The sequence below is a fragment of the Dyella soli genome, assembly GCF_054482295.1.
This window is the reverse complement of record NZ_JBTFFU010000004.1, coordinates 226,250-283,920: the sequence shown is the minus strand read 5'-3', so window position 1 is coordinate 283,920 and position 57,671 is coordinate 226,250. Positions and strand designations below refer to the sequence as shown.

Sequence of the window (57,671 nt, the reverse complement as noted above, 5' to 3'; positions counted from 1 at the left end):
TCCCGCCGTCGTGGCGCTCGGCGCGTGGTGGTTCTTTCGCGGCTGACTGCGCAGCACGCGGCGTCGTACGCAGGCTCGACGCATCAGCGGACGGGGACCCCACCTTCAACCCATCGTGTGCGCCGAGCCGGGTGCTCAATCGCGGCTGTTGCCTGCGATGTCAGACATGGGCTTTCGCTGCGGTCACCACCGGAGCGTCGCTGGCGACAGCCCTGGAGGCGTTGATTGACGTGGTGATCATGGCGCCCAGCGTCAGCAGGCAAACCAGCAGGGAGGAGGCGAAAAAGCCGTGAAGCATGATGGTCTCGAATTTCATGGTCGTTCTCCGCGAGCAGGTTGGGAAGCTTTCGACAGGTATGTCGCAAAGCTCGTGCCAATCGCCACGCGCCCTCGCAGGCCGCACCGCTGAGCCATTTCCTTCACCCTGGCCTGGCGAGATCGACTGTCCGCGGACGATGCCACTCCTGTCCGGACAGGCCACGGACATCCGCTAAAAGAGGGTGGGATCGTTGGTCATGTCGATTGTTAGCCAAAGACAGGCCGGCTAGAGTTTCCAGCGGGCAGTGCGCGCGACCAGGATTGGCAACACAGAGGGAGTGCTTCCATGAGAAGACTCATCGCATCCACGTTTGCTTCGCTTGACGGCGTCATGCAGGCGCCCGGCGGCCCCGAAGAAGACCCCACCCACGGTTTCAGTCTTGGCGGCTGGGTGTTCGACTACTGGGACGACAGCATGGATATTTCGGCGGCTGGCTTCGATGGCAAGGATCGCGAACTCGTGCTCGGCCGCCGGACGTATCAGATCTTCGAAGCCTACTGGCCTTACCAGCCGGAAGACCACCCGATTGCCAGGACGCTCAACGCAGCGAAAAAGCACGTTGCCTCGCGCACGCTGACGGCGCTGCACTGGAACAATTCAACCCTGCTCCAGGGCGATGTCGTCGCGGCCATCAGGGCTCTCAAAGCCACGCCAGGTCCCGACCTGCAGATGATCGGCAGCCGCGATCTGATCCAAACGCTGCAGGCGGCCTCGCTCATCGACGAGTACAACGTATGGACGTTTCCGCTGGTGCTTGGTCGTGGCAAGTGTCTCTTCAGCGAGACCGCCAGGCCCTCGGCGCTACGGCTCGTTCAGTCCCTGGTCTCGACCACCGGCGTCGTGATGACGACCTATGTGCTCGCCGGCGATGTCCATCCCGAGGCGTTCCCGAAGGAAGAGCCGAACGAGAAGGAACTGGCTCGACGCAAGCTGATGGCGGACGGGGCGTGGTGATCCGACGGCGTGTGCAGTTGCGGGCCAATCGTGCAAACTGGCGTCACCTTGCGCCCTGGCTCACTCCAGGTGCCCATGGCCGCCGTCGAACGCTGGCGGACGTCTCGATGCACAGGATCTTTGGGGGTTGAATGGACGACGTTGTAACGGTTACCGCGAAACGTACTTTTACGAGCAGTTTCGTTGTCGCCGCGCAGCTATGGTTCGGCACAGCGTCGGGGTACGTGTCTGCGTTGGTGCTGGCGGCGATCATGGCCTATGTCTTCCATGACGCCGGGTCACCCTGGATCACCGCTGCGGCGGGCGTGGCCTGGGTCGCGTTGATGATTCCGTTCGTCCTGGGCCTGCAGGCCTGGCGAATCGCGCGCTGGTATCGCACGCTGGGACCGCCGGTCTTTTCGTTTGATCCGGACAGCGCCACCTGCCGTTGCGGCGAGATGGTGACTCGCATGCCCTGGTCAGGGATCAGGCGCATCCGGCTCACCCGCAAGACCTGCTTCGTCTACATCACGCCGCGTGCCGCCTGGTTTTTCGCGCGCGAGGAAATCAGCAGGCACGACGAAGCAGCCCTGCTGGATTTTGCTCGACGCTCGGGCGTGCAACTGGACGGCAAGGTCGCGGCGTAGTGCCCGTGCTGAGATACGAAAGACAAGAGGTGGCGATGGGGCAGGAAACCCAACAGGCCGTTCGCCATGGTGAGTGCCGCAACCGGTCGAAAAGGAAAACATGAGCGACGCACCGAACGCCTTTTGCGCCATCTACCGTTGGCGACTGCATCCCGGATCCGAAGAGACGTTTGTCCAGGCCTGGTCACGCATCACCCGGTTGCTGCGCAGCGAGCGAGGCTCGCTGGGCTCGCGCCTGCATCGCGGGCCCGACAATCTCTGGTACAGCTATACCCAATGGCCGTCCGCCGTCGCCAAAGCCGAGGGTCTGGCCCGCGCATCGGTCGATCCTGAGGCATGGCAGCGCATGCGTGACTGCATTGCCGAAAGCCTGCCGGAGATCATCCTCGAGCCAGTAGCGGATTTCCTTGCCCCGCTTCCGTGCGGCGACGCCTGACCGTTCAGTACTGATCTGCCTTGCGGCGGGTCATGGTCAGCCCATCGCATGCCGCCGCCGAAGCCCTGCACGGCCAGGTTACGTCGGTGGTCATGGCCGTCTGCGTAGAACAGCTTGGGAAATGTCGGTCGTCGCCATGCGGATATTTGCCCGAATCCCACCCAAGGCGGGCCCGATCGGGTGCCACCTCAGCGGCGGCAGCTCGATGGAGCAAAGGTGTGCGTGGCCCGTATTGGCGTCGCAGCCTCATCTCGGATCAGCTCGCGACGGGTAGCGACAATACGAACGCGAAAGCCCCGTCCGGCTCGTATCGGCAAGCAAGCTCGCCGCCGTGGTGGCGTGCGATCTGCCGCGCCAGCGAGAGGCCCAGTCCGGTGCCGGCGCGGTCGCGTGCTGCGCTGCCTCGGTAGAACGGCTCGAAGACGCTGGCACATTCGCCTTCCGGCACCCCCGGGCCGTGATCGCGCACGACGAGTTCGGCACGCCCATCTGCTACCTGCAGCCGGACCTGTACGGGCGGTATGCCATGGCGGCTGGCGTTGTCCAGCAAGTTGCGCAGCAGCCGAAGCAACAGCCGTGGGTCGCCCTTGACGGTCGCGGGCGCCCCCTCCAGGTCGACGCCGCCGTGGCGCGCGCTTTCCTCCGCAGCCAGCGCCAGCAGATCCACCGCTTCGGTCGCCTCCAGATGAGGCAATGCTTCCAGGCGGCTGGCCAGCAGGATCTCGTCGATCAAGGCATCCAGCTCGCCGATGTCCTGCTGCAGACCGTCACGGCGCTCCTCGTTGACGCTGGGCGCGATCAGTTCCAGTGTCAGACGGATGCGTGTCAGTGGCGTGCGCAGTTCGTGCGAGGCATTGGCCAATAGTGACTTGTGATGACCGACGAGCGCTTCGATCCGATTGGCTGCCTGGTTGAAGCTTTGCGCCAGGCGCGCCACTTCGTCCTGGCCTTCCACCGCGACCCTGGCACGCAGGTCACCGGCGCCCAGCGATTCCACCGCTTGTTGCAGTCGCTCAAGGCGGGCGGTGATCCGTCGCACTACCGGCAACACCAGCACACCGATGATGGCGGCCAGCGTGAACAGACTCAGCAGCAGTACGTGCAGCGGTTGATGCCCACCACGCGGCAGGCTTGCCTGCAGCCAGCGACCGTCGGGCAGATGCAGCATCCACAGCGCTTCTCCCGCGCGTGGCACGGCAGGCTGGTCGTCGATGCCCGGTCGCGGGCGCGATTGGGCAATCAGCCGCCGGGACGCATCCAGCAAGGCCAGGCGCACGGGCAGCCCCTGTGCCAACCTGTCGAGCGTCTGCTGCTGGTCTGCCATGGGCGCTCGTGCGGGTGGCAGTGCATTGGCGATGACCTGCACCTGCGAATGCATGGTTGTGTCGTACGGACCACCCCTGCTGTGCCAGACCCAGGCGAACGCAGCAGCGAACACCAGCAGGCTGGCGACGACGGTGAGGTAGATGCGCAGGTAGAGACGCGTCATGCCGGGCTCAATCCTGCTTGCGAGCGAACAGATAGCCGGCGCCGCGCACGGTGATGATGCGCCTGGGCGATTTGGGATCGTCTTCGATGGCCGCGCGAATGCGCGAGACATGTACGTCGATGGAGCGATCGAACGCGTCCAGCTGGTCGCCGCGCACGAGGTCCATCAGCACCTCGCGCGACAGCACGCGCCCGGCATGCTGCGCAAGCGCCAGCAACAGCTCGTACTGATAGGACGTCAAGTCGGCCGCCTTTCCCGCGAGCTTCACCGTGTGCGCGTCGGTGTCGATCTCCAGCTGGCCAAACACCAGCACCGTCGTTGCCCCGCTGGAGGGCGCCGCGCGCCGGCGCAGAATGGCGCGCAGCCGCGCAAGCAATTCACGCGGCTCGAACGGCTTGGGCAGATAGTCGTCCGCGCCAAGCTCCAGGCCGACGATGCGGTCGATCGCATCGCCGCGCGCCGTGAGCATCAGCACGGGCAAGTCGGAACGTTCGCGCAGCTTGCGGCAGACGTCGAGTCCGTCCATGTCCGGCAGCATCAGGTCGAGGATGGCGGCGTCCAGGGCATCGGCGCCGAGCCTTTCCAGCGCCTGTGCCCCGGTTGCCGCCTGCGAAACCGCATACCCGTGGTTACGCAGGTACTCGTCCAGCATGCCGGCCAGACGCGGGTCATCCTCCACGACCAGGATGCGTTCGCTCATCATCCGTGCCCTAGCCCGAAAGCGTCATCATAGCCGCCGGATCACGGCTTCAACCATGCATCGACGACGTCATCGACATGTGCTGCGTCAGGTGCGCGACAAGCTGCTTGCGCTGGTCCGGCGTCAACACATTGCTGCTGTCCTCCACCAGCCTGGTCATGCGCCGGGCGATCTGGTCGTGCACGGCGATCTGCGCGGCACTCGCCTGCTCCAGTGCCGTGCGATCGATGGTGGGAGCCGCCAGCAGCTTCAGTACCTGCTCATGGCCCGCGTGCAGCTGTTGGTACATCGGAATCAGCTCGGCCGCCGCCTGCTTGAAAATCGGGTCCAGGGCGGCCTTCTGGGCGTCCGTCGCATCAATCTCGACGTACATGTGGCGACATACCTTGTCGATATGCGCAGTCATCTCGGCCTGGGACATGGGGCCGGCCATGTGGTGCATGGCGGACGTGTTGCCGTCGCTCGCGAGTACCGTGACGCCGCCCGCCAGGGCAATGCCGCCGACGAAGCCAAGCAGCGCGGCGCGCAGGGTACGGTTCTTTCGCATGTATTGAATCATGGCCATGGTTTGCTCCTGTCAGGGGTCAGTCAATTCACCCAGGCACAGCTTGTGCGCCGTGCGTGAGCGCTTTACGAAGCCAAGGTAAAGAAATGTGAAGCGGCGAAAGGCACGTCAGGCGGACGCGCGCTCGCGCAGCATCAGCACGCCGGCGGCGAGGTTCCATACGGCCTGCAGCAACAACGTGCCAACGACGATGCCCAGGTCCATCTGTGCACCGGCAGCGACCACCATCGCCGCCGGAAGCCCTCCCGCGACCAGGCCGATGCAGCCCACCACCCGCCGCGTGCCCGGGTCGCGCAACAAGGCCACGGACCATGCGATCGCGGCCACCGATTGCAGCACCCACGCCACGCGCGCGATGTCGGTCAGGGCGATGGATTCGACTACGTGGATCATCCAGCGCGCTGCCTGCGCCGCTTCTGGCGTACCGTTGACGAAGTCCGCCGCGATGCCCGTGCTGATGAAGCCGTCGAGGATGGTGGCCGACAACATCAGCACGCTGCCGAGGGCATAAGTCATCAGACCGATCAGCACCGGCGTCCGGCGCAGGTCCAGTCGCTGGGACAGCACGGTATAGCCGTACAACAGGACGCAAATGCATGCCATCGCGACCACATGCACGTTCTGATGCCACGACTGGATCTGCACCATGCTTTGCAGGATTTCCTGCGTGGTCTTACCGCTTGCCCCCCGATCCAAAGCGACCGTGGCGGTGGATACGATGGCGCTCGCCAGGATGGCGAGGCCCGCCAGGCGGGCATCACCATGGGCCTGGATGGCCACCGCGTGATGACGGGCAGGGTGCTGCAACGATTCGGCGTAGGTAGTCATGGCGAGCCTGTTGTCCAAGCGCACGGGATGTGCGGGACGCCACGCTAGGCCACTCGTTTGGCTGCGGTATGTACTGCCGGTAAAGAAAGATGAAGGGGGTTTGCGTACACTCGCCGTTGCGACCTTGCCCACGGGCACGGCATCAAGCTGTGAAGTTCCAGGCAGACAGGAAGGGGCGTCATGAGCAGTCACACCATCCGCATTTCCCTGGGCGTACTGGCCTTGCTGTGTGTCGGTTCCGCCCTTGCGGACGACATCCCGGCCAAAGACGGTGCCACGGCACAGTGGATGATCGTCAAGGAAAGAGCCTGGGCCAACATGGCCTGCGGAGGCGAGTGGGTTGCGTCGGAAATCCTCGCCGACGACTTCCAGGGTACGGCGCCAAAGGGTGCTCGCTACAGCAAGCCGGCAAGCGCGCCTGCTTACGATCCCAACACTCAGTGGTCCTCCGATTGTCGCCTGGATAGTGCCGATGTCCGTTTCTTCTCCGCCGACGTTGCAGTGGTCTACGGATCAGAGTCAAAGACGGTGGCGCTACCGGATTCGAAACACGAACGACGTTGCCTGGTGTGGAGTGACATGTGGTTACGGCGCAACGGGAAGTGGCAGATCATCGCGGTCCAGGATAATCGCGTCGAATGTCCCACCAGATAAGTGGTTTGTGCGATGCCGGTTCATCCGGATGGCACGCCTGCCAATGCAGCGTCGGGCCGACGTGGTCTTTCGCACTCGCCTGACCGTGCCCCCATTTTGGTGGGGGCAGCGAGGTTTCCAGTTGATAGGGTTTGCACGTGCTTGCAAGACGATAGGTAGGTGGCGGTCAGCCGTGAATCGCAAGGAAATGCGGCTAAGTGACCAACGCTTGGAATTGCGCCACGGCAGGGTCCACTTGGCTGAACATCTGCCCCTTGCAGGAAGATGGATGATGTCGATGTCGCCTGGAATGTAACGGGCACAGCGACAGTTCTGGGCCGCGCCCCGGCCGATGGTTCCGCGAGACAAGTGGGCGCAAGATCCTGCGCTAACGGATCTCGATCGTGGTCACCCGCCTGCGTTGGAAGTCCGCAAAGCGACCAGATTGGCCTCATCAACGCCAGTGGATCGTGCTGGAACCTTGGTGTTGTCCTGACTGCATCACCAGGCGCTACGCGACATAACCCCAGGAACCGCGACCGGGCGCGTCATCCTGTCGTCGCGCCAGTCAACTCACGCCAATGAACATCGCCGACCACGCCCACGCCTCGCTCCATGACCAGGCATCGAGGTCCGTCCCGGAAGTCGCGCTTCAATAGAAAGAGTAGTGAGAAAGGTATGTGGCACCGATTACGGGTTTGGCTGAACAAGACGCCCATTTCAGATCCGATCGATCGGCACTATGCGTCGTTCATGCAGCTGTTGTTCGCAACGGTCGGCGTCGTCGTGCCAGCGCTGAAACTGGCGACCTACGTTGCAACAATGCTCGATGCCCACTGGCACCGGGAACAACGTCTCGACTGGATCATCGATCTGGGCACGGATGTACTGATAACAGCATCCGCATGGGCGGGGCTTTTCCTGATCAGGCGTGGTCATCTTCGCCAGGCCCTCATGCAATTCCTGTGCATTCTCCTGGGCGCCTTCACGATCGGCAACATGTCCCCCGGGATCACCCAGCCTGGGGGCGACCCAACCCCCTGGATCGCTCTCGCACTAGCCGGACAAGTCCTGGGCCGACGAGCGTTGTGGATGACCTATCTGGCCGTGCTGGTGTGTTTGACCCTGGGCGCACTCGGGACGGCGTTCGGCCATCACGCACCGAGCATTTCGTCCATCGCCATGGTGCGGGTGGAGCGCGCCATGGTTCTTCTGGTCATCGTGGTCATCGTGGACCAGACCATGGCACCGCTTCGCGCGGCCTTGACCGAGTCACAGTTGCGACGGGGGGAACTGGCGCAACTCAACGCCAACCTGGCGCAAGAGATCGTCATGCGCGAGAAGGCCCAGGACCATCTTATTCATGCCCAGAAGCTTGAGGCCGTGGGACGCATCGCCACCGGCGTGGCACACGACTTCGATAACGTACTGAACGTGGTGCTTGGCTATGCCGCCCATCGTGATCGACTTGCCGACCGCGGTATGCCCGCCTTGCTGGGAGCGATGGAGGACATCGAACTCCAGGCCCGGCGTGCTCTCTCCATCAGCCGCAAACTGCTGAACTTCGGCCGCAAGGACGTTGCCCGATCCGAAACTTTCGACGCGGCCATGGCAGTACATGAACTGCAGCCGATGCTGCGCCAGTTCTTCGCTGCAAGCACGCGCCTTTGGATTGACGCCCCGAGAGCCGGCCTGTGCATCAGCATGGATCGAGGCCAGTTCGAGTTGATGCTACTGAACCTGGCTGCGAACGCCGCCGATGCCATGCCACAGGGAGGCGAGTTCACGATCTGGCTGGGCGCGGATCTCGCTGAAAAGCTGCTGATGCTGGCGGTGCAGGACACTGGCGGCGGCATGAGCGATGAAGTCAGGCAGCGCGCTTTCGAGCCCTTCTACACGACCAAGCCATGGGGTTATGGCACGGGGCTTGGCCTGTCCGCGGTTTGCGACATCCTGACCGCCGCCGGTGGCAGCGTGACGGTGGACAGCAAACTCGGCGAGGGCACTACCTTCCAGCTGCGACTGCCTTTGCTGGAGTCAACCCGCGTCGCCCAGCAAGCTTACGCTTGAGACGATCCACGCGCGTTCGGCCGCGGCTTCGTCGACAGCAGGTACGGGCGGCATGGGTCAAACTTCCTATTGTCATGGCAGCGTTGCGTGTCATAGCTTGATTACACGCGTTGGCGTCCACCGTATCCGATGAAATGACGATGTCCGGTCTGAAGCAACACCACGTATCCGCGTCGAAATCCGCCCTCCGCGTTGCGATTGTGGAGGACGAAGAGCGCTTTCGCGAAGCGGTGCTCGTCCCAGGGCTCTGCGATTTCGGCTTCGATGCCGTTGGCGCCGGTTCGGCTGGCGAGCTCTACAAGGTCATGCTTTCGCGACAGTTCGACATCATCGTCCTGGACATCGGCCTACCCGACGACAGTGGACTCAATGTCGTTCGGCACCTTCGACAACTCAACGCGAAGATCGGCCTGATCATGCTCACGTCCAGTGTGGAGCGTCGGGACCGGATTCAGTCGCTCTCGGAAGGCGCAGACATGTACCTGCCAAAGCCGATCGATGTTGACGTACTTGCAGTGACACTACGCAGCCTCGCTCGCCGCCTCTCCCCCGCGAGTGAGGCGGTCCCTGCGGCACCGAGTGAGTGGCATCTGGACCCCACCGGCTGGTGTCTCGTGGCGCCGAGCGGGGCGATTTTTGCATTGACGTCGACCGAGCGTTCCATCGTGAACGCCTTGATTGAAGCAGATGGATCGCCGGTGACGCGCGAAGCGCTCATCCGGTCGCTGGGCGAAGATCCCCTGTTGTTCGACCATCATCGACTCGACATGCTCGTCTATCGGCTTCGCCGCAAACTCAGCGACACTGAGGGCGGCCAAAATCCGCTGCTTACGTCACGTGGAACGGGATACCTGTTCGTCAAGCGACCGTAGTTTCCCGGTGAAGAAATCCGCCGCTTCACCTGGTGCGTTACGACAGCAGCAGAAATGGGCGATCAAAGCTCAGGCACAAGACATCGTCATGTCTGGTCCCCAGCGCCCCTTGTTCAATCGCGTCGCGATGGTGATGGGCGAATTGCATCGCCCTGGGTAGCGATCCCGGTCGGTCGCCATCGGCCAGAACGCGGGCATCGGTAATGCTGGCTGCCTGGCGCCGCGCGTGGCGCGCCCACCCATCCCAACTTCACGCTGCAACGCCGTCCGGCGCTCCGTGCGCGGGCGGTCGGCCGAGATCTCCGCGGGCAATTCCCCATCCCGCTTTCATGCGCAGGGCCAGAGCCTGCTTCGCAGGACATTTCGACGATGCGTGCGGCCAGGCGTGCAGCTCACCTGTTTTGGTTAGGTGGCGCGATGTTGCGTGGATGACAGCTACGACTCCTGGGCCGAATGTTGGCGCGGGGAGGATCGCCGGTTCACTGGCGATTGGTAAGTGAAGTCAACAACGGCAAGCGGCACTTTGTCGTCGGCACTGACGGGGAGGCGTGGGTGAGCGTGCGCACCGGGGGTGCATCGCGTCTGCCATCAGCACGTCCTGTTCGCTTCGCTAGCTGTTGCCCTTTGCGCTCTGCATACGCGCCTGGTGGCGCACGTCAAAAACAGGGCCTCACCGCGTAGTCGCCGCGGGGGCCTTCCATTTCGTTTTTTGGGGAATCGAAGATGTTTAGCCGTATTCAAGAGCTGAAATCCTGTAACAAGGCATTACTGCCGATGGCCCTTGCCTTGGCGCTGAGCCCGTTGTGTGGCCATGCGGCCACCGCCACCTCCTGGGCTCCGATCAAGACGCATGCTGCGTTGCTCAAAGACCAGTCGACTTCGGTCAACGGCATGAGCGCCGGCGGTTCGACCACCACTTACCGCATTAACGCCCACGGCAAACCTGCCGTGAAGGCCCAGGTCTCGACGCTGGACAGCACCAAGGTGCTGCACGTGGCCGTGAGCCTCAACTTGCGTAACGCCGACCAGCTGCAGGCCTTCAATAAGAGCCTGAACACGCCGGGCAGCGCCAATTACCATCAGTTCCTCACCCCAGCCCAGTTCAAGGCGACCTACGCTCCGACCGACGCGCAAGTGCAGTCTGTCGTGACGCACTTGCAGCAGTCGGGCTTCATCAACATTACGGTATCGCCGAACAACACACTGGTGTATGCGGACGGCAATGCCGCCGTCGTGAGCAAGGCCTTCAACGCAACGATGAAGTCGTATACCGAGAACGGAAAGCTGAAGTTCGGTAACGACAGCGACGCCATGGTGCCCCAGGCATTGAGTGGCATCGTCGGCGCGGTGACCGGGCTGCAGAACGTCAGCGTGAAGCATCCGCTCAGCCACATCGGCGCACAGATTTCCTCGACGGCCCCGATGGGTACGCAGTCCGGCCCGACCAATGTGCTGCACCCGCCGACGCAGTTTCCGCTGATCTATGACGCTGGCAACACGCCGACCGCATACAACACCACGGTGGGCATCATCACCTGGGGTGACCTGACCCAGACATTGGCCGACCTGAATACGATGACGACGGTGAACGGCCTGAATCCGGTCAACACCAAAGTGGTGAAGGTGACGCTGTCGGGCGAACGGGACTTCTCGGATGACCCCAACGGTGACGGCGAGTGGAATTTGGACTCGCAGACCATCATCGGCACGTCGGGCGGCGTCAAGCAGCTCGTGTTCTACACGGCGGCTAATGGCCTCTATGGCCCTTATGACGACGAACTGACCGACGCCGGCATCACGGCCGCCTACAACCAGGCGGTGGTCGACAACATCGCCAAGGTCATCAACGTGTCGCTCGGCGAAGACGAGACGGCGTCCCACGAGGCAGGCAACCAGGCAGCAGATGATGCGATCTTTGCCCAGGCCGTGGCGCAAGGTCAGACCTTCTCCGTCTCTTCCGGTGACCAGGGCGTGTACACCGCGACCGGTGGCGAATTCGAGACTAACGCCGGCGTCGTGCTGCCGGCACCATTCAGCCTCGGCACCTATTCGTCGAGCGAGCCGGCGACGTCGCCAAACGTGGTTGCCGTGGGCGGCACGCAGGTGACCACCAATGGCACCACCTATGCGGGCGAAGTCACGTGGAACGACGGCATCGCGGATGCCGGTGACGGCAACAACCGCATCTGGGCTACCGGTGGTGGCTTGAGCCTGTTCGAAGCGGCACCCGCATGGCAGGCCTCGGCGCTGGGCGCGACCGCGCGCCAGGTGCCGGACATCGCTTTCGACGCCTCGTCGGTCACCGGCGCCGTGATCTATATCGGCGGCCAGAAGTATGGCGTCGGCGGCACCAGCCTCGCTTCGCCGATCTTCGTTGGTACGTTTGCGCGTGCCCAGACCTACGCGAATAACTCGATCGGCTTCCCCGCAAGCAACATGTACCGGGACTTCCCCACCCACCCGTCCGCGTTGCATGACGTGACGTCGGGCAACAACGGTGTGTGGGTTGCCGGCACGACCTATGGCTACAACGCCGCCGCGGGCTGGGACTACACCACGGGCTTCGGTTCGCTCGACATCAGCGCCTTCAACCTGTTGGCCTATACCTGGGGTGATGGCACGCCGCCGTCGGGCGTTGTGCCGCCGCCGGTGGTCACCACGCTGACCAACAATGTCGCGGTCACCACGCAGGGCACAGCCGGTGCTGCACAACAGTTCACCCTGGTGGTGCCGGCCGGCAAGAGTACGCTGACGTTGCGCACTTCAGGTGGCACGGGTGACGTCACGCTGTATGTAAAGCGCGATAGCGCTGCCAGCGCGTCGTCGTACGACTACATGTCGGCGCATGCGGGCACCAATACCGAAGCAGTGACGATCCGTGCGCCGGTGGCGGGCACCTACTACGTGACGGTCGCGGGCGGAAACCAGATCTTCAGCGGGGTCAGTGTGCTGGGCAGCATGCAGTAAGCGGTCTGGCGTCTTCTCGAACTGTCAGGAGTCCAGCGAAGCCCGGGCTCCTGACAGCGGGACTTTTCCTGCTATTCCGGTGGCTTCTGGAAGCCGCCGCGGGACGGCTTGCCCGCCTGTCAAGGTCGGCGCCACTTTCTCATCTCATCTTTTGTGGACGTCAAGACGTCCGATATCCGCTGCATGACGCGCTCCACCGCCAATCACCGGCGAGAAGGAACGCGCGCCGCGGGTCCTACCTTCCGGGGATTTCAATGAACAAGATTCACAGCAAGATCTGGAGCAAGTCGTTGGGTGCAACCATCGTTGCCAGCGAGTTGGCAAAGGCCAACGGCAAGGGCGGTAGTGCCAAGCGCGTGCGGTCCGGCGTGGCCGCGCTTTCGCTGGCCATCGGCATGGCGCTTGCCGCCACATCGGCCATGGCCGCCGATGCATCTCAACAAGCGCAGCCGCAAACCTCCGCGCCGACGCCGGTCCCCGGCACGGGCAACTATTTTTCTGCCGATGGCGCCGCCGACGGCAGCGATGACGCGCTGTCGCTTGGCACCAACAGTGTGGCCGGCGGTGCGCTGAGCACGGCGCTGGGCACCGAAAGTACGGCTCTGGGCTACAACAGCTTCGCCCTGGACGACTACACCACCGCCCTGGGCGGCAACGCGCAGGCGATCGGCGTGGGCGCATCGGCGATCGGCCATAGCGCCTACACCGGCGCCGACTACGCGACCGCGATCGGTTTCGGTGCGGGCGCCACCAACTTCAACACGGTTGCCGTCGGTGCCAATGCGCAGGCGACCGGTCGCAGCAGCGTGGCGATGGGCGGCGTGGCGGTGGACACCAGCGGTAACGCGGAGTTCTACGACGCATCCGGAAATCCGCAGGCGGCCGCCGCCACGGGTGATCTCGCCACCGCCATCGGTGCCAGCGCGGTGGCTTCGGGTCATGGCTCTGTTGCCCTTGGCGTTGGCACGGTGTCGATGGGTGCGAACTCCGTGGCCGTCGGCAATTCCGCCACGACCACCGGCGACTACAGCATGGCCATGGGGCCTGCAGCCATCGCAGCAGGCCCTGCCAGCGTGGCCATGGGTTTCGCGGCACAGGCACAAGGAACCGAGAGCGTCGCCAATGGCTACCAGGCCAATGCAGCGGGCGGTGGGTCCGTGGCGGTCGGTCCTGCCTCGTATGTCAGCGGTGCAGCGTCGGTCGGTGTTGGCGCTAATTCGGCCGCTCTGGGTGACCAGTCCATTGCGATCGGTTACTACGCCATGAGTGACGCTGGAGCCTCGACTGCGATCGGCCTCAACGCCCAGGCGTTGGGAGGATCATCGGTCGCCCTTGGTCCCTTCGCAATCTCCGGTGCTAGAGATGCCATCTCCATAGGTCTTTACTCCCAAGCGATGGGCACCTGGGCTATCGCCATTGGTAACCAATCGATGGCCAATGGCAGCGGCACCATGGCTCTAGGTAACTGGGCGACGACCTTGGGTTACCAGGATGCAGCGGGGAACCAGTTCTACTACAGCAACGGTACGGCGGTTGGTTCCAACGCCATGGCGGCGGGAAACGCGACCGCGTTGGGTTACGGGGCTTTGTCAGGCAAGAATGACGTGGCGCTTGGAGCGAACGCTTCAGTCTTCGATTTCAACGCTTTCAATGTTGCTAACGCAAACCCACAGAACTTAATGCCGAGCAACTCCGTGGCGATCGGCTACAACGCGGCAGTGAAGACGCAGTCTGGGGCAGCCGCGCCGACCACCAACGCGGTCGCGTTGGGCAGCAGTGCGCTGGCCAGCGCCAGTAGTGCGCTTGCGTTGGGCGCCAATGCCCAAGCCACGGCCGCTAACGCCGTTGCGTTGGGTGCCAATGCACGGGCGACGATAAGCAACACCGTATCGGTGGGTAACGACGGCAGCACGGGCGGCACCAAGTTCACCAGCAGCATCACCAACGTGACCGCCGGTGCACTCAGCGCAACCAGCACCGATGCGGTGAACGGTTCGCAGCTGTATGCGACCAACCAGGCCGTCAATACGCTGAGCACCACGGTCGGCAACGCGGTCATGTACACCGACGCCACGCATACCGGCGTGACCCTGGGTGACGGCGTAACGCCCGTGAAGGTCTCCAACGTGGCAGATGGCACCCAGGCCACGGACGCAGTGAATCTTGGCCAGCTCAACTCGGCGATCACCTCGGGCATGTCGCAGGTCAGCGCCATGGCGGTGAACTACGACGCGGCCGACATGAGCAGCGTGACGCTCGGTGGTGCTTCGGGCACGACGATCCATAACGTTGCCGCCGGCGTAGCCAATACCGACGCGGTGAACATGGGCCAGCTCAATGCGCTGAGCGCGCTGGAAGTCTCGGACGTCACCGGCCTGACCGGTCAGCTGTCGGCTTTGCAGACGACGATCACCTCGCTACAGCAGAGCTTCGCCGCTGCCGGTCCGTCCATGCCCAACACGATTGCCGTCGATGGCTCGGGTGCGGCATCGGTGATGTCCAATTCAGGCGACGTCGCGGTCGGCAACAACGCCGCCGTGGGTGGCGACCACGGCACGGCCATCGGCGGTGACAGCTACGCCGCCGGCCCGAACGACACCGCGCTGGGCGGCAACGCCAAGGTGAATGCCGACGGCAGTACGGCGGTCGGTGCCAACACGGTCATCGCGGCCACCGCAACGAACGCCGTGGCCGTGGGCGAAAGCGCCTCGGTGACGGCCGCGTCGGGCACCGCGATTGGCCAGGGCTCCTCGGTGACGGCCGCCAACGCGGTGGCGCTGGGCCAAGGCTCGGTGGCCGATCAGGCCAACACCGTGTCAGTGGGTTCGGTGACCAATCAGCGTCGCGTCACCAACGTCGCCGCCGGTGCGGCGCCGACCGATGCCGCCAACGTGAGCCAGGTCGACCAGGCACTGGCCACCGCCAAGACCTATACCGACGCCAGCGCCACGCAAACGTTGAACGCGGCCAAGGCCTATACCGATGCGGCGGTGGGCAACCAGCAGGCGCTCGGTGATCTGCGCAACCAGATGAACGATCGATTCCAGCAGGTCGACAAGCGCATCAACGACGACGGCGCCATGAGTGCCGCGTCCACCCAGATGGCGATCAATGCAGCGGGCGCCGTCGGCAACGGCCGGATCGCGGCAGGCGTGGGTGAGCAGTCGGGACGTTCGGCCATCTCGGTGGGCTATGCCGCGCCGCTGGGTAGCCGCATGCACGTCAGCGTGGGCGCCACCGCCAGTGGTTCGCAGACGTCCGTGGGTGCCGGCTTCGGCGTGGACCTGTAAGTACCTGGGGAAAGTAGCCGGCGTGGCTTCTGCCGCGCCGGACTTTTCCGCACGCAACCCGATGGAAGGCCGCCAAAAGGCGGCCTTTTCCTTTGCCTGGACGCGAATCAGCCTGGCCAGGCATCTTGTCCACGGAACCCCGTTTTGACGGAAAGCGCCCGCTCGATGGCCGACGACGTGGGACCGGATCGAGCAGTCCCTCATGGTGACATTCACATTGGCCAAGGTCCGCTTTGGACTGCGACTACCGTCGGTCGTTGCAGGCAGGCCATCAGATGTGCCGCTATGTCCATGCATAGAGGTGTGGATCAAGATCCGTACCCGCGCCAACGCAAACTCATGCTTTCTGCCGAGGCGTGGCCGGAGAGGCTACGGCAGCTATCTTCAATTCGTTACTCGAGCCGTGCCTCCGCTTCAAACGCAGAACGGGCGTGGTAGGGCAATGCCCACCACGCCCGCTGCCTGACGCTTTGTCAATGACTCAGAGTTGGAGGGTCGAGATACGCGTCGCCCAGTTGCCCAGCGCACCGCGTGTGCCACCGCACTGACCAAACGGCGGCGTCATGTACTGGGCCAGGGTGCACGTCTGTGCAATGTATTCAGAGGCGAGCCAGATGGTGTTGCCGTCGGCCGAAGCCGCACCATAGTCACCCCAGCGCGGTCGACCGCCACCGAGGAACGGAATGCCGGTGAAGCCGTCCCACGGACCTGCGCCTGCCTTGGCGATATGGACATCGCCTGCACCCACCTTTGCATCCAGACTGGCGTAGCCCGCGCTTGGATAGTCATTGGGGCCCACCACGGTGAACGCGATGACGCCGCGTCCGCTTTGCGTGACGGCTGCCGCGCCGTAGGTCAGGTTCGCATCGGGCAGGGCCAGCGTGCCGTTGGCGAAGATAACGCCGGAGTTCGGATTGATGACGAAGTAGTTGATGCCCGAGCCGTGGCTGCCATCGCTCAGCAGCACGTCGGTATCCAGCGTGCCCCAGAGCTTGCCGTTGGCGTAGCTCACCTGCTCCATGCGCGAGTCATTCACCGCCAGGTCGCGCGGTGCGGGGTAGACGATACTCGGATCGCCAAGGATCGCAGCGCACGCGGGGGTGGCAAAGCAGTCACGCAGTGGCGTGTTGCCCGGCTTCTGGTGGGCCAGGCTGCTCGGCACGGCATACTGCTGCACGGTCAGTGGCTGCACGTTCAGCGCCAGCGCCCCTGGCATGGTGTCGATGGCCTGTGTGTTCGAAACCGACCACAGCCAGACAGTGTTCGACGTACCCGAGTCGTAGAACACGGCGTCGGAACTGAGCAGGAATTCGGTTCCGCCATGCCCGCCGGCAAACTGCCCGCCGGAAGAGATCGCCGGTATGACGGTGAACGCAGGCGCGGGAATGCTCGGGTCACCACCGTTGAACTCCACCACATTCGCCGTCGCACCCGACGCCAGCGCCTGCTTGGAGATGGCGTAAATCTGCGCACCGTAGAAGCCGCCGCCGAAGACCGAGAACTCGTTGGTCGTCAGGAAAATCGCATTGGCGTCAGCACCGATATGGGGATAGTCGCCCAGGCAATAGCCGCCCGCACAGCCGTGGTTCGGAGTGCCCTGCGTACCGTTGTTCTGCACCGGCAAGCGGTAGATGTTCCAGGCGCCCGTGGGATTGGAAGTCTGGCTCACCGCGATGTCCAGATGATTGGTGCCAGCCAGGAACGACGTCGTGCCCACGCGATCGAGCGTCAAGACGACCTGGAACCAACGTTGCGTGCCCGCATCGTAGTAGCAGGACGGGTCGGTGAGTTCGGGGCCGTCCGCACCCGTGCTGCGATTGATCGCTGCCGGGTAACCGTAGAACGAGTTGAGATCGATCGGCCCGGCGAGCTTGTTGCCGGCGCTGTCATAGATCGCCAATACGTCGTTGACGCTTTCCATGACGAAGCCGTTGCCGCTGCACAGCCCCTGATCGGGCGGCTCCACCGAAAACTGGTTACCGCCATTGGCAAAACGCTGGTCGTGGAAATTGAGGCCGTCGAAGCCGCCCAGGAGTTCGGGGCTCGACTTGGCACGCTTGCCATTGCCCATGCTGTTGCTGCCAGCGTGTCCGTGGGAAATGCTGCGATTCACCACCGGTGGCGGGCCCAAGTCATTGCCATCACCGGAGTCCGCATCACCGGACGTCATGGCCGGATCCAGCTCCATGCTGGTCAGCGGTGCGCCCCCAAGACCCGTAGTCGTTGGAACCGTCGTACCTCCTCGTTGGATTTGAAGTGTGGTTGGGGAAGAAGCCATGGCGCACGTAGCAAACGCCATGGCCGTCACTGCCAACAGCAGTCGAGTCTTCATAACACTGGTCTCCCGTTCGTTTCGATAGGTGACCGCGCCCCCTTGGAACGCTGACATCGGCTGCACCGATTAGCGTCCGCGCAAGTACGCATATTTGGCATATGCGTTCGCGCACCATACGCGCATTGATAACAAGTCACCATCGGAACTGCGGCCTATACCCGTCATGCCCGCCCAGGTCTGCATCGACGTCGGATTGCCTGCAAACAGGACCACCGATCCGCGGTCACTTTCGATCCGGTACAGGTCATGGGCACGACAAAACTGCCCCGGGATTCAAACCTTGCGAGGCAGGCGCACCCTCAATTGAGGGCGTTGGCGGTCGGCTACTTGCAGCCGGGAGACCTGAAGGAAGCGATACGCGTGCTCCAGTTGAATGCGCCCTTCCGCTTGAGGCGCTTGTTGGTGTGCCAAAGGGTGCAGCTCTCCACCGGACCTTGGCCGTGGCATGTACAACCGGTAACGCCCCACTTGCCACGGCTGCCCGCCGCGCCCCATGGTCGGGGTCGACAGAACGTAAGCGCACAAGCTTTCGGACGCCTTAGCTGCCGCGTGAAGAGTTTGTGAGAAGAGGGCTGGAGACTCTTCAAGGACCGGAAACGCGCTCGGCCGACCTTGTCAGTCTCGCTCTTGCCAGTGCCTAGGCCGGCGATCAGTGCGAGTCATTCGTGCCGCCATTGCAGCTCGAATAACTGGTGTTTGCCATGGATTGAATATACGAGCCGGGGACAGTCGTGGCGGGGACGGTGACACAACGCACGCGCCGTACATTGGCCGTATTGGTCTTTGCCGGCACGTCCTTTTGCTTTGGCTGTGCTGTACAGGCAGCTCCGAGGAGCAAGGACACGGCGAGTAATACCATCTTGCTCTGCGACATGGGATGCACCCCGAAAGTCCGTTAGGGATTACATGACTTCACTGTTTCAGGCAACTCGTCGGGCGATGATAGGTGGACCGACCAGGGTTTGGTAGACGCTCACGGGCCGCTGTGCGAAACCAGGGTCAAGGTGCACGATGCAGCTTGCCTCGGCTCTGCAGGTGCGCTCGGATCCCGGCTTTCAGCGTACTGGCGTGTCCGTTTTCGACCCAGGGCGGACATGATTCCGGAAAGCGTCCAAGCCAAGGGAGTTGCACGCAGTGACGTGTATCGATGACCCGAATGAGCTCTGGGACGAGACAGTGATTTCAGACCTTCCTGGAAAATGGCTCGTGGTTGGCCTTCCCTTCCTGGATACTGGCGGCAAGCCAAGGCGCAAAGAGCAGTACTGGGGGCGAGTAACCAGGGTGGACCGACGAGAAGGCATCGAGCTGATGCTTCATGGCAACCGCAATGGGGAAACCTTCAGTCTTTCGCCTGATACGCGCTGGGTAAAGCCAGCCTCACGGGGCGTCCGCGACCGACCGGAAGCAGACCCTACGACCCAGTGCAGCATGGACTGATGGATAGGCCGGATTCTCCGTAAAACTACGGTTTGCTGGAGCACGCCTTTGCGGGACGATTGATCGCCGTCCAATATGCGCTTGATAGCCAGAACTTTCACCCCCGGCCATGGAGTCATCCTATGAAAGGTCGACGCTTCGTTCAGACGTCCATCGTGCTGTGTGCGCTAACCCTCTCCCAGATCGTCAGTGCCGCTAACCTGGAATGCACCATGCGATTCAGCTTGTCCGGCTGGTCGGTGATCTACAAGCACACGAGCGGTAAAGGTGTGGTTACCTGCAAGAACGGTCAAACCATGAAGGTCAAGATCGAAACTCATGGCGGTGGACTGACGGCCGGTAAATCGCGCATTGATGATGGCATCGGCAATTTTAGCGATATCACCAAAATCAGCGATGTGCTGGGTACTTACGCACAGGCGGATGCCAGTGCTGGTGCCGTGAAGTCCGGCACGGCACAGGTGCTCACCAAGGGCGAGGTCTCCCTTGCGCTATCAGGCGCGGGCCAGGGTATCGATCTCGGCATCAGCGTAGGTGGCATGACGATTTCGGAAGACAAGTAGGGCTGAAGCCCTTTCCGAAAGCATGGGCGCCAACACAGGTGCTCCAGGAAGGGCAACTTCAACTCGGAAGTCGAGCATGTCGGGCAGGTCCGCTTTCGCCCCGAAGCGGACCTGCAATGAGCAGTCGTTGGCCTGGCCGCCGACAGTCTGTCGAGTGCCGACCATTCCCGGATTGGAACCGTCGCCAGGCCCCGTGTCGATCCCGCAAGAACCCGTTCGTCGCATACTTGAAGGTGACCACGTCGGCCGCTCTTTCCGCGAAGGAGATAGTCATGTCCTACATCGATGGTTTCGTCATCGCCGTACCCGACGCCAACCGCGAGAAATTCATCGAACACGCCCGTACCTTCGACCCCATTTTCGTGGAGTTCGGCGCTATCCGGGTGGTGGAGTGTTGGGGCGACGACGTGCCCGACGGCAAGCTCACCGATTTCCGTCGCGCGGTGCAGGCGAAGCAGGACGAATCGGTGGTGTTCTCCTGGGTGGAATGGCCCGACAAGGCCACCCGCGATGCCGGCATGGCGAAAGTGATGAAAGATCCGCGCATGGAAGCCGCCAGCGCATGCCCCTTCGACGGCAAGCGCATGATCTTCGGCGGCTTCACACCCGTGGTCAGCGTGCCGGACTAGGGCGGCCCTGACTTTGCCCGTCATCCCAGCGAGGCGCTTTTCAACAGCGGAGCTGGCCAGGCACTACCTGATTGGCGTCGAACCTCAACGAGCCGCCTTCCGTGCACTCTGGCCAAGCGTTGGGTTTCCGCGACCGACCCATAGCGGACCTTGGCGTTCGGTTACGCTACCGATGCGAAGGTGATCGTTGGCCTGGCACTGGATCGGGGGGGGCACCATGAAACAGCTGGCGTTGTTCGTGCTGGTCGGGGCGATGATGGTCTCGCACCATGCCATGGCGGCGGAAGTCGCCAATGCACCGGTGGCCACGGAGCGTGCGCCCGCGAGGCTCGCGCGCGGTGGCTATCGGTTCGAGGGCCAGTGCACGCGAATGGCGGTGGAGGCTGAAGACCAGACGGGCGAGTGCCTCGGCTACGCCGGCATCATCGCCAGCGACCTCGACCATCCGGCCTTTGTCTTTCCGCGCAGCGGTCGCAAGGTCTGGGTGTTCAATGCATCCGGTCCCGGAACCATGGCCGTTGACGGGCAGGCCGCCACGTACGCGATTGCGTCCACCATCGACACCTCCGCGAATCAGGCGTTGGCCTACCCGGGTGAGTGCGTCCACAGCGTGCGGGTCGGCGAGCCGCTGCTGCATTGCATCCTGTGGAAAGATGGCGACAGGAAAGCCATCGTCAGGGAAGTGATCTTTTCCGGCAACGGCATCTGGCAATTTTCGCGCGCCACGGGATAAGGACGCGTTTCGAAGCTGGCATGCAGGCGCCTTCAGCCGGCCTGGGACGCAGGATCGACGGTGGCATGCGGCCGCGGCGGCACCTTGGGTGCATGCCCACGCACGGTGTTTTGCACTTGCGTGGCGCGGTGCGGCTGGATGCGCTGATGAAAGGCCTGCGCCGCGGCACGGATCTCGGGTGGCGCAAAGGGAAGTTCGCAGTCCGCATGGGCGCTGCCAGCGAGGGCGAAGAACAGGGCCAGGCTGGCTGCTCGTTGCATGGGAATCCTCCGGTGATGCCTGAGGCTCCCATGGACACTCGATGGCAGCTATCCGGATCTTGCGCCGCGGGAGAGTCGAAGCCTTCGCTTCCATCCCGCCACGAACCGTATCAGGCCGGCCGTGCAGCGGCACGGCGCGGGCTTGTCTATCCGACCGAGATCAACCGCGGGTAGCGGGTTTGAGGCCTGGCGCCTCGGTGACGGCGTCGGCGTCGTTGCAGGTGAGCACGATGGGCGTGGGGAATGGCGTGGTGCCAAACCAGTGGGCACGTTCCTCGCGGCAGCCCGGGCTTCCCATGGTGAACTTGCGGCAGATCGCCGGACGCTGTTCGTAGATGGTGCAGCGGAAGGTGTTGGGATCGACCGCGGCGCACCAGCCGTCCTCGCCCTTGGCCAGCGTCTCCATGCCATGCGTGGTGCGATCGATCAGCCATTCCGGCACGTGGTCATCGGGCATCAGCACCACGGTGAGCCGGCAACAGACTGCCTCGCAATCGTCGCAATGGACGGACGGGTCTACGCTCTCGGCGTACGGGTCGGGGGAATTGTTCACGAGACAGTATGGCTGCTTTTGCCTGGTGAACCATGAACCTGCGCCGCTGGAAAGACTGAATGAGCAAGCGTTCGGGCTGGCAGGCGCATGCTTCGTCGTCATCGCTCCCTCGCCAGGCACGGCGCGTCCCGTCCAGCTGCAAGCCATCGGCGCGACGACCGCATGGGCGCATGGCTGCGCCTGAGTCGGTCTCCGGGGCGCATGACTCATCGGGCATGAGCGCGCTGTGGCGAAAGTTCTTTCGATTCTCGTTGAAATCAACAGGATTCGGGCGCGTGCCGATGGACGGCCATATGCCCGCGCGTTTTTTGCGAAATGACGTTAGTATTTTGCAGCCGGCCGTCGGGGAATGGCCGGCATGCAAGGGGGCATGGGCACGTTGTTGACTGGTAGCGCACTGGCGTCACAAGGTGCGTGGCTGGTTTGCGCAACGGGCCAGGTCGGACACATTCACGTGCATGCATGAAGCCTGGTCCGCGCGCCGATGGGCGTGCGTGGACGGGCATGCCTGACCGTGGCTGGATGCCTCGGGTCAATAACGTCGCGCCGAACAGGGCAGGGAGAAACGATGGGCTTCGGGTTGATGGGTCGCGTGCTGCCATGGGTGGCCGTCACGCTACTGACGTTGTCATTGAGCGCATGCAAGACCGCCACGCCGTATCAGAAGCAGGCGGCCAGCGGTGGTTATTCCGAGTTCCAGGTGAGTGACACGACGTATAACGTGTACTTCTACGGGAACGGCAACACCAGCTCCGACATGGTCTGGTATTACTGGATCTACCGTTGCGCGGAGTTGACCCATGAGCGCGGCTATGAGGCTTTCACGCTGACGGTGCCTGCCAGCGACAAGGCGAAGTCGCCCTATCCCTGGACGCAGCCGGGCACGCCGCACTACGAGCCGTTCGGGCCACTCAAGTCCGCACCGCCGGCGCCCCCGGCGCCGCCTGCGCCGCCCGCACCACCGTCAGCCAGCGGGGCGCCGGTGTCCTTTGCCGACGATGATGGTGCGACGCTGATCCCGGCCAAGGGCGGCGGCGGCGGGGGCTTCCACACGATCTATGTGCCCGGCGGCACGGCCACGGTGACGCGCTGGAATGCCCACGGCGTGGTGTCGCTTTATCACGTGCCGTTGCCGGCTTCGGTGCGCGTGGCACTCAACGCCGACTCGATCCTGGCCACGCTCGGGCCCTATGTCACGTCCAAGGGCAAGGTGAAGCCACCGGCGCGCGAGGACGTGCTCAAGCGTGCGACGGTGATACGCATGGGTACCAGCACATGATGCGGTGGCAACGAACCGGGCGACGTGATTTGCCGGCCGCCGTGCCGGCCGTCGTGCATCCATCCACCTTGGCGCGCAGCCATGCGCGGCCCAGCGCATCTCACGAGGTTCCGGCCATGAACAATAGTTCGCGACACATGCGGTTGGTGCGGCATGCGTGGATAAAGCGCGCGGCGATGCTCGCGGTCGTCCTGCTATGCGCCGCCTGCGCACCGGTGAAGCACGACCCGGTGCGTATTCCGCCGGCAAAAATCGGCGACCAGCACGTCAAGTACCCGGTCAAGGCCATACGGCTGCGCCATGAGGGCACGGTGACCCTGATCATGCTCGTCAACACCACCGGACATGTCGCCGAGGTAAGGGTCGAGCAGTCCAGCGGTTACCTGGAGCTGGACCAGACCGCGGTGGACACTGCCCGCGACTGGCTGTTCACGCCCGGAACCATCGACGGCGTTCCCTATCCGAGTTACGTACGCGAACCGATCAATTTCCACCTGCTCACGCTGTCACCGCCGCCGCTGGTGGCATCGCCGACGCCCTGATCGGCGCGAACGCGTATCCGCGCCGAGGCGGGTCGGGCGGGGCCGTGCGGAACTGCGCACGGCCTTGCCTACGTGGGGCTGTCAAGGACCTGGTCCTGCGATCCGCCCGCCGCCTGCAGGGATGTCTCGGCGCGCTGCAGCAGCAGGCGGCGCTCGCGGTTGTTGAGGGTGAGCGTGGCGGCGCGTTCGAATTCCGCTCGTGCCTCGCCATGCCGGCCGAGCCTGGCAAGGAGATCGCCGCGCACGCCGGGCAGGAGGTGATAGCGGCGGAGGGTGGGCTCGTCGCGTAGCGCGTCGACCAGTGCAAGTCCCACCTCGGGACCAAAGGCCATGGCGTGCGCGACGGCGCGGTTGAGTGCGACCACCGGTGACGGCAGGCGCGCGGCCAGCGTGTCGTAAAGCGCGGCAATGCGTTGCCAGTCGGTTTCGTCCGCCGTGCGTGCGCGTGCATGACAGGCGGCAATGGCGGCCTGCAGTGCATACGAGCCCTGTGCGCCGCCCAAGGCCTCCGCGCGCTGCAACGCGGCCAGTCCACGCCGTATCAGCAACTGGTCCCAGCGGGCGCGGTCCTGATCGCCGAGCAGGATCGGTTCGCCGTTCGGACCGGTGCGGGCCGCCGTGCGCGAGGCCTGGATCTCCATCAGCGCCACCAGCCCATGGACTTCCGGTTCCGCCGGCGCCAGTCCGGCCAGCACTCGGCCGAGACGCATGGCCTCCTGGCACAACGACGGGCGCATCCAGTCGTCGCCGGCGGTGGCCGCGTAACCTTCGTTGAAGATCAGGTAGACGACCTCGAGCACCGAGGCGAGCCGCACCGACAACTCCTCGCCGCGCGGCACCTCGAACGGCACGTGGGCATCGCTGAGCGTGCGCTTGGCGCGCACGATGCGTTGCGCCACCGTCGGCTCGGGCACCAGGAAGGCGCGCGCGATCTCCGGCGTGGTGAGGCCGCCAAGCATCCGCAGGGTCAGTGCCACGCGCGCCTCGGTGGACAGCACCGGGTGGCATGCCGTGAATACCAGGCTCAGCAGGTCGTCGCCAATCGGGTCGTCGAGCATGGCATCGGGGTCCGCCACGGTCAGTTCGAGTTGGGCTTCGATCTCGCGCGCCAGTTCGTCTGCCTTGCGCCGGTGCAGCGCCTGCCTACGCAACTGGTCGATGGCACGATGCTTGGCGGCGGTCATCAGCCAGGCGCCCGGATTGCGCGGCACGCCGGAACCCGGCCACTGTTCGAGCGCCGCCACCAGTGCGTCCTGCGCCAGTTCTTCGGCCATGCCCACGTCGCGCACGATGCGGGCAAGCCCGGCGATGAGCCGTGGCGATTCGATGCGCCAGACCGCGTCGATGGTGCGATGGATATCGGTCGCCGTCATGGCGACCGATCACAGCACTGGCCCGCGTCCCACGCAATCCCCGCAACACCCATTACGGGGCCGCCATCACCATCCAGTGCACGCCGAAGCGGTCCTTCAGCATGCCGAAGCTGGAAGAGAAGAACGTCTTTTCCAGTGGCATGGTCGCTTCACCGCCATCGACAAGCGCCTTGAACACGCGTGCCGCCTCATCGTCGCTGGCGACGGTCAGCGAAAGGGAGAACCCCTCGAACTTCGGCTCGCCCCGGCTGTAGCCATCGGAACCCATGACCACGCTCTCGCCCACGCGGAAGCTGGCGTGCATCACCTTTTCGGCCAGTTCGGGCGGCTGCGTGGGACCCTCATGGTTGGGCGGTGCCTCCTTGTAGCGCTTCAGCATCAGCACCTGGGCGCCGATGGTCTTGGTGTAGAAGGCCAGCGCTTCTTCGCAGCGGCCTTCGAAGAACAAATAAGCCTGTACTTGCATGGTCGGTCTCCCTGTCCGGATCAGGCCTGGTTGGCCATCTGTGCGCGCAGCTTTGCTTCCTGTTCCTGCAGCTCGGGCGTGAACTCCGCGCCGAAGTCCTCCGCTTCGTACACACGGCGTATCTCTACCTCCGACTCGATGCCATCGAAGGGATTGGGCGCTCGCTTGAGCCATTCGACCGCTTCTTCCAGCGAGGCGACCTGCAACAGCCAGAAGCCGGCGATCAGTTCCTTGGTTTCCGCAAACGGCCCGTCGATCACCGTGCGCTGGTCGCCCGCATAGCGGATGCGCGCCCCGCGCGCGCTGGGATGCAGGCCTTCGCCGGCCAGCAGCACGCCGGCCTTCACCAGTTCTTCGTTGAACCGACCCATCTCGGTCAGCAGCTTCTCGCTCGGCATCTCGCCGGCTTCGGAGGCGCGCGTGGCGCGCACCATGGCCATGAATCGCATTGTCGTTACTCCCTTCGGGTGGCAGGTTCGAGTGCTGGCCATCGGTCCGATCGCCTGGGCAGCTCTTACCTGGACGTCGAACGACGCCGGGCGGAATCGACAGCGTCTCACCGCGATTTTTCCCGCGCCGGCTGCCCGGCCGGCCAAGGCAGCCGAGCATGCGCCCCGGGCTGTCGGCCGACCGTGAGGACCGCCTCGTCGGATCAGCGCATGGCCAGCGCCAGCACGATGCCGATCCACAGCGCCATGCCGAGCCAGTTGTTGTTGCGGAATGCCCACAGGCAGGCATCGCGCGCACGCTCGCGCATGCGCCACAGCTGCCAGCCGAACAGGCCGGCCGCCACCAGCAGGCCCAGCCAGTACGGCCAGCCCAGCGCCGCGCGCTGGCCGACGAACAGCATGGCGAGCAGGAAGGTCGCCATCAGGATGCCGAGGATGGGCAGGTCGGCGTCGCCAAAGAGGATGGCGGTGGACTTGGCGCCGGCCTTGATGTCGTCGTCGCGGTCCACCATGGCGTACTCGGTGTCGTAGACCACCGACCAGATGATGTTGGCGATGAACAGCAGCCAGCCCAGCGCCGGCACCGTACCGGACACTGCCGCGAACGCCATCGGGATCGACCAGCCGAAGGCCGCGCCCAGCACGACCTGCGGCATGTGCGTATAGCGCTTGGTGAACGGATAGATCGCGGCGAGCGCAGCACCCACCAGCGACAACTTGATGGTGAAGGCGTTGGTGAACAGCACCAGCAGGAACGAAAACACCAGCAGGCTGGCGAACACGATCAGCGCCTCGCGCGGCGTCACGCGCCCCGCGGCGATCGGCCGGCCCGCGGTGCGCGCCACCTGCGGATCGAGCTTGCGGTCGGCGAAGTCGTTGATGGCGCAGCCGGCGGCGCGCATGGAGAACACGCCAAGGGTGAAGATCACCAGCAGCTTCAGCGGTGGAAAATCCGCCGCGGCCAGCCACAGCGCCCACCACGTGGGCCACAGCAACAACAGCGCGCCAATCGGCCGGTCCATGCGTGTGAGCACCAGGTAATTGCGCGCCTTCTCGCGGTGGGCCGCGGGCAGGCGTTGCAGCAACCACTCGAGCACGCGGGTGGCGAGCGTGGAACTGTCGGCAGGGTGGCCCGTCGCGGCCGACTTCGCGCTGTCGCCAGGACGGGACCGCGGCTTGGTCGACGTGGACAGATTGCGCCACTGGCGCTTGCGTGAGGAAGGAGCCATCCCGGGAGTTTAGCGTGGCCGGCTGCCCCCGGTGGCGTGACGGAGCGCAGGTTTGCGCCTGGCCGTCGTCTTTCCGTCGTCCCGGCTGGCCTACAATCGTGCGGTTCCCGCGGGCCCGGGCAGGAGTCGCCATGCCACAGTCACTCAGTCACATCGCCCTGGTGGTCACCAACCCCACGCGCAGCGCGCGCCTGCTCACCGACGTGTTCGCCGATGCGCGGATCACGCGGGAGGAGGACGCCGCCGATGCGCATCCGGAGGTCATCGTCCAGCTTGCCGGGCTGGAGTTCGTGCTGGTCCGCGGCCAAGGGCCGGCCTCGCGCAACGGCGACCACATCGCCTTTCAGGTCAGCAAGGCTGAACAGCTGGCCTGTGCGGAACGCCTGCAGGCGCTGGCGCTGGATTTCCAGCTGGCGCGGGGCGACACGGCGCTGTATTTCAGCGACTACGACAACCATGTGTTCGAACTGGACGTCGGCGACGAGGGTGGCGCGGGACCGGTCGCCTGACCGGCCACCGATCGTCTTCGTCCCGGCGCGAAGCTTCGCTGCCGCCGCGGGGCGGCGCGCTATCCGCGCAGCAGCAGGCGATACGCGGGGTTGTCGCTCTCGTCGCGAAACGGATAGCCCAGCGCCTGCAGGAACGACTGGAACAGCGCGCGCTCGGCCGACGGTACCTGCAGGCCGACCAGGATGCGGCCATGGTCGGCACCCTGGTTGCGGTAGTGGAACAGGCTGATATTCCAGTCCGGGTGCATGTGGCCAAGGAAGCGCGTGAGCGCGCCGGGACGTTCGGGAAACTCGAAGCGGTACAACAACTCGTCCCGCGCCAGCGGCGAGCGGCCGCCGATCATGTGGCGCAGGTGCAGCTTGGCCAGTTCGTCGTCGGTAAGGTCGAGCACGCCGAAGCCATGCGCCCGGAAGGCGCTGCTCAGCGTGTCGCGCTCGTCGCGCCGCGTGGTTTGCACGCCGACGAAGATGTGCGCTTCCGTCGCACTGCCGATGCGGTAGTTGAATTCGGTGATGCTGCGCTGGTCCAGTGCGGCGCAAAAGCGGCGGAAACTGCCGCGTTCTTCCGGAATGGTCACCGCGAACACCGCTTCCCGCTGCTCGCCCACTTCGGCGCGCTCGGCCACGAAGCGCAGCCGGTCGAAATTGAGATTGGCGCCGGAGACGATGGCAACCATCGGTTCGGCGGTCGCGCCGTGCGTGGCGACGTAGTGCTTCAGGCCCGCCAGCGCCAGCGCGCCGGCCGGCTCGGGCACGCTGCGCGTGTCCTGGAACACATCGCGTATGGCTGCGCAGATGGCGTCGGTGTCGACCCGCACCATGGCATCGACATGCTCGCGACAGAGCGCAAAGGTGAGTTCGCCCACGCGCTTGACCGCGGTGCCATCGGCGAACAGGCCCACTTCCGGCAGGCTGACCGGCGCCCCGGCCTCGAGCGAGCGGGCCATGGCGTCCGAGTCGACGGTCTGCACGCCGATCACCCTGACGTCGGGCCGTAGCGCCTTGACATAGCCGGCGACCCCGGCGAGCAGCCCACCGCCACCGACCGGTACGAACACCGCATGCAGCGGACCGGGATGCTGGCGCAGGATCTCCATGCCCACGGTGGCCTGGCCGGCAATCACCGCCGGATCGTCGAACGGATGCACGAAGGTATGGCCGTGGCGTGCCTGCCACTGGGCCGCAACGGCCTGGGCGTCGCTGTACGAATCGCCGGCCAGCACGACCTCGACCTGCGCGCCACCGAAACGCCGGACGGCATCCACCTTTACTTGCGGTGCGGTCACCGGCATCACGATCACCGCGCGGATGCCGAGCCGTGCCGCGGCCAGCGCCACGCCCTGCGCATGGTTGCCGGCCGAGGCGGCGATCACGCCGCGGGCGCGCTGCGCCGCATCGAGACCGGCCATGCGGTTATAGGCGCCGCGCAGCTTGAACGAGAACACCGGCTGCTGGTCCTCACGCTTGAGCAGCACGCGCTGGCCGAGGCGGGCGGAAAGCAGCGGGGCCGGTTCCAGCGCGGTCTCGCGCGCCACCTCGTACACCCGTGCCCCCAGCGTCTGGCGCAGCAACTCGTGCCCGCCGGGGCCGGTGAACGCTCCGGCGTGCTCGGCCGCCGCGCTCATGGCGTCGTGGCTGCCGCCGGGTGGCTGACTTCGATCACATCGACGAGCTTGCGCGTCTGCTTGATGATCTGTTCCACCGTCTCGTCGGCGCCATGCATCACCAGGGTCAGTTGCGACACTTCGGGGTCCTGCGTGGCGGCGACCGTCAGCGTGTCGATGTTGCAGTGGCGCGCGGCGAACAGGCCGGCCACGCGCATCAGCGCGCCGGATTCGTTCTGCAGCAGGATCGATAGCGTGTGTTTCATGACAAGACTCCATGGCCCCGCAGATCCGTCAATCCAGCGCCTTGTCGGGCAAAAGCCGCTGGGTCCCCGCCTGCGCGAGGACGATGGTGGTCAGAACATGTCGCTGGTCGCATCCCCTGCGGCCGCAGGCGCCACGCGCGACGGAATAAAGTCCCCGGTGATCATCTGCGCATAGGTGGCGCCAGGACCGACCATCGGGTACACACCGGCATCCGGATCGATCATCACTTCCAGGAACGCCGGTCCATCAAAGGCAATGAAGTCGGCGATGGTGTCGGCCAGGTCTGCCTTGTGCTCCAGCCGCCGCGCCCACTCGAAGCCATCGGCCTGCGCAGTCTTGATGAAGTCCTTCTTGTGCAGGCTCTTGTCGGACGAGGCGAAGCGGCCGCGGAAGAACAGCTTCTGCCATTGCCGCACCATGCCGTCGCCGATGTTGTTGAGCACGACCACCTTGACCGGCAGGTTGTAGGTGGTGACGGTCTCCAGCTCGCCCAGGTTCATGCGGATGCTGGCGTCGCCGTCGATGTCGATCACCACCGCGTCGCGCCGCGCGAACTGGGCGCCGATCGCGGCGGGCAAGCCGAAGCCCATCGTGCCCATCGAGCCGGAGGTGAGCCAATGGCGTGGCTCGCGGAAATCGAAGTACTGCGCGGCCCACATCTGGTGCTGGCCGACCCCGGTGCTGATCACTGCGCGCCCCTGGGTGTGGCGGTTGATCGCCTCGATCACCGCCTGCGGCTGGATCAGCGCACTGTCGCGGTCATAGTCCAGCGCATGCGTGCCCTTGAGCGCCGCGATATGCGCATGCCACTCGGCGTAGCGGCCGTCGCCGGCGAAGTGCAGGCCATGGCGCAGGCCATACTGCTGCAGGCGCGACAGGCTGCGGTCGAGGTCGCCGTGATGGTGCCAGTGCACCGGCTTCACCTTGCCGATTTCGGCGGGGTCGATGTCGACCTGGGCGATGAAGCGCGCATTGGGCGCGAACTTGTCGGGAACGCTGGCGACGCGGTCGTCGAAACGCGCGCCCAGCGCCAGCAGGAAATCGCAGTCTTCCACCGCGTAATTGGCATAGGCGGTGCCATGCATGCCCAGCATGTGCAGTGCCAGCGGTCCGGTGGTGTCGACGGCGCCGATCCCCATCAGCGTGGTGGTCACCGGCAGACCGAACTGCTGCACGAAGGCGCGCAGCGTCGCCGACGACTCGCCGGCGATGACGCCGCCGCCGGCGTAGATGAGGGGGCGCTTCGCTTTCGCCAGCGCCTCGAAAAAGGCGGCACAGCGTGCGTCGTCGAGCCGGGCATGTTCGATGGCGTGCTGGCGCGCGCGGTAGCCGGGAATGGGCAGGCTGCCCGTGCCGGCAAACGTGAGCGAGGTGTTCTGCACGTCCTTGGGAATGTCCACCACCACCGGACCGGGCCGTCCGCTGCGCGCGATCTCGAAGGCGGTGCGCAGCGTGGCCTCAAGGCGCGAGGGCTCGGTGAGCAGGAACACATGCTTGGCGCACGCACTCATGATGTTGCTGACGGGCGCCTCCTGGAACGCGTCGCTGCCCAGCGCCGCGGTGGGTACCTGGCCGCAGATCACCACCATCGGCACCGAATCGGCCATGGCGTCGCGTACCGGCGTCACCATGTTGGTCGCGCCCGGGCCCGAGGTGACGATGGCCACGCCCACCTTGCCGGAAGCGCGCGCGTAACCCGCTGCCATGAAGCCGGCGCCCTGTTCATTGGCGGGGACGATCAGCGGCATCGCTTCGCCGCCGAGTGGCGACAGATGGGTGGCATTGAAACGGAATACCGCGTCGTACACCGGCAGGATGGCGCCGCCCGAATAGCCGAACAGCACATCGACGCCTTCGTCGGCCAGCACCTGCACCACCACTTCCGCGCCGCTCATGGCCTGGCCGGCCAGCGGGTGGGTCGCAGCGGATGAGGGAAGCTCCTTTTGCAGTGGCAGGTTCACGGTGGTCGCGTTTCCTTGGGTGGCGCCGGTGTCGCGGCGCTTGGAAAGTTCAGGGGACTGGCGGAGAAAACTCCCTCCCCCGCGTGAGCAGGAGAGGGCCGTGAGGGGGAACGACGCGCTTGCGGGACAAGCCCCCCTTCGAAACTCCCCCTGCACGCAGGGAGAGGCGATCAAACATCAACCCACTTTCTTGAGCGGCTCGGCGGCCGGCTTCGGCGCATTCGCCTGCAGCCACGGCATGCGCGCGCGCAGCCTGGCGCCCACCTGTTCCACCGGGTGCTCCAGGTCGGCCTGCTTGAACTTCTTGTAGTTGGGCAGGCCGGCGTTGTACTCGGCGATCCAGTTGCGGGCGAAGGTGCCGTCCTGGATGTCCTTGAGCACGTCCTTCATGCGCGCCTTGGTGCCGGCGTCGATCACGCGCGGGCCGCTCACGTAGTCGCCGTACTGGGCAGTCTCGGAGACGAACTCCAGCATGCGGGCGATGCCGCCTTCGTAGAACAGGTCCACGATCAGCTTCAGTTCGTGCAGCACTTCGTAGTACGCGATCTCCGGCTGGTAGCCGGCTTCCACCAGCGTCTCGAAGCCGGCCTGCACCAGCGAGCTGGCGCCGCCGCACAGCACGGCCTGTTCGCCGAACAGGTCGGTCTCGGTCTCTTCCTTGAAGTCGGTCCTGATCAGCAGCGCGCGACCGCCGCCGATGCCGTCGGCATAGGCCTTGGCCCTGGCCTCGGCATGACCGCTGACGTCCTGGTGGACCGCCCAGATGCTCGGCACGCCGCGGCCGATTTCATACTCGCGGCGCACCAGCGCGCCCGGGCCCTTGGGCGCGACCAGGATCACGTCGATGTCCTTGCGCGGCTCGATCTGCCCGAAGTGCACGTTGAAGCCATGCGCGAACAGCAGCGCGGCGCCGGGCTTGATGTTCGGCGCGATGTGCTCGCGATAGAGCGCCGGCTGCACCATGTCCGGCGTGAGCACGGCAACTAGGTCGGCGTCCTTCACGGCATCGCCCGGCTCGGCCACGCTGAAGCCTTCGGCGCGCGCCTTCTCCCACGAGGGGCCGTTCTTGCGCAGGCCAACCACGACATCGAGACCGGAGTCGCGCAGGTTGAGGGCGTGGGCGCGGCCCTGGCTGCCGTAGCCGAGTACGGCGATACGGGCCTTGGCGAGGGTGTCGTTCGAGGTCTGGGTGCTCATGCGGTGACTCCTGCGGTCATGTCTTCGTTGACGTGTTGGGAAGCGGAAGTGCTGCGAGACGTGGAAGGGTGCGTGGTGGCGCCGTCGGATGCGGATCCCACCAGGCGCGCGTACTTGGCCAGTGCGCCACGGGTGACCTTTGGCGCGGGCGGCTGCCAGCTGGCGCGACGGACGGCGAGGTCGGCGTCGGTGCTGATCTGGCGGCTGTCGGCATCGATGCGGATGCGGTCGCCCTCGCGCAGCAGCGCAATCGGGCCGCCGCGCACGGCCTCGGGCGCGATGTGCCCGACCATGTAGCCGTGGGTGGCACCGGAGAAGCGGCCGTCGGTGATCAGCGCGACGTCGTCGCCCAGGCCACGCCCGACCAGTGCCGCGGTGACGCCGAGCATTTCGCGCATGCCGGGGCCGCCGGCAGGACCTTCGTTGCGGATGACGATGACATCGCCCTTGCCGATGCTGCCGCCCTGCACGGCGGCGAAGGCTTGCTCCTCGCTCTCGAACACGCGGGCGCGGCCTTCGAAATGACCGGCGCCCTTGCCGGCGAGCTTGAGGATGCAGCCTTCCGGCGCGAGGTTGCCGTAGAGGATCGAATAGCCGCCACGCGGCTTCAGCGGCTGCGTCACCGGATGCACCACGTCCTGCTGCGCCGCACGCGGTGCCGAGGCGGCCTCCGCGAACAGGCTGCGGCCGGTGATGGTGGGCGCATCGTCGAGCATGCCGGCGGCGATCAGCTCCTGCGCCACGCGAGCGCTGCCGCCCGCGCCGAACATCTCGACGGCGGTGTAGCGGCCACCGGGCAGCAGGTCGGCGATCACCGGCGTGTGCCTGGAGGCCGGCTCGAAATCCTCCAGCGTCCACGGCGTACCCGCTTCGCGCGCAATGGCCAGCAGGTGCAATACCGCATTGGTGGAGCCGGCGGTGGCGGCGACCATGCGTGCCGCATTGCGAAACGCGGTCGGCGTGAGCATGGCACGCGGCGTGCGGTTTTCCTTGAAGCACTCCATCACCAGCTCGCCGCAGCGGCGCGCCGCCGCGGCCTTGGCGGGATGCGTGGCCGGAATATCGTTGAACCCCATTGGCGACAGGCCCAGCGTGGTCAGTACCATCGCCATCGTGTTGGCGGTGAACTGGCCGCCGCAGGCACCGGCGCCGGGGCAGGCATCGCGTTCCACGGAGGCCAGTTCGGCGTCGTCGATCTTGCCGGCGCCATGCGCGCCCACCGCCTCGAACACCTGCTGGATGGTGATCGGATGGTTATCGTGCGTGCCGTGCGCGATGGTCCCGCCGTAGAGCGCGACGCTGGGAATATCCAGGCGCGCCATCGCCATGGCGGCGGCCGGAATGGTCTTGTCGCAGCCGCACAGCACCACCATCGCATCGAGGCAATGACCGTCCACGGCCAGCTCGATGGAATCGGTAATCACCTCGCGGCTGATCAGCGAGGCGCGCATGCCCGGCGTGCCCATGGCGATGCCGTCGGTGACGGCGATGGTGTTGAACTCGATCGGCGTGCCGCCGGCGGCGCGAATGCCCTCCGCCACGTGCTCCGCCAGTTCGCGCAGGTTGAGGTTGCACGGGCTCACGTTGGACCACGTGTGCACCACCGCCACCAGCGGCCTGGCGATGGCCGCGTCGTCCAGGCCGGTGGCGCGCAGCATGGCGCGCGCCGGTGCACGGTCCGGGCCGGTCTTGATCAGATCGCTACGCATCGTGGCGCTCATCCGCAGGCCCGCCCCCAGCGCAGGAAAGCCGCTGCATTGCAGGCGTGTTCGTCGAGCGAGGCCAGCACCGCCTCAAGCACCGCCTGCGTACCGGCGTGGCCACCGACATCGCGCGTGCGCGGGCCATGGGCGATCACCTCGGCCACCGCCGCTTCGACTGCCGTCGCTTCCTGTTCCAGGCCCAGCGAATGGCGCAGCAGCAGGGCGGCGGACAGCATCGCGCCGGTCGGGTTGGCCGCGCCCTGACCCGCGATGTCCGGCGCCGAGCCATGGATCGGTTCGTACAGGCCGGCCTTGCCTTCACCCAGCGAAGCGGACGGCAGCAGGCCCAGCGAGCCCGCCAGTGCAGCGGCTTCGTCGGTGAGGATGTCGCCGAACAGGTTCTCGGTGACCACCACGTCGTAACGACCAGGCTGCGTCAGCAGCAGCATCGCCATGGAATCGACCAGCTGGTGCTCCAGCGTCACGTCCGGGTATTCGGCGGCGATGCGCTGCACCGTGCTGCGCCACAGGCGCGAGGTTTCCAGCACGTTGGCCTTGTCCACCGAGGTGACGTGCCGGCGGCGCTCGCGGGCCAGGTCGAAGGCGCGGCGCACCACGCGCTCCACTTCGGCCACCGTGTACTTGCACTCGTCGATGGCGGTATCGATGGTGCGCGTCTTGGCGCCGAAGTAGGCGCCTCCGGTGAGTTCGCGCACGAACAGCACGTCGACGTTCTTCAGCTTTTCGTTCTTCAGCGGCGACAGCGCCGCCAGCGCGGGGTGCACCTGCAGCGGGCGCAGGTTGGCGTACACGCCCAGAGCGGCGCGCAGTGCCAGCAGGCCCTGCTCGGGCCGTACCGGCGCGTTCGGATCGGACCACTGCGGGCCGCCGACGGCACCGAGCAGCACGGCATCGGCGGCCTTGCACGCTTCCAGCGAAGCAGTCGGCAGCGGTTCGCCGGTGGCGTCGATGGCGCAGCCGCCGATCAGGTGCTCCTCGAAATGGAAGTGGTGGTCGAAGTGCGCGGCGACCGCATCAAGCACCGCGACTGCCGCTGCAGTGACCTCGGGGCCGACGCCGTCGCCGGGCAGGGTGACGATATGCGCTCTCATGCGGCTTTCTCCGTGCGTTGTTCGTAGGCAGTGATGGCATCACCGTGTTGTTGCAGGTATCCCAGCTGGTCGACGCCGTTGAGCAGGCAGTGGCGCGCGAACGGCTCGAGCTGGAAGCGGATGCGGCCGCCGTCGGGCAGGGCGATGTACTGCTCGCGCACATCGATGGTGAGCTCGATGCCCGGGTGCTCCAGCAGCCAGTGGTGCTCGGCCTCGTCGAGCACGATGGCGAGCAGGCCGTTCTTCAGCGCGTTGTTGCGGAAGATGTCCGCGATCTCGCTGCAGAGCACGGCATGGATGCCGTAGTCGAGCAGGGCCCAGGGCGCGTGCTCGCGCGAGGAGCCGCAACCGAAGTTGCGGCCGGCCACCAGGATGGAGCAGCCCCGCGCCTGCGGCCGGTTGAGCGGAAACGCCGGGTTGTCGCTGCCATCGGCCTGGTAACGCCAGTCGTTGAAGCACAGCTTGCCCAGGCCCGCGCGCTGGGTGGTGGTGAGGAAGCGCGCCGGGATGATGCGGTCGGTGTCGATGTTCTCGTCGGGGAGAACGGCGGTGCGCGAGTGCAGGCGGGTGATCGGGCGCATCAGTAAACCTCCGAATGGCAACGTCCCTTCTCCCCGCCGGGGAGAAGGTGCCCCGAAGGGGCGGACGAGGGGCGGGTGCTTGCGGCGGCGCTGATCGAAGCGCGCGCTCTTGCTCCCTCTCCCCGCTGGGGAGAGGACTGGGGTGAGGGGCGGGTGCTTGCGATCGCGCTGATCGAAGCGCGCTCTGAAGTGGGACTGAGGCAAGAGTGACCCCTCACCTCGGTCCTCTCCCCGGAGGGGAGAGGAAGAAAAGCGAGCATGCTCATGCCGCCACCTCCGTTGCATATTCGCGCGGATCGGCGATACGGCCGGCGACCGCGGAAGCGGCGGCCGTGGCCGGGCTGGCCAGCACGGTGCGCGCGCCCTTGCCCTGGCGGCCTTCGAAATTGCGATTGGACGTGCTCACCACCAGCTGTCCCGGCAGCGCCAGGTCGCCGTTCATGGCGATGCACATCGAGCAGCCCGGTACGCGCCACTCGGCACCGGCGGCGGTGAATACGTGGTGCAGGCCTTCATGCTCGGCATCGCGGCGCACCGCTTCGGAACCTGGCACCACCAGCATGCGCACGCCCTCGGCCACGCGGCGGCCGCGCAGCACCCGGGCGGCTTCGCGCAGGTCGGACAGGCGCGAGTTGGTGCAGCTGCCGATGAACACCACGTCGACCGGGGTGCCCTGCATCGGCTTGCCGGCCTCGGCGCGCATGTAGTCCAGCGCACGCTTTTCCTGCGCGTTGCGCGCCGGCGGCACCGGCTTGTCCAGGGCGATCGCCATACCGGGGTGCGTGCCGTAGGTGATGGTGGGGCGCAGCTTGCTGGCGTCGATGCGCACCTCGCGGTCGTAGCTGGCGCCTTCATCGGTGCGCAGCGACTGCCAGCGCTGCACGGCGGCATCCCAGGCGGCGCCCTGTGGTGCGCGCGGGCGACCCTTGAGCCAGGCGAAGGTGGTGGCATCCGGCGCGATCAGGCCTGCACGCGCGCCCGCTTCGATCGACATATTGCACACCGTCATGCGCTCTTCCATCGACAGCTGCTCGATGGCGTCACCGCGATACTCGATGACGTAGCCGGTGCCGCCGTCCACGCCGATCTCGCCGATGATGTGCAGGATCAGGTCCTTCGCGCCGACCCCGGCGGGAAGCTGGCCGTCCACATGGATCGCCAGCGTCCTGGGCTTGCGCTGCAGCAGGCACTGGGTGGCCATCACGTGGCCTACCTCGGTGGTGCCGATGCCGAACGCCAGCGCGCCGAACGCGCCATGGGTGGACGTGTGGCTGTCGCCGCAGACGATGGTCATGCCCGGCTGGGTGGCGCCGAGTTCAGGGCCGATCACGTGCACGATGCCGCGATCGCTGCTGTCCCAGCCGTGCAGCTCGACGCCGAACTCCCGGCAGTTGGCTTCCAGCTGCGCCACCTGTGCCCTGGCCTCCGCGTTGGCATAGGGACGCTCGCCGTCCGCCCCGGCGGGCAGGGTGGGCGTGGAATGGTCCAGCGTGGCCAGCATGCGATCGGGGCGACGCAGCCGCAGGCCGCGCTCGCGCAGTTCGGTGAAGGCCTGCGGCGAGGTGACTTCGTGCACCAGGTGCAGGTCGACATAGAGGATCGCCGGCGTGTCGGCGCTTTCAGGCGCCACGACGTGTGCATCCCAGAGTTTCTCGAACAACGTCTTGGCCGTCATGCCACTGCTCCCAACGAAGGCGGCTGTTGATGGGGAGTGCGGCCATGGACGGCCGCTTTCTGATCTTCTTGGCCAGGGACGACCACATCCGACACCGGCGTGAGCCAGCCCCATTGGTCGGTGGTGGTGCCGTCGAACAGGCCAAAGAAGGCCTTCTGCAGCGCGCGCGTCACGTCGCCGGGACGGCCCGCGCCCACCTGCTTGCGATCGACCGAGCGCACCGGCGTGATCTCGGCAGCGGTGCCGGTCATGAAGATCTCGTCGGCGGTGTACAGCGCCTCGCGCGGCAGGTCGCGTTCTTCCACCGCGATGCCCAGCTCGCCGGCAAGCGTGATGACCGACTCGCGCGTGATGCCGGCGAGGATGCCCGCGCTGGTGGGCGGCGTGAGCAGCTTGCCGTTCTTGACCAGGAACAGGTTCTCGCCCGCGCCCTCGCTCAACAGGCCGTTGTGGCCGAGCGCGATGCCTTCGGCGTAGCCACCGCGACGCGCTTCCAGCGCGATCAGCTGGCTGCTGAGGTAATTGCCGCCGGCCTTGGCCCAGCTGGGCAGGGTATTGGGCGCGGGCCGATGCCACGACGACACGCACACGTCGGCGCCGTGTTCGATCGCGTCACCCAGGTACGCGCCCCATTCCAGCGCCATGATCGCCACGTCCACCGGCGAGTCGCCCTTGGGCAGCACGCCCAGGCCGCCGGCGCCGCGGAACACGATCGGGCGCACATAGGCCGACTTCATGCGGTTGGCGCGGATCACCTCGTGGCAGGCCGCGTTGATGTCGTCCTCGCTGTAGCCGATCTCGATCTCGTACACCCGGGCCGACTCGAACAGGCGGCGGGTGTGGTCGGCGAGGCGGAAATAGGCCGGGCCCTGCGGCGTGGCGTAGACGCGCTCGCCCTCGAACACCGAGGAGCCGTAGTGCAGCGCGTGGGTGCTCACGTGGACCGTGGCTTCGGTCCAGGGCTTGATCTGGCCGTTGTGCCAGAGGAAGGGCGTGGTCATGGATGGCTCCTTCGGGATCACAGGCGCGCGACGGCGGCCGGCGGAGTGGCCGGTGCGCGTCGCTCGATGCGGTTGACGATGGCGAGGGCGGCATGCGCGGTCGCTTCGATGATGTCGGTGCTGACACCGTTGCCGCGCCAGTCGCGCTCGGCGTGGCGGGCGGTCAGCTGGGCCTGGCCCTGCGCGTCGCCTCCTTCGCTGACCGCGCGCACCTGGAACTGCGTGACATCCAGCGTGGTGCCGGTGGCGCGTTCGATCGCACGCAGCACCGCATCCACCGGACCGTCGCCGATGGCCGCTTCGCCGATCTCGTGCCCGTTGTCGTGCGCCAGCTTCACCGACGCAGACGCGCTGCCGCCCATGTGCGAGTTGGTGTTGAGCTGCACCAGGCGCCAGGGGCCGATCGCCTCCGGGTCCAGGCCCAGCGCGATGGCCTCCAGGTCTTCGTCGTGGATCTCGCGCTTCTTGTCGGCCAATGCCTTGAAGCGCGCGAAGACGCTGTCCATCGCGGCCTCGTCGACCTCGTGCCCCATCGACTGCAGCCGCTGGCGCAGCGCGTGGCGGCCCGAGTGCTTGCCGAGCACCAGTCGCGTTTCGCCCATGCCGACGTCCTGCGGACGCATGATTTCGTAAGTGCCGCGATGCTTGAGCATGCCGTGCTGGTGGATGCCGGACTCGTGCGCGAAGGCGTTCTCACCCACCACGGCCTTGTTGCGCGCCACCGACTGCCCGGTGAGCTGGGTCAGCAGGCGCGAGGTGGGGTACAGCCGGCGCGTTTCGATGCCGGTCTGGACGCCGAAATAGGGCCGGCGCACGCGCAGGGCCATCACCACCTCCTCCATCGAGGCATTGCCGGCGCGTTCGCCGATGCCGTTGATGGTGCATTCGACCTGCCGCGCACCGGCGCCGACCGCGGCGAGACTGTTGGCGACGGCCATGCCAAGGTCATCGTGGCAATGGGTGGAGAAGATCACCTGGTCCGCGCCGCGCACGTGCCGGCGCAGGTAGGTGAACAGGTCGGCGATCTCGGTCGGCGTGGTGTAGCCCACCGTGTCCGGCGCGTTGAGCGTGGTGGCGCCAGCGGCCGCGGCAGCGCTGAACACCTCGACCAGGAAGTCCCGTTCGGTGCGCAGCGCGTCTTCGGCGGAAAATTCCACCTCGTGGCAAAGGCCCCTGGCACGCTCGATGGCGGCGCAGGCGGCATCGATCACCTGCTGCTTGCTCATGCCCAGCTTGTGCTCGCGGTGCAGCGGGCTGGTGGACAGGAACAGGTGGATGCGCGAGTGGCGCGCCGCCTGCAGGGCGCGGCCGCAGGCGGCGATGTCGTTGTCGTGGCAGCGGGCAAGGCCGCACACGGTGGGGCCGCGGAGCACGCGGGCGATCTCCGCCACGGAGCCGAAGTCGTCGGGCGAGGCGCTGGGAAAGCCGGCCTCGATGATGTCCACGCCCAGCCCCTCCAGCGCATGCGCCATGCGGAGCTTCGCGCGGCGATCCATCGAAAAGCCGGGCGCCTGCTCGCCGTCGCGCAGGGTGGTGTCGAAAATGCGGACGCGTTCGGCGGTTGCGTCGCCCACGTCGCTGTTCTCGTCGTTCGGGTGGTCCTGGGGGTTCATCGCTTAGCTCCGCTGTGTGCGTCGCCGAGGGCAATAAAAAACCCCGCATCCGTTGCCGGGTGCGGGGTTTTTCAGGTGGTATCAGGTTTGTTTTGCTTTACCTGGACACACGCCCTCAGCCCGCACCTCCGTTGGTAATAAGGAGTACGAGTACAAGGGCAAGAAGAAGGTTGTCGCGAAGCCGCAGCAGGTCCGCGACCGTCGGGAGACGGATCGGTTCGGCTATGCGATCTTGGCTGTTGCGCTGCGACATGGAACCGACCGTAGCGGGGGCTCCAACGGGTTGTCAACAGTTTCTTTTGAAATTTTTAAGGCGGCGCGCCAGGGGGTACATTCGGACGTCCAGATGTCCATACATTTTTTGACACGTGTTCAGCGTCGCTACGGCTTGTCACTTGCGAGCGCATGCATGCATGGCGCCATGCCGCGCCGCAACTGGGTTTTAGCGGCTTTTCGATGCGTCGCCTGACGCTCGATTTGGCAGGGCCATGGTGGCCTTCACCAGTTGCTGCACGACCATGGCCGCGGGCCCCGGCTCGATGGCGGACAGTCCGGGGGCATGGAAGGCGTGCCTTCGGGTGAGGTCATCGCGCATCCGCTGACGTATGGTGCGGTCCAGCAGAATGGGCACCGACCCGCCCGATTCGACGAGCGCCACCGACAGTCGCTGCCGCCGGCACAGGGGCAGCCGCCTGTTGCGTCGACGCCGTCAGACGCTTCTACTTTCACCGCGGCGGCCGGGGGCCAGCCTCGCGCCGCGCATCGGGAGCACCACCATGGAAAAGCTCGACCCCCGCACCACGGCCCTGGTGCTGATCGACCTGCAAAAGGGCATTGCACCGTTCGCTGCCGGTCCGCACCGCGCCGACGAGGTCTACGAGCGTGCGGGCCGGCTGGCCGCGCGCTTCCGTGAACTGGGTGCGCCGGTCGTGCTGGTGCGCGTGGGTTTTTCGGCGGATGGCCGCGACATGCTGCGGCCGTTGGCCGACCGGATGCCGCCGACCGGTGGCAGCGTGCCGGGCGACTGGTGGGACTACGCCGAGCAGCTGAACGTGGCCGACGGCGACATCCACATCATCAAGCGCCAGTGGGGTGCTTTCTACGGCACCGAGCTGGAACTGCAGCTGCGCCGTCGCGGCATCACCCAGATCGTGCTCGGCGGCATCTCCACCAACATCGGCGTGGAATCGACCGCCCGCCAGGCTTTCGAGCTGGGCTTCAACCAGGTGCTGGTGGAAGACGCCATGAGCTCGTCCGGCGCCGATCACCACCGTTTCGCGGTGGAGAACATATTCCCCCGCCTGGGCCGGGTGCGTTCCACCGATGAGGTGTTGCAGGCGCTGGGCTGACCCTCGCGCCATCGAATGGAAACCTTTACGGCCCACGAGCCGATCTTCGCGCGCCAGGGGCCGCCCGGGCACGGATGACCCGGCGCCGCCGCCGGGTCGCCCTCCCCAGGTGAACGGTTTCCCCCTACGCGACCAGCTGGATGCTGCGCTGCCGTAAACCTGACGCGGCGTCGCGGTGCCTGCCCCGGTGCGAGCGTGAGCCCACTCAGGCGGGACCGGGATTTTGCGGTGCAGCGAGAAACGGCCGGATTTGCGCCTTTACAAGTTTTGATGAAAACGTTTACGTTCATTTTGCAGCGTGGCCGGGGGAGCCACGCGCTGCAACCCCGGGGAGCGGACGTGACGACCAAGAAGGCCACCATCAAGGATGTAGCGCGCGAGGCCAAGGTCTCGATCGCATCGGTGTCGCGCGTGCTCAACGGCAGCGGCGGGGTCACCGTGGAAACGCAGGACATTGTCCGCAAGGTCGCCGCGCGCCTGCACTACGTGCCGGACAATGCGGCGCGCAGCCTGATCACCCGGCGCACCCACACGATTGGCGCGGTGCTGCCCGACCTCTACGGCGAATTCTTCTCCGAGCTGATCCGCGGCATCGACCTGGCCGCACGGGCGCGTGGGCTGCACCTGCTGGTGTCCAGCTCGCATGATGGCGCCGAGGAAGCCGCCGCGGCCGTGCGCACCATGCGCGGGCGCGTCGACGGCCTCATCATGCTCTCCGACTTCGTCGACGCCGAGTTCCTGGAAGCCAACGTGCCGGCGGAGCTGCCGGTGGTGCTGCTCGACACGCCGGTGAAAGACAAGCGCTACCCGGCGCTCAACATCGACAACTTCGCCGGTGCCAATGCGATGGTGCGCCACCTGCTGGAGATGGGCCACGCCAGCGTGGCCTTCATCGCCGGTCCCGCCCGCAACTTCGACGCGCAGCAGCGCGAAAAGGGCTATCGGGCCGCCATGGTCGCGCATGCGCCGAAGATCCCGGTCAACGTCGTCGCCGGCAACTTCACCGAGGAATCCGGCTATGCCGCCGGGCGCGAACTGCTGGCGCAAAAAAAGCTGCCACGCGCCGTGTTCGCGGCCAACGACATGATGGCGGTCGGCTGTCTCTCCGCCTTCAGGGAGGCCGGCCTCAAGGTCCCGGGCGACATCGCCGTGGCCGGGTTCGACGACATCCTGATTGCCCGCTACGTCTCACCGCCGCTCAGCACGGTGCGCGTGCGCATTGCGGACCTGGGCAAGAGCGCGCTGCTCATGCTGTCCGAACTGATGGAAGGCAAGGTGCAGTCCGGTGCAAGCGTCCGCACCCTCGGCTGCGACGTCATCGTGCGCAATTCGTGCGGGGCAAACCAGTCAAGAGCTTTACCGACCAACCCATCACCGCTCCACTGAACGATCGCCTTGAGCAAGGGGAGATCCATGAACAGCTACCGCAAAAACAAAAAGCACCTGTTGGCGGCACTGATCACCGCATCGATGGCCTCGGCCGTGCCGATGCTGGCGTCGGCCCAGACCTCTGACGCGACCTTGCGCGGCAAGGCCGCCGCCGATACCGACGTGGTGGCCAAGAACGTCGCCACCGGCTCGGTGCGGCGCACGCACAGCGACAAGGACGGCAGCTATGCGCTGGTCGGGTTGCAGCCGGGCACTTACCAGGTCGATGCGGGCCCGGGCACCGAGCGCACCGTGACGGTGCAGGTCGGCACCACCGCAACGCTGAACCTGGCGGCCGCCGCGGCTGCCGCCACCGCGGCGCCCGGTGCCAACGCCACCAACCTCGGCACGGTGACGGTGAGCGCCACCACCCTGCAGGAAGTGAAGACCTCCGAGGTCGGCACCCAGGTTTCGCTGCGCCAGATCGACACCACGCCGGCGGCCTCGCGCAACTTCCTCGAATTCGCCGATACCGTGCCGGGCATGGTGTTCACGCGTGACTCCAGCGGCAATACCAGCCTTCGCTCGGGCGCCCAGGCGACGAGCAACATCAACGTCTATATCGACGGCGTGGGCCAGAAGAACTACGTGTTGCCGGGTGGCATCACCGGCCAGACCGGCAGCCAGGGCAACCCGTTCCCGCAGCTGGCCATCGCCGAGTACAAGGTCATCACTTCCAACTACAAGGCGGAGTACGACCAGGTCTCCAGTGCGGCCGTGACGGCGGAAACCAAGTCGGGCACCAACCAGTTCCACGGCAACGTGTTCGGCAGCTACACCAACACCACCATGCGCGCCATCCTGCCGAACGAAGAAGCGACCACCGGCAAGAAACAGCCGTCGCACGAAAAGGACTATGGCTTCGACTTCGGCGGGCCCATCCTCAAGGACCAGGCGCACTTCTACATCGCCTATGAAGGCAAGGAATTCGACACGCCCAAGGCCGTGGTGCCGCAGGGCGACTCGTCCCTCTGGCCGCAGCTGCCACCGGACGTGCAAAAGCAGATCGGCACGGCCAGCCTGCCGTTCAAGGAGAACGACTGGTTCGGCAAGGTCGATTGGGAGCCCACCGATCGCGACCGCATCGAAGTCAGCGCGAAATACCGTGACGAAACCCAGATCAGCGGTGTCGGTGGCATCAACACGGCGTCAGCCGCATTGAACACCGACAACACCGACAAGCGCTTTGACATTCGCTGGGATCACAGCACTGACAGCTGGTTCAACCGCCTGCAGGCCACGTACGAAGACGCCTTCTACACGCCGTCGCCGATCATCACCGGCGCAGGCGCCAATTACACGCCGTACAACAACCAGAACTCCATCCTGATCCAGACCGGCAACTCGCCGCTGGCGTTCCAGAACAAGGGCCAGAAGGGCCCGTCGATCTCCGACGACTTCACCTTCAACGACATCGAGTGGCACGGCGACCACGTGATCAAGATGGGCGTGAAGTTCAAGTCGGTGAAGCTGACCGCGCAGGACGCCGGCGACTCCAATGCCCTGTTCAGCTACGCCGTGGCGCCCACGGGCACCGAGTCGATTCCGTACAAGGTGATCTTCGCTTCGCCCGTGCCGGGCCTGAGTCCGGAGGCGACCAGTCGCGACAAGCAGTTCGGCACCTACATCCAGGACGACTGGCAGGTCGACGATCACTGGACCTTGAACCTGGGCGTGCGCTGGGACTACGAAAAGACGCCGTCGTATCTCGACTACGTGACGCCGGCCGACGTGGTGTCGGCGTTCAACCTGCAGGACCCGAATGCGCCTGCCGGCCAGACCTATGCACAGACCCTGGCCAAGGGCGGCGTGAACATCAACGACTACATCAGCACCGGCAACAACCGCAGCGCCCACAAGGGCCAGGTGCAACCGCGCTTCGGTTTTTCCGATGACCTGTTCGGCGACGAAGAGCACGTGATCTTCGGCGGCTGGGGTCGCGCCTACGACCGCAACCTGTACGAAACGCTGCAGGTGGAGCAGACCAAGTCGGTGCTGTCGCAGCCCACGCTGTTCTTCAACACGCCGCTGGCGCCGTGCACGCCCAGCAATACCTGCCTTGCGTGGGACCCGAAATACCTGAGCATCCCGAACCTGCAGGCGCTGGTGGCCGGTTCGTCCGCGGGCAAGGAAGTGGACTTGCTCAACAACAATATCCGCACGCCGCACTCCGACCAGCTCAGCCTGGGCATGCGCAACAAGCTCGGCGAATGGAACACCAGCGTCACCCTGGTGAGCATCAAGAGCTACGACGGCGTGGTCTTCACCCTGGGCGACCGCTACCCGGATGGCAGCTTCTGGAAGGTCTTCACCAACCCCGATGGCACCAAGTACGCCAATCAACCGTTTGGCAACGGCATTCCGGGCTTTGGCGCCCTGATCATCGGCAACAACGGATTGACCACCAAGACCGATCAGGTGCTGTTGTCGGCGGACAAGCCGTATACGCCGGAATCGCACTGGGGCGCCACGTTTGCGTATACCTATACGCATGCGCTGAAGAACAATGACAACAATGACCCGACCGACCAGTATGCGTTCGACTACGAGAAGATCGGCCACTATCCCTTCGTGACGGCGCCGGGCATCTCAAAGCATCGCCTGGTGGCGACCGGCTCGCTCGACGGCCCGTGGGGTTTTGTCTTCGGTGGCAAGCTGACCCTGGCCACGCCCGTTCCGGACATCAACCTGGCGTGCTACGGCGGAGTTCCCACGGGCGTGGACACCGGCACCATCGCGGGCAGCGGCTGTCGCGGTCTCGCGGCCAAGCCGCCGGGCACGGGCAAGTTCATCATCGGCGGCAAGGTCTTTGGTTACCGCGATATCGACCTGCAGGCGACCAAGAACTTCCGCATCTACGGCAATTTCAATGGCTATGTACGCATCGACCTGATCAACGCGTTCAACTGGCACAACTACGTGAACTACCTCGAGAGCTATGGCTCCAACGGCGTCCTCAACAAGACGCCCGTCATCTATAACCCGACCGGTGACATCACGGGCTATCCGCGTACCCTGAAGGTCACCGCCGGCATCAACTTCTGAGGCAGTACCTCCCGGCCGTCACGACGATGGCGCCTGACGAGGCCCGCACACGCGGGCCTCTCCTGGAAAGGCTTGAGATCATGATCAAGCGAATACTCCGCGCCGCCCTGGCGGGCGCATGGCTGTTCTCCACCGGGATCGCCTGTGCCGCGCACGCTCCGGCGAGTACCACCGCCAATGGCTACGAGACGCTGCCGCCCGCACAGCGCGCGGCCATCGACGACCTGGAGAAGCGCACCTTCCAGTGGTTCTGGGACAGTGCCGATCCGAAGACCGGGCTGGTGCCCGATCACTACCCGGGCCCGTCGTTTGCCAGCATCGCCTCGGTGGGCTTCGCGCTCACGGCGTACGGCGTCGGCGTGGAGCGCGGCTACGTGACCCGTGCCCAGGCCATCGACCGCACGCTGGCCACGCTGCACTTCTTCAATGACGCGCCGCAGGACGACAGCGAAGACGGCGCCACCGGCTTCCACGGGTTCTACTACCACTTCCTGAACATGCAGACCGGCAAGCGCCATGCCCGCGGCGTGGAGCTCTCCAGTGTGGACACCACCCTGCTGCTGGGCGGCGTGCTGTTCGCGCAGTCCTACTTCGACCGCCACACGGCCAGGGAAAAGGAAATCCGCGACCTCGCCGATGCCATCTACCGTCGCGTCGAATGGACGTGGATGCAGCCACGCGCACCGCTGATCAGCATGGGCTGGACGCCGGGCGGCAAGTTCATCAAGGCCGACTGGAAGGGTTACGACGAAGGCATGCTGGTGTATGTGCTGGCGCTGGGCTCGCCGACGCACCCGATCGAAGACGGCGCGTGGGCGGCGTGGGCAAAGACCTACCCGCAGACCTGGGGCGAATTCCAGGGCCAGACCTTCCTCAACTTCGCGCCACTGTTCGGTCACCAGTACAGCCAGGCCTGGATCGATTTCCGCGGCATCCAGGACGCATGGAGCAGCGAGCACGGGCTCGACTATTTCGAGAACAGCCGGCGTGCCACCTTTTCCCAGCGCGCCTATGCCATCGTCAATCCGAACCACTGGACCGGCTATGGCGAAAACGTATGGGGGTTGACCGCCTGCAACGGGCCGGGCGATGCGGTGGTCAAGCGCAACGACGGCAGCACGCGCGCCTTCTACGGCTACACCGCGCGCGGGGCAGGGCGCGACTACGTGTCCGATGACGGCACCATTGCGCCGACGGCCGCGGGCGGCTCCATCGCCTTCGCGCCGGAGATCGTGGTGCCCGCCCTGATGGAGATGAAGACGCGCTATGGCGACGCCGTCTACGGCCAGTACGGTTTCGTCGACGCCTTCAACCCGAGCTACGACACCAGCCTCACCCCCGCCGAAGGTCGCGCCGTGCCGGGCATGGGCTGGGCCGACGACAAGCAGATCGGCATCGACCAGGGCCCGATCGTGCTGATGATCGAGAACTGGCGCAGCGGCCTGGTGTGGAAGGTGATGCGCAAGAATCCGTACGTCCGCAAGGGCCTGCAGCGCGCCGGGTTCACCGGCGGCTGGCTGGACAAGGCCCGCTAGCCGCATGCGCTACCGCGCGCGACACGTGGGTGGCCAGGCTGCTGCCCGCCAACGAACGCGAGCAGCTCATGTCGCTGGCGCCTCCTCAGCCCGCGGCCACGCGTTCCTGTTCCGACTGCCGTACCAGCCAGGCCCTCAGTGCCGCGTCGCTGGCTGCGAGCGGTTCCGCGCCCGCAGGCCGCTGCAGCATGGCGGCCAGGGCGGGCGGCACGTCGATGCGTCGACCCACCAGCGGCTCGACGACGCTATCGAACTTCGCCGGGTGCGCGGTCGCCACCACCGCCCATGGCAGCGCATGACCCGAGCCCTGCATGCCGTCCAGCAGATGGACGGCGGTGGCCGTATGTGGACAGAACAGTTCGCCGTGGATGCTGGCGTGGCGCACGATGGTCTCGCGGATGGTCTCGTCGTCCACGCTGTCGGCATGCAACTGCATGCGCAACTCGTAGTCGTGGGGAAACGTCCAGCGCAGGCGCTCGAAATTGCTGGGCGCGCCCACGTCCATCGCGTTGGCCAGCGTGGCCACGGCTGCGCGCGGCGTGTAGGGGTCACCATCGAAATAGTCGCTGAGCGTCGCATTGGCATTGCAGGCCAGGCGGATCTCGCCCACCGGCAGGCCGATCTCGCGCACCCACAGGCAGGCCAGCGCATTGCCGAGGTTGCCCGTGGGCACGATGAAATTGAGCGGCGTGCGATGGCGCCGCCACCAGCCGAGCGCGGCATGCGCGTAGTAGCTCATCTGCGGCAACAGGCGGCCGAGACTGATGCTGTTGGCCGATGACAGCGGCAGCTGTACCTGCAGCTTCACATCGCGGAGCGCGGCCTTGACCATCTGCTGGCAATCGTCGAAGCGGCCGGCCACGCGCAAGGCCTTCACGTTGTCGCCAAAGCAGCCCAGTTGATGCGCCTGGCGCGGCGACACCAGGCCGTCGGGATAGAGGATCACCACGTTCACGCCGGGCTGGCGGTGGAAGGCCGCGGCCACCGCCGCGCCGGTGTCGCCCGAGGTGGCCACCAGGATGGTGAGCGGCGCGGCGCCGGCCGGTCGCAGGCGGCGGAAGCAGGCGGCGAGGAAGCGTGCGCCCACGTCCTTGAACGCGGCACTGGGACCGTGGAACAGCTCCAGCACGCTGGCATCCTGGTGATGGGGCAGCACACGCAGCGGCACCGGAAAATCGAGCGCGTCGCGGCAGATGGCCGGCAAGGCATCGGCCAGCGGGTTGCCGGCGAAGAACGGCGCCAGCAGCGTGGCCGCGGTGTCGGCCAGCGAGCCGTGCGGATCGAACGCGGAGGCATCGAGCCGCGGCAGGGCCTCGGGCACGTACAGGCCGCCATCGGGCGCCAGCCCGGCGGCGATCACTTCGTCGATGCGTGCCGCCGGACTGTTGCCGCGCGTGCTGCGATAGAGCAGCGGCTCGCTCATGCCGCGTCCTCCGCGATCAGGTTGGCGGCCGGCCCGTTGATGGGCGATACCAGGACATCGCTGTCGAGCCCTTCGTCGGCGAAGGCGGCGGCCATCGCGGCGGCGGCGCGCTCGGCGTCCTCGCGCCGCTCGTACCAGCCGAACACGCTCGGGCCTGCGCCGGAAATGCTGGCGCCCAGTGCCTGGTGGTCCAGCGCCGCCTGCTTCACCCTGGCAAAACCAGGCACCAGCGGCGCGCGGCGGGGTTCCACCAGCACGTCCTTGAGGCCTTCGCGCACCAGCGTGGCGTCACCGCGATGGCAACCGACCAGCACCAGGGCAAGATTCGCGTGTTGCGCCACCACGTCGTGCAGCGCAAAGCCGCCCGCGAGCGCGGCGCGCGACTGGCGCGTCTCCAGCACCACATGCGGATGCACCAGTGCGCAGTGCCAGGCCTCAGGTACCGGCAGCCGCAGCAGGCGGTCGCGCGTGGCCAGCACCAGACCGCCCAGCAGCATCGGGCCAAGGTTGTCGCCGTGGCGGCTGCCGCTGGCAATCACCTCGCCATCGAGCGCGAAGCCGTACAGCGATTCGCGCGGCAGCGGTCGTTCGAGCAGGGCGTTGGCGGCCACCAGTGCCGCGACGCAGGACGCGGCCGAGCCGCCCATGCCGGAACCAAGCGCGATGCCCTTGTGCAGTTCCACCTCGAAGCCATGGCGCAGGCCCAGCGCGCGGCGCAGCGAGAGCAGCGCCGCGCCGGCGGTGTTGCGCCCGGCTTCCAGCGGAAGGTCGGTCACGCGGCCGTGGACGGCAGCGATGCGCACGGTGGGTTCGTCGATGCGACGCACCAGGGCCCGATCGCCGGCACCCGCCACGCTGTGGCCAAGGATGTCGAAGCCCACCGCCACGTTGCCCACGCTGGCATAAGCCATGGCCTGTGCGCTCTCGGCGCGCTGCGGGGACGTCATGGGGTCGGCCACCTGGGCATTCATCAGCGTACCTCCAGCGATTCGGCAATGCGCAACAGATCGGCGAACACGCCGGCCGCCGTCACTTCGGGCCCTGCGCCCGGCCCTTGCACCAGCATCGGATTGTCACGGTAGCGGCGCGTGGTGAACTGCACGATGTTATCCGTGAGTCGCGTATGCGCAAACGGATGCGCGGCGGGCAGTATCGCAAGGCGCACGCTGGCGCGCCCGTGCGCATCGAGGCTGGCGACATGGCGCAACACGCTGCCTTGCGTCTGCGCGAGGGCCAGCTGCCCGGCCATCGGCGCATCGAGGCGATCCAGTTGCACCAGCGCATCGTCCAGCGGCAGCGCGGCCAGCTCCGGCGGCACCAGGCTTTGCACGTCGACGTCTTCCAGCGACAGCGACCAGCCAGCCTCGCGGGCGAGGATCACCAGCTTGCGGGCGACGTCGAGGCCGGACAGGTCGTCGCGCGGATCGGGCTCGGTATAGCCCAGTGCATGCGCCTCGCGCACCAGCTGGGAGAACGGCCGGCTGCCGTCGTGGCGATGGCACAGCCAGGCCAGCGTGCCGGAGAACATGCCCTCGACCGCCAGCAGTTCGTCACCGGTGTCGAGCAGGTCGCGCAGCGTCTGCACCACGGGCAGCCCGGCGCAGACGGTGGCCTCGTAGCGAAAGCGCATGCCCGCGCGGCAGGCGGAGCGGATCGCCTGGAGCCGCTCGAGCGGACCGCTGCCGGCGAGCTTGTTGGGCGTGACCACATGCAGGCCGGCATCCAGCCAGCGGGCATAGCACGCGGCGACGGCCTCGCTCGCGCTGCAATCGATCAGCAGCGCGTGGCGGCCGTCGTTGCCGCGTACGTGCGCGGCGAACTCGTCGAGGTTGCTCGGTCGCCAGGTCTGGGCGCTGTCGTGGCGGCCGTTGAGTTCCGGGTCGTCGGCGTCCAGCCACATGCGGCGGCTGGCGGCCACGCCGCAGAGCTTGAGCTCCAGTCCGGCACGTGCCAGTCGCGGCTGCGCGGCGCGCAGCTGGTCGAGCAGGGCGCTGCCGACACGGCCGGGACCGATCAGGCCCACGGCGAGCACGCGCTGGCGTGCGGTGACCGTCGGCAGCGCCATGGCATGCGGCGGAAGCGACGGTCGTTCAGCAGATGGCGATGCAGCAAGGTTCACGGTGGCCTCCAGGTCGGGGCCCGTGCTCGCTGGCGGTCTCGGAGTGTGCACCGGCCCGCCTCATCGAGGGCGGGGCCGTTTGCGTTGGGAAACTTATTCGCGCACGGAAACCCACCCCGACCCGGTGGTAATAGTGGTCGTGGTGGAGGTCATCGTGGCGGAGATCATGACGCCGGCGCAGGACGGCACGCGTCCGGTGGTGACCGGAAGGACAAACCTGCGTGCTGGCGCGAATGACGGCGACATGGCCCGACCTTAGGCGCGATGCTGCATTGCAGTCAACTGATTCATTTGTAACTTTGGCGGCCCGGCTCAGGGCGACAACCCGATCGCGTAGGTCGCCGTGCCGTCGCCGTTGTCCCTGAGCTGGCGGATGTGGCGCAGGCCCGCTTCGCGCGCCACCTCCTGCTTGCCGGCGGCGCCCTTGAACACCACGTCGCCGCGGGTTTTCAGCGGGGCGAAGCGCCATGAACTGGCCGGCAGGTCCTTCGCGTCGATGATCCGGTTCCGTTGCAGCCATTGGGCGAGGATCTCGCGCGCACCATCGGGTGCGGCCAGCACCGTGTTCGTGCCGTCCAGTCCAGGGAAGTTGCCGCCGCCGCTGGCGCGGTAGTTGTTGGTGGCCACGATGAACGGCTGTTGCGGCGTCACCGGCCTGCCCTGGTAGCGCAGGTCGACGATGCGCTGGCCTTCCGGCTTCGACACGTCGACGAGGTAGCTGAGCTCGCCCTGGATCTGGTCGAAGTTGTAGCCGGGCAGGCCGGGATTGATCAGCGCCTGCTCGCCTTCCCGCGTGGGGTCGATGCGGTTGAAGCGTTGCGCCGACTTTTCCAGCCATGCCTTGAGGCCGGCGCCATCCACTTTCACTGCCGCCAGCGTATTGGGGTAGAAGTACAGGTCCGCGGCACTGCGCAGGGTCAGCGGACCGACGGCGACGTCGGTGTAATCGTCCGGGCCGCCGAAGCCGGTGCGGAACGCGGCAGCGGCCGAGAGCACCGGCAAGGCGGCCAGTTCGGGGTGCAGCCGGGGCAATTCGCGTTGCACGTAATCGCGCATGGCCGCGTTGACGGGCGCCAGCGCGCTCATGTTGCCCTCGTCGGCGAAATAGCTGCTCAGGTGCAGGCGCGTCTCGCCAATGGGCGTATTCACATGGGCCACGGCGGCCTCGTGGGCCGTTTTCACCAGCGGCGCGATGGTCGGGTCGGCCGGGACGCAGACGTTCTTGGCCGGGCAGATCGGCCGCACTTCACTGTGCGTCTGCCCCTTGTCGACGATCCAGTGGCCATCCCGTCGTTCCAGCGACAGCGCGATGACCCCCAGGTCCTTGCCGAAGAAGCCGCCCATCACGGCCGGCGTACCGCGCACGAAGCCGCGCGCGGCATCCACCTCCTGCATCCCCGCGTAGTGAGGGCCGGGGAATTCGGTATGCGAATGGCCAAGCAGCAGGGCGTCGATGCCGGGCAGGCCGGCCAGGTACCAGCCGCCGTTTTCCATCTCCGGCCCATAGGCGGCCGTATCGAGGCCGCCGTGCAGCACGGCGACGATGAGGTCGGGGTGCTGCGCCTGCAGTTCGGGCAGGTATTTCTGCGCGGCCTCGACCACGCCGGTCACGGTGACCTTGCCGGCGAGGTTCTGCTTGTCCCATTCCAGGATGGGCGGCGGGGTGAAGCCGATGATGCCGACCCGGAGCGGCACGCGGCGGCTGCTGCCGTCGGGCGCGGTGACGGCGATGTCCTTTTGCACCACGGTCCACGGCCGGAAGATCGGCGCACCGTCGCGGGCGCTGAACACGTTGGCCAGCACCAGCGGGAAATGCGGGCCGGCGCAGCGGTCGGCGTGGCCGCCTTCCACGTTCATCGGCGTGCCGGTGACCTGCGAGAGGAAGCCCAGGCCGTAGTTGAACTCGTGGTTGCCGGCAGTGCCGCCGTCGTAGCCGAGCGCGTCCATGGCCCGGTAGATACCCAGTTCCTCGCCGCAGCCCACGGGCTGCACCTGGGCCTGGTAGTCGGCCAGCACGCTGCCCTGGATGGTGTCGCCGCTGTCGAACAGGAAGCTGTCGGGAAATTCGGCGCGGGCGCGGCGGATCAAGGTGGCCGTGCGCTCATAGCCGACCGAGTCGTCCTCGCGCTGCTTGTAATAGTCGTAGCTGAGCACGGTGGAGTGGACGTCGGTGGTTTCCAGCACGGCGACCCGGGCCCGGCTGCCGTCCGGCAACGAGGCGGGCTGCAAGGCCTGGCTGGCGCAGCCGGCGAGCAGGGCGCCGGCAAGGACGGCAAGGGGGAGCAGGCGTGGGGGCATGGGCGAAGTTCGTTGGCTGGCGTGCGAGGGGCGCAACCTAGCAGATCGGCATGGCGCAGGGACGGCGAAACGGTGGCTGAACCGCACGGTGGCGCCATCTGCCCGTTGCCGGCCATTGTGCCTGTGACCGTCGCAAGACCGTAGAATTGCAGCCAGATGACACTGAGGCCAAACAGGGGGCCTTTTCCTTTTATGCCACGACTATCGCTACGCTTCGTGCGGAAAAGTGCGGCATGGCTCTGCGCTGCAGGTTTCTTCCTGTTCTGCGTGAGCATGACTGCCCTGCGTGAGCCCGCCCTGCTGCAGCAGGCCTTCGTGATCGCGCTGATGGTGTGCGCCTTCGGCGTGCTGCTGTTCGCGTTCGCCCGGCCGGCGACGGCGCTGGTGGTGAGTGGCGGCCTGTTCCTCGGGCTCAACTTCCTGTCGGTGCTCAAGCTGCGCTATCTCGATTCGCCGCTGATGCCGACGGATTTCGTCTACTACGCGCGCAGCAGCCTGCTGGAGACGCTGGGGCACTACCCGCATCTGTACGGACTGGCCATCGTGGTCGGCGTGGTCACGCCGCTGGCGCTGTGGGCGCTGTGGCGCTGGGATCGCCGCCTGCTCGCCCACCTGAGCCCGAGCCGGGCGCTGGTGACGCGCCTCGGCGGCGTCGCCGCATGGGGGCTGGCGTTCTGGATCTGCCTGCTGCCGAACGGTCCGTTTGCGGAAGTCCACGCCAGGAATGCGTGGGAGAAGCTTTCCGACGACGCCCAGATCACCAACTTCTTCGTCAACTTCAGCGACTCGGACATCCAGCTGCCCGCGCTGGCGGACGACGCCGTGGCCGAGCAGGAATGGGGCGCCACCGCACAGGGCGAGCCGTCGGCCAGCCCGCGCCAGCCGGAAAACTACCCGGACATCGTGCAGGTGCTGGAAGAGAGCACCTTCAATCCGTCCAACTTCACCCAGTGCAACATCCCCGAGTGCCGCGTGTCGATGTTCAAGGTCGATGCGCGCACCCGCGCCACCGGCCCGATGCGTGTGCACACCTTCGGCGGTGGCACCTGGGTGAGCGAGTTCGCCACGCTGACCGGCATGCCGCAGGACATCTTCGGCCCCGGCGGCATGTACGCACCCTATGTGCTGGCGCCGCACGTGCGCGACAGCCTGCCCATGCAGTTGCAGCGCCTGGGTTACTTGACCGTGGCGATCTATCCGACCAACGGCAGCTTCCTCAACGGCCGCAACGCGTACAAGGCCTATGGCTTCGACCAGTTCTACGACGCGGCCCAGCTCGGCCTGCCGGAATGGGAAGAAAGCGACAAGCAGATGTTTGCCGCGGCCAAGCGCGTCTACGACAAGGTGAAGAAGCCGGGCCAGCCGGTGTTCGTGATGATCCTCACGCTCGCCCAGCATGGCCCGCACGACAGCGATCCGGTGTCGTCGCTGCCGGCTCCCTTCAACAAGGGGCTGCTCAAGGGCCTGCCGTCGCGCGAGGGCATCAACTTCAATACCTACCTGTCCAACCTGCGTAACTCCGACGTGGCCATGCGCGGCCTGGAACACGACTTCCTCGATCGCGCGCAACCCACCGTGCTGGTGCACTTTGGCGACCACCAGCCGTCGTTCAACGGCCTGATCCGCGACATGCCGCGCACCTGGCCGGCGGAGCTGGCTTCGCGCAAGGACTACCTGACCTACTACATGATCAAGAGCAATTTCGGCAGCGCGCCGTTGCCGCGCTATCCGATGCTCGATATCGCCTTGTTGCCGAGCATGGTGCTGCAGGCCGCCGACCTGCCGACCGACCCCTATTTCTCGGCGGCCATCGCGCTGCGCTCGCGTTGCAACGGCCTGTACACCGACTGCGCGCAGCCGGAGCTGGTGAAGTCGTACCACGCCTGGATCTTCAACCGGCTGCACGTGTACGAGTGACGACGGCCGGGTCGCGCGCTGGCGCGACCCGGGGCGTGGTCAATGGCGTTCCGGCCTGGCAAAGTCGAAGTAGGTATACGTCGTACCTTCCGTCTGCAGCCGTTTGAGCTGCACCACGAAGCTGTACTCGCTGGCCGGCAGGCTGCTGCCGTCGATGCGCTGCACGCTCAGGCCGGTGGCCGCTTGCGCGGGACGCCACTGGGCGGACGTCACCTGGAAGGCATCGAGCGGGCGGGCGAGGGTGCCGTTCAATGCCTCGTGCAGCACGCGGCCTTGTGCGCGCGCCAGCGGAAGGTCGAGCAGGGCCGCGACGGTGGGCGCGACGTCCACGTTGCCGCTCGGCAGCGTGTCGCGGAACTCGGTGCGGAAATCCGGGCCTGCGGCCAGCAACGTGTTGTGCACGTCGATGGGGCTGAAACTGCCGTGCGTGCCGCGCTCGTTGGTCTGGCTGCTGTACTCGGTGCCGCGAAAGCCCTGCACGACGGCATCGGCATCCCAGGCGTAGCTGATGATGATGTCCGGGCCGCGCGTGGCATGTTCCAGGTGAACGTTCTCCGCTGGCAGCGTGCCGGGGATCTTGCCGTAGCGTCCCGCCACGAAGATGGCGCCCACGTAGTCGCGCGATTGCAGCCAGCGCACGGCACGCCTGACCACCGCCGCGTCGTGCTCGGGCTGATAGAGATACTCGGTGCCGCCATTGGGTGCGATGACCAGTGCACCCCTGGGCAGCGGGTCGGGCACCTTGTAGCCCGGCGTGGTGTACGGGCCCGGCTTGCCGCAAAGGCTGCCGTCATCGTCGTAGCGGGTGGGCATCAGCGGGGAGCCGTCACGGCGCAGCCCGCTCATCACCGGGGCGTAGATGCAGCCAAAGCCGTCGAACGCGGTGAAGCCTGCGCGCGTGAGCTGGTCGGCGAGGCGCACGCCCCCGGACACGGAATACCCCCAGGCGTTGTCGACGCCGGCCACGCGGCCGTCATTGATCTGTCGCAGCGGAAACAGCTCGCGCGCGCCGGCGACATTGCTGTGCGCATGATCGGAGACCACGATGAGGTTGGTATCGCGGTCCATGCCCAGTGCCTTCAGCTTCGCCTCCAGCGCGCCGAGCAGCGCATCCTGCGCCTGCAGGGCCAGATGGAATTCCGGCGAACCGACGCCATAGAGATGCTCGGTGGTGTCGGGGTTGCGCAGCCACACCACGCTCAGGTCGGGGCGATGGCGCGGCAGGATCTGCTCCAGGTACACCTTCATCAGCCACGCATTCGCCGCGGTGGGCGGCGTGTCGACGGCGACGGTGGCATCGGAGCTGACGCCGTCCTTCAGCGTCTGCAGCTTGCCTTGCTCGGTGGGCGAGCCGTTGTCCTCGCGCAGGGAGAGCTCGCCCTCGCCATAGGTGTTGGCGGCGCGTGCCGGCAAGGGAAAGCCGGCCTGCTGCAGTTCCTTGGCGAAGCGCAACGGCAGCGCGGTGTTCTCGTCGAGCAGCACGCCCTGGCTGCCGTCGTTCGCCAGCCGGTAATCCTGCAGGAAGGCGGGCCCGGACTTGCCCACCACGGCGGTCGTCAGCCCGGCCTTGTGCGCGGCATCGAACAGCGTGGGCAGTTCGAGCAGTGCATGCCCGTCATGCCCATCGAGGCTGCGTAGCACGGCGTAGTCCTCGGTGTACACCGGATTGCGCAGGTCGACCGCCTGGCCCTTCGCGTCCTTGCCGCTGCCCCCCGGCGACCAGAAGCGGTTGCCATA

Annotated in this window: 48 protein-coding genes (2 of these 48 running past the window's edge); 20 read left to right on the top strand and 28 right to left on the bottom strand. The window is 66.1% G+C overall.

The annotated features are described in order from the left end of the window. Positions 1-46, top strand: partial view of a hypothetical protein gene (locus ACXU4B_RS17650; protein WP_131413043.1) — the 3' portion only. The gene continues 212 nt to the left of window position 1, outside the view; 46 of the gene's 258 nt are visible here — the last part of the coding sequence; the start codon falls outside the window, past its left edge; the stop codon is at positions 44-46. A 114-nt stretch (positions 47-160) separates the two neighbouring features. Here ACXU4B_RS17650 and ACXU4B_RS17645 read toward each other — a convergent pair whose 3' ends face one another. Further along, complete coding sequence (locus ACXU4B_RS17645) at positions 161-316, bottom strand: hypothetical protein (protein ID WP_165583256.1); 156 nt, start codon at positions 314-316, stop codon at positions 161-163. 288 nt (positions 317-604) lie between these two features. On the opposite strand from ACXU4B_RS17645, the gene ACXU4B_RS17640 reads away from it, so the two are divergent. The 3 genes from ACXU4B_RS17640 to ACXU4B_RS17630 all read left to right on the top strand — a co-directional run bounded on the left by ACXU4B_RS17640 (position 605) and on the right by ACXU4B_RS17630 (position 2,335). Then, entirely contained in the window at positions 605-1,273 is a 669-nt protein-coding gene (locus ACXU4B_RS17640) for a dihydrofolate reductase family protein (RefSeq protein ID WP_131413045.1), read from the top strand. Between the two features lie 131 nt (positions 1,274-1,404). Continuing rightward, the gene (locus ACXU4B_RS17635; RefSeq protein ID WP_131413047.1) at positions 1,405-1,899 is read left to right on the top strand and encodes a YcxB family protein; all 495 of its coding nucleotides are present in this window, start codon (positions 1,405-1,407) and stop codon (positions 1,897-1,899) included. Positions 1,900-1,999: 100 nt separating this feature from the next. Next, a complete protein-coding gene (locus ACXU4B_RS17630; protein WP_131413049.1) occupies positions 2,000-2,335 on the top strand; it encodes an antibiotic biosynthesis monooxygenase family protein in 336 nt (111 codons plus the stop codon). Between the two features lie 256 nt (positions 2,336-2,591). On the opposite strand, the gene ACXU4B_RS17625 is transcribed toward ACXU4B_RS17630, so the two are convergent. From ACXU4B_RS17625 to ACXU4B_RS17610, 4 genes are all read right to left on the bottom strand, one after another. After that, complete coding sequence (locus ACXU4B_RS17625; protein WP_205746622.1) at positions 2,592-3,824, bottom strand: ATP-binding protein; 1,233 nt, start codon at positions 3,822-3,824, stop codon at positions 2,592-2,594. 7 nt (positions 3,825-3,831) lie between these two features. Next, the gene (locus ACXU4B_RS17620) at positions 3,832-4,524 is read right to left on the bottom strand and encodes a response regulator (RefSeq protein WP_131413053.1); all 693 of its coding nucleotides are present in this window, start codon (positions 4,522-4,524) and stop codon (positions 3,832-3,834) included. Positions 4,525-4,573: 49 nt separating this feature from the next. Further along, on the bottom strand, positions 4,574-5,071 hold the full coding sequence (locus tag ACXU4B_RS17615; protein ID WP_458910912.1) for a Spy/CpxP family protein refolding chaperone: 498 nt from the start codon (positions 5,069-5,071) through the stop codon (positions 4,574-4,576). A 126-nt stretch (positions 5,072-5,197) separates the two neighbouring features. Then, on the bottom strand, positions 5,198-5,917 hold the full coding sequence (locus ACXU4B_RS17610; protein ID WP_131413057.1) for a hypothetical protein: 720 nt from the start codon (positions 5,915-5,917) through the stop codon (positions 5,198-5,200). 180 nt (positions 5,918-6,097) lie between these two features. Here ACXU4B_RS17610 and ACXU4B_RS17605 point away from each other — a divergent pair, with 180 nt between their 5' ends. The 5 genes from ACXU4B_RS17605 to ACXU4B_RS17585 all read left to right on the top strand — a co-directional run bounded on the left by ACXU4B_RS17605 (position 6,098) and on the right by ACXU4B_RS17585 (position 15,749). Further along, positions 6,098-6,571, top strand: a complete 474-nt coding sequence (locus tag ACXU4B_RS17605; RefSeq protein WP_131413059.1) for a nuclear transport factor 2 family protein — start codon at positions 6,098-6,100, stop codon at positions 6,569-6,571. 732 nt (positions 6,572-7,303) lie between these two features. Further along, positions 7,304-8,620, top strand: coding sequence for a sensor histidine kinase (locus ACXU4B_RS17600; protein ID WP_165583257.1), 1,317 nt, complete (start codon positions 7,304-7,306; stop codon positions 8,618-8,620). 140 nt (positions 8,621-8,760) lie between these two features. Beyond that, a complete protein-coding gene (locus ACXU4B_RS17595; RefSeq protein ID WP_131413063.1) occupies positions 8,761-9,492 on the top strand; it encodes a response regulator transcription factor in 732 nt (243 codons plus the stop codon). 774 nt (positions 9,493-10,266) lie between these two features. Continuing rightward, positions 10,267-12,459: a protease pro-enzyme activation domain-containing protein gene (locus ACXU4B_RS17590; RefSeq protein ID WP_205746623.1), complete on the top strand. Its 2,193-nt coding sequence runs from the start codon at positions 10,267-10,269 to the stop codon at positions 12,457-12,459. 254 nt (positions 12,460-12,713) lie between these two features. Beyond that, positions 12,714-15,749 (top strand): ESPR-type extended signal peptide-containing protein, encoded by a 3,036-nt coding sequence (locus ACXU4B_RS17585; RefSeq protein ID WP_131413065.1) that lies wholly within the window; start codon positions 12,714-12,716, stop codon positions 15,747-15,749. A gap of 481 nt (positions 15,750-16,230) precedes the next feature. Here the strand turns inward: ACXU4B_RS17585 and ACXU4B_RS17580 are convergent, their stop codons facing one another. Next, entirely contained in the window at positions 16,231-18,138 is a 1,908-nt protein-coding gene (locus tag ACXU4B_RS17580; protein WP_458910911.1) for a hypothetical protein, read from the bottom strand. A gap of 1,505 nt (positions 18,139-19,643) precedes the next feature. Between ACXU4B_RS17580 and ACXU4B_RS17575 the strand changes: the two genes are divergently transcribed. The 3 genes from ACXU4B_RS17575 (at position 19,644) to ACXU4B_RS17565 (ending at position 21,446) form a co-directional block, all read left to right on the top strand. Continuing rightward, positions 19,644-20,084, top strand: coding sequence for a hypothetical protein (locus tag ACXU4B_RS17575; protein ID WP_131413069.1), 441 nt, complete (start codon positions 19,644-19,646; stop codon positions 20,082-20,084). Positions 20,085-20,356: 272 nt separating this feature from the next. After that, on the top strand, positions 20,357-20,713 hold the full coding sequence (locus ACXU4B_RS17570) for a DUF1428 domain-containing protein (RefSeq protein ID WP_131413071.1): 357 nt from the start codon (positions 20,357-20,359) through the stop codon (positions 20,711-20,713). Between the two features lie 232 nt (positions 20,714-20,945). Further along, positions 20,946-21,446, top strand: a complete 501-nt coding sequence (locus tag ACXU4B_RS17565; RefSeq protein ID WP_458910910.1) for a hypothetical protein — start codon at positions 20,946-20,948, stop codon at positions 21,444-21,446. Between the two features lie 32 nt (positions 21,447-21,478). Here the strand turns inward: ACXU4B_RS17565 and ACXU4B_RS17560 are convergent, their stop codons facing one another. Continuing rightward, positions 21,479-21,706 (bottom strand): hypothetical protein, encoded by a 228-nt coding sequence (locus ACXU4B_RS17560; protein WP_131413075.1) that lies wholly within the window; start codon positions 21,704-21,706, stop codon positions 21,479-21,481. Between the two features lie 160 nt (positions 21,707-21,866). After that, a complete protein-coding gene (locus ACXU4B_RS17555; RefSeq protein WP_131413077.1) occupies positions 21,867-22,259 on the bottom strand; it encodes a YkgJ family cysteine cluster protein in 393 nt (130 codons plus the stop codon). 568 nt (positions 22,260-22,827) lie between these two features. Between ACXU4B_RS17555 and ACXU4B_RS17550 the strand changes: the two genes are divergently transcribed. Next, complete coding sequence (locus ACXU4B_RS17550) at positions 22,828-23,538, top strand: CC0125/CC1285 family lipoprotein (RefSeq protein WP_165583251.1); 711 nt, start codon at positions 22,828-22,830, stop codon at positions 23,536-23,538. 176 nt (positions 23,539-23,714) lie between these two features. Continuing rightward, complete coding sequence (locus ACXU4B_RS17545; protein WP_458910909.1) at positions 23,715-24,080, top strand: energy transducer TonB; 366 nt, start codon at positions 23,715-23,717, stop codon at positions 24,078-24,080. 68 nt (positions 24,081-24,148) lie between these two features. On the opposite strand, the gene ACXU4B_RS17540 is transcribed toward ACXU4B_RS17545, so the two are convergent. The 4 genes from ACXU4B_RS17540 to ubiA form a co-directional block, all read right to left on the bottom strand. Next, positions 24,149-25,453, bottom strand: a complete 1,305-nt coding sequence (locus ACXU4B_RS17540; protein ID WP_131413083.1) for an RNA polymerase sigma factor — start codon at positions 25,451-25,453, stop codon at positions 24,149-24,151. A 52-nt stretch (positions 25,454-25,505) separates the two neighbouring features. Continuing rightward, entirely contained in the window at positions 25,506-25,919 is a 414-nt protein-coding gene (locus tag ACXU4B_RS17535) for a VOC family protein (protein ID WP_131413085.1), read from the bottom strand. A gap of 20 nt (positions 25,920-25,939) precedes the next feature. After that, the gene (locus ACXU4B_RS17530; RefSeq protein ID WP_131413087.1) at positions 25,940-26,368 is read right to left on the bottom strand and encodes a YciI family protein; all 429 of its coding nucleotides are present in this window, start codon (positions 26,366-26,368) and stop codon (positions 25,940-25,942) included. A 203-nt stretch (positions 26,369-26,571) separates the two neighbouring features. Then, positions 26,572-27,597: a 4-hydroxybenzoate octaprenyltransferase gene (gene ubiA / locus ACXU4B_RS17525; protein WP_131413089.1), complete on the bottom strand. Its 1,026-nt coding sequence runs from the start codon at positions 27,595-27,597 to the stop codon at positions 26,572-26,574. A 131-nt stretch (positions 27,598-27,728) separates the two neighbouring features. On the opposite strand from ubiA, the gene ACXU4B_RS17520 reads away from it, so the two are divergent. Continuing rightward, positions 27,729-28,106: a VOC family protein gene (locus tag ACXU4B_RS17520; protein ID WP_131413091.1), complete on the top strand. Its 378-nt coding sequence runs from the start codon at positions 27,729-27,731 to the stop codon at positions 28,104-28,106. 59 nt (positions 28,107-28,165) lie between these two features. On the opposite strand, the gene ilvA is transcribed toward ACXU4B_RS17520, so the two are convergent. The 11 genes from ilvA to ACXU4B_RS17465 form a co-directional block, all read right to left on the bottom strand. Then, positions 28,166-29,731 carry a threonine ammonia-lyase, biosynthetic gene (ilvA, locus tag ACXU4B_RS17515; protein WP_131413093.1) on the bottom strand — a complete coding sequence of 522 codons (1,566 nt, stop codon included), beginning with the start codon at positions 29,729-29,731 and terminating at the stop codon, positions 28,166-28,168. Next, entirely contained in the window at positions 29,728-29,976 is a 249-nt protein-coding gene (ilvN, locus tag ACXU4B_RS17510) for an acetolactate synthase small subunit (protein WP_131413095.1), read from the bottom strand. Before ilvN ends, ilvA begins: the two co-directional genes overlap by 4 nt. A gap of 90 nt (positions 29,977-30,066) precedes the next feature. Then, a complete protein-coding gene (gene ilvB / locus ACXU4B_RS17505) occupies positions 30,067-31,872 on the bottom strand; it encodes a biosynthetic-type acetolactate synthase large subunit (RefSeq protein ID WP_240734193.1) in 1,806 nt (601 codons plus the stop codon). Positions 31,873-32,115: 243 nt separating this feature from the next. Then, complete coding sequence (gene ilvC, locus ACXU4B_RS17500) at positions 32,116-33,135, bottom strand: ketol-acid reductoisomerase (RefSeq protein ID WP_131413099.1); 1,020 nt, start codon at positions 33,133-33,135, stop codon at positions 32,116-32,118. Next, complete coding sequence (gene ilvD / locus ACXU4B_RS17495) at positions 33,132-34,844, bottom strand: dihydroxy-acid dehydratase (RefSeq protein WP_131413101.1); 1,713 nt, start codon at positions 34,842-34,844, stop codon at positions 33,132-33,134. The genes ilvC and ilvD overlap by 4 nt, the downstream gene beginning before the upstream one ends. Before the next feature lie 8 nt (positions 34,845-34,852). Continuing rightward, complete coding sequence (gene leuB, locus ACXU4B_RS17490) at positions 34,853-35,950, bottom strand: 3-isopropylmalate dehydrogenase (RefSeq protein ID WP_131413103.1); 1,098 nt, start codon at positions 35,948-35,950, stop codon at positions 34,853-34,855. Next, positions 35,947-36,531 (bottom strand): 3-isopropylmalate dehydratase small subunit, encoded by a 585-nt coding sequence (gene leuD, locus ACXU4B_RS17485; RefSeq protein WP_131413105.1) that lies wholly within the window; start codon positions 36,529-36,531, stop codon positions 35,947-35,949. Before leuD ends, leuB begins: the two co-directional genes overlap by 4 nt. Positions 36,532-36,793: 262 nt before the next feature. Further along, positions 36,794-38,206, bottom strand: a complete 1,413-nt coding sequence (gene leuC / locus ACXU4B_RS17480; RefSeq protein ID WP_131413107.1) for a 3-isopropylmalate dehydratase large subunit — start codon at positions 38,204-38,206, stop codon at positions 36,794-36,796. Further along, positions 38,203-39,207 carry a branched-chain amino acid transaminase gene (locus tag ACXU4B_RS17475; RefSeq protein ID WP_131413109.1) on the bottom strand — a complete coding sequence of 335 codons (1,005 nt, stop codon included), beginning with the start codon at positions 39,205-39,207 and terminating at the stop codon, positions 38,203-38,205. The genes leuC and ACXU4B_RS17475 overlap by 4 nt, the downstream gene beginning before the upstream one ends. Positions 39,208-39,224: 17 nt before the next feature. Then, positions 39,225-40,820, bottom strand: coding sequence for a 2-isopropylmalate synthase (locus ACXU4B_RS17470; protein ID WP_131413111.1), 1,596 nt, complete (start codon positions 40,818-40,820; stop codon positions 39,225-39,227). Positions 40,821-41,262: 442 nt separating this feature from the next. Further along, on the bottom strand, positions 41,263-41,478 hold the full coding sequence (locus tag ACXU4B_RS17465) for a hypothetical protein (protein ID WP_131413113.1): 216 nt from the start codon (positions 41,476-41,478) through the stop codon (positions 41,263-41,265). A gap of 118 nt (positions 41,479-41,596) precedes the next feature. Here ACXU4B_RS17465 and ACXU4B_RS17460 point away from each other — a divergent pair, with 118 nt between their 5' ends. From ACXU4B_RS17460 to ACXU4B_RS17445, 4 genes are all read left to right on the top strand, one after another. Beyond that, complete coding sequence (locus ACXU4B_RS17460; RefSeq protein ID WP_131413115.1) at positions 41,597-42,169, top strand: hydrolase; 573 nt, start codon at positions 41,597-41,599, stop codon at positions 42,167-42,169. Positions 42,170-42,508: 339 nt separating this feature from the next. Beyond that, positions 42,509-43,555, top strand: a complete 1,047-nt coding sequence (locus tag ACXU4B_RS17455; protein ID WP_240734187.1) for a LacI family DNA-binding transcriptional regulator — start codon at positions 42,509-42,511, stop codon at positions 43,553-43,555. A gap of 27 nt (positions 43,556-43,582) precedes the next feature. Further along, the gene (locus tag ACXU4B_RS17450; protein ID WP_240734188.1) at positions 43,583-46,642 is read left to right on the top strand and encodes a TonB-dependent receptor; all 3,060 of its coding nucleotides are present in this window, start codon (positions 43,583-43,585) and stop codon (positions 46,640-46,642) included. An 80-nt stretch (positions 46,643-46,722) separates the two neighbouring features. Beyond that, entirely contained in the window at positions 46,723-48,177 is a 1,455-nt protein-coding gene (locus ACXU4B_RS17445) for a glucoamylase family protein (protein WP_131413119.1), read from the top strand. 85 nt (positions 48,178-48,262) lie between these two features. On the opposite strand, the gene thrC is transcribed toward ACXU4B_RS17445, so the two are convergent. The 4 genes from thrC to ACXU4B_RS17425 all read right to left on the bottom strand — a co-directional run bounded on the left by thrC (position 48,263) and on the right by ACXU4B_RS17425 (position 54,017). Next, complete coding sequence (thrC, locus tag ACXU4B_RS17440) at positions 48,263-49,600, bottom strand: threonine synthase (protein ID WP_131413121.1); 1,338 nt, start codon at positions 49,598-49,600, stop codon at positions 48,263-48,265. Beyond that, entirely contained in the window at positions 49,597-50,571 is a 975-nt protein-coding gene (locus tag ACXU4B_RS17435; RefSeq protein WP_131413123.1) for a homoserine kinase, read from the bottom strand. Before ACXU4B_RS17435 ends, thrC begins: the two co-directional genes overlap by 4 nt. Then, positions 50,571-51,665: a homoserine dehydrogenase family protein gene (locus ACXU4B_RS17430; RefSeq protein WP_131413501.1), complete on the bottom strand. Its 1,095-nt coding sequence runs from the start codon at positions 51,663-51,665 to the stop codon at positions 50,571-50,573. Before ACXU4B_RS17430 ends, ACXU4B_RS17435 begins: the two co-directional genes overlap by 1 nt. 366 nt (positions 51,666-52,031) lie before the next feature. Then, positions 52,032-54,017 carry a bifunctional 2',3'-cyclic-nucleotide 2'-phosphodiesterase/3'-nucleotidase gene (locus tag ACXU4B_RS17425; RefSeq protein WP_131413125.1) on the bottom strand — a complete coding sequence of 662 codons (1,986 nt, stop codon included), beginning with the start codon at positions 54,015-54,017 and terminating at the stop codon, positions 52,032-52,034. A 273-nt stretch (positions 54,018-54,290) separates the two neighbouring features. Here ACXU4B_RS17425 and ACXU4B_RS17420 point away from each other — a divergent pair, with 273 nt between their 5' ends. Next, complete coding sequence (locus ACXU4B_RS17420; RefSeq protein WP_338069402.1) at positions 54,291-55,934, top strand: LTA synthase family protein; 1,644 nt, start codon at positions 54,291-54,293, stop codon at positions 55,932-55,934. A 39-nt stretch (positions 55,935-55,973) separates the two neighbouring features. Here ACXU4B_RS17420 and ACXU4B_RS17415 read toward each other — a convergent pair whose 3' ends face one another. Then, on the bottom strand, positions 55,974-57,671 hold the 3' portion of the coding sequence (locus ACXU4B_RS17415) for an alkaline phosphatase family protein (RefSeq protein ID WP_131413129.1). 279 nt of this gene lie beyond the right edge of the window; 1,698 of the gene's 1,977 nt are visible here — the last part of the coding sequence; its start codon lies off the right edge, out of view; its stop codon occupies positions 55,974-55,976.

Excerpts from the sequence above, each read along its gene's own strand:
- ACXU4B_RS17645 (WP_165583256.1), bottom strand. The coding sequence starts at position 316 with ATGAAATTCGAGACCATCATGCTTCACGGCTTTTTCGCCTCCTCCCTG.
- ACXU4B_RS17640 (WP_131413045.1), top strand. The coding sequence starts at position 605 with ATGAGAAGACTCATCGCATCCACGTTTGCTTCGCTTGACGGCGTCATG.
- ACXU4B_RS17635 (WP_131413047.1), top strand. The coding sequence starts at position 1,405 with ATGGACGACGTTGTAACGGTTACCGCGAAACGTACTTTTACGAGCAGT.
- ACXU4B_RS17630 (WP_131413049.1), top strand. The coding sequence starts at position 2,000 with ATGAGCGACGCACCGAACGCCTTTTGCGCCATCTACCGTTGGCGACTG.
- ACXU4B_RS17625 (WP_205746622.1), bottom strand. The coding sequence starts at position 3,824 with ATGACGCGTCTCTACCTGCGCATCTACCTCACCGTCGTCGCCAGCCTG.
- ACXU4B_RS17620 (WP_131413053.1), bottom strand. The coding sequence starts at position 4,524 with ATGAGCGAACGCATCCTGGTCGTGGAGGATGACCCGCGTCTGGCCGGC.
- ACXU4B_RS17615 (WP_458910912.1), bottom strand. The coding sequence starts at position 5,071 with ATGCGAAAGAACCGTACCCTGCGCGCCGCGCTGCTTGGCTTCGTCGGC.
- ACXU4B_RS17610 (WP_131413057.1), bottom strand. The coding sequence starts at position 5,917 with ATGACTACCTACGCCGAATCGTTGCAGCACCCTGCCCGTCATCACGCG.
- ACXU4B_RS17605 (WP_131413059.1), top strand. The coding sequence starts at position 6,098 with ATGAGCAGTCACACCATCCGCATTTCCCTGGGCGTACTGGCCTTGCTG.
- ACXU4B_RS17600 (WP_165583257.1), top strand. The coding sequence starts at position 7,304 with ATGCAGCTGTTGTTCGCAACGGTCGGCGTCGTCGTGCCAGCGCTGAAA.
- ACXU4B_RS17595 (WP_131413063.1), top strand. The coding sequence starts at position 8,761 with ATGTCCGGTCTGAAGCAACACCACGTATCCGCGTCGAAATCCGCCCTC.
- ACXU4B_RS17590 (WP_205746623.1), top strand. The coding sequence starts at position 10,267 with ATGGCCCTTGCCTTGGCGCTGAGCCCGTTGTGTGGCCATGCGGCCACC.
- ACXU4B_RS17585 (WP_131413065.1), top strand. The coding sequence starts at position 12,714 with ATGAACAAGATTCACAGCAAGATCTGGAGCAAGTCGTTGGGTGCAACC.
- ACXU4B_RS17580 (WP_458910911.1), bottom strand. The coding sequence starts at position 18,138 with ATGTCAGCGTTCCAAGGGGGCGCGGTCACCTATCGAAACGAACGGGAG.
- ACXU4B_RS17575 (WP_131413069.1), top strand. The coding sequence starts at position 19,644 with ATGAAAGGTCGACGCTTCGTTCAGACGTCCATCGTGCTGTGTGCGCTA.
- ACXU4B_RS17570 (WP_131413071.1), top strand. The coding sequence starts at position 20,357 with ATGTCCTACATCGATGGTTTCGTCATCGCCGTACCCGACGCCAACCGC.
- ACXU4B_RS17560 (WP_131413075.1), bottom strand. The coding sequence starts at position 21,706 with ATGCAACGAGCAGCCAGCCTGGCCCTGTTCTTCGCCCTCGCTGGCAGC.
- ACXU4B_RS17550 (WP_165583251.1), top strand. The coding sequence starts at position 22,828 with ATGGGCTTCGGGTTGATGGGTCGCGTGCTGCCATGGGTGGCCGTCACG.
- ACXU4B_RS17545 (WP_458910909.1), top strand. The coding sequence starts at position 23,715 with ATGCTCGCGGTCGTCCTGCTATGCGCCGCCTGCGCACCGGTGAAGCAC.
- ACXU4B_RS17540 (WP_131413083.1), bottom strand. The coding sequence starts at position 25,453 with ATGACGGCGACCGATATCCATCGCACCATCGACGCGGTCTGGCGCATC.
- ACXU4B_RS17535 (WP_131413085.1), bottom strand. The coding sequence starts at position 25,919 with ATGCAAGTACAGGCTTATTTGTTCTTCGAAGGCCGCTGCGAAGAAGCG.
- ACXU4B_RS17530 (WP_131413087.1), bottom strand. The coding sequence starts at position 26,368 with ATGCGATTCATGGCCATGGTGCGCGCCACGCGCGCCTCCGAAGCCGGC.
- ubiA (WP_131413089.1), bottom strand. The coding sequence starts at position 27,597 with ATGGCTCCTTCCTCACGCAAGCGCCAGTGGCGCAATCTGTCCACGTCG.
- ACXU4B_RS17520 (WP_131413091.1), top strand. The coding sequence starts at position 27,729 with ATGCCACAGTCACTCAGTCACATCGCCCTGGTGGTCACCAACCCCACG.
- ilvA (WP_131413093.1), bottom strand. The coding sequence starts at position 29,731 with ATGAGCGCGGCGGCCGAGCACGCCGGAGCGTTCACCGGCCCCGGCGGG.
- ilvN (WP_131413095.1), bottom strand. The coding sequence starts at position 29,976 with ATGAAACACACGCTATCGATCCTGCTGCAGAACGAATCCGGCGCGCTG.
- ilvB (WP_240734193.1), bottom strand. The coding sequence starts at position 31,872 with ATGAGCGGCGCGGAAGTGGTGGTGCAGGTGCTGGCCGACGAAGGCGTC.
- ilvC (WP_131413099.1), bottom strand. The coding sequence starts at position 33,135 with ATGAGCACCCAGACCTCGAACGACACCCTCGCCAAGGCCCGTATCGCC.
- ilvD (WP_131413101.1), bottom strand. The coding sequence starts at position 34,844 with ATGCGTAGCGATCTGATCAAGACCGGCCCGGACCGTGCACCGGCGCGC.
- leuB (WP_131413103.1), bottom strand. The coding sequence starts at position 35,950 with ATGAGAGCGCATATCGTCACCCTGCCCGGCGACGGCGTCGGCCCCGAG.
- leuD (WP_131413105.1), bottom strand. The coding sequence starts at position 36,531 with ATGCGCCCGATCACCCGCCTGCACTCGCGCACCGCCGTTCTCCCCGAC.
- leuC (WP_131413107.1), bottom strand. The coding sequence starts at position 38,206 with ATGACGGCCAAGACGTTGTTCGAGAAACTCTGGGATGCACACGTCGTG.
- ACXU4B_RS17475 (WP_131413109.1), bottom strand. The coding sequence starts at position 39,207 with ATGACCACGCCCTTCCTCTGGCACAACGGCCAGATCAAGCCCTGGACC.
- ACXU4B_RS17470 (WP_131413111.1), bottom strand. The coding sequence starts at position 40,820 with ATGAACCCCCAGGACCACCCGAACGACGAGAACAGCGACGTGGGCGAC.
- ACXU4B_RS17460 (WP_131413115.1), top strand. The coding sequence starts at position 41,597 with ATGGAAAAGCTCGACCCCCGCACCACGGCCCTGGTGCTGATCGACCTG.
- ACXU4B_RS17450 (WP_240734188.1), top strand. The coding sequence starts at position 43,583 with ATGAACAGCTACCGCAAAAACAAAAAGCACCTGTTGGCGGCACTGATC.
- ACXU4B_RS17445 (WP_131413119.1), top strand. The coding sequence starts at position 46,723 with ATGATCAAGCGAATACTCCGCGCCGCCCTGGCGGGCGCATGGCTGTTC.
- thrC (WP_131413121.1), bottom strand. The coding sequence starts at position 49,600 with ATGAGCGAGCCGCTGCTCTATCGCAGCACGCGCGGCAACAGTCCGGCG.
- ACXU4B_RS17435 (WP_131413123.1), bottom strand. The coding sequence starts at position 50,571 with ATGAATGCCCAGGTGGCCGACCCCATGACGTCCCCGCAGCGCGCCGAG.
- ACXU4B_RS17430 (WP_131413501.1), bottom strand. The coding sequence starts at position 51,665 with ATGGCGCTGCCGACGGTCACCGCACGCCAGCGCGTGCTCGCCGTGGGC.
- ACXU4B_RS17425 (WP_131413125.1), bottom strand. The coding sequence starts at position 54,017 with ATGCCCCCACGCCTGCTCCCCCTTGCCGTCCTTGCCGGCGCCCTGCTC.
- ACXU4B_RS17420 (WP_338069402.1), top strand. The coding sequence starts at position 54,291 with ATGACTGCCCTGCGTGAGCCCGCCCTGCTGCAGCAGGCCTTCGTGATC.